This window comes from Robertmurraya sp. GLU-23 (genome assembly GCF_052983275.1).
This window is the reverse complement of record NZ_JBRKCV010000008.1, coordinates 1-55631: the sequence shown is the minus strand read 5'-3', so window position 1 is coordinate 55631 and position 55631 is coordinate 1. Positions and strand designations below refer to the sequence as shown.

Below are 55631 nucleotides of genomic sequence, written 5' to 3'. Positions count from 1 at the left end.
TAGTGCGAAGGGACAGCTAGTTTCCCCTAAAGGTATCAGAGTTATTGAGAGAAATGTGACACCTTATGAATTAGCATAATAATAGAGAGAGTCGGTTGAAATTTGACCGACTCTCTTTTTAGGAACGGAAGAAAGTATAAATTATTGACTTTGAACAATGTCTAGCTCCAGCGCCCAGCGACTAGTGTACTTCGCTCTCTTCCCTACGATAAGTCAACATCGGATCGCTAGCGCTCTCCGTGTTTCCTTTATCTCAGTCAGAGCGCTCCAGTCCATACGTCGCTAGACGGGCACTTCCGCATTTCTTATTACATAACAATTTTACACCAAAGGACTTTGTCTTTAATCCTAACACCAGCTAGTTTTCCGAACGGTATGTCTCGAACGACTTCAATGTCATTAAAATTAATAGTGAGTTTGTTATCTTCGTACGTGACTCCATCCGCATCTTTTAAGAGTTTCTTTTTCATGGATTCCTTTAGACTGGGCTTTAAGTCGACTACTTCAAACTGTATCCGTCTGCCTTTTGCCATAATAGGTTTCAGTTCGAGTCGGAAGGGAACAGGTACGAGCATCACCTTTGTATTTCCTGTTAAGACGAGATGCTCCCCTTCGAACGAACATTGTAAATTGGAGGTTCCTTCTAATGGCTGAAGATGTAGCAGGCGGTTGACAAGCTCTTCTGACATACGAATAGGTGTGCCAGTTGCAATTTTATCGAGCAGGCTTTCCACCGTCCATGATTGATCTTTTAATTCCCCAAGCTTTCGCTGCATTGTTTCGAGAAACTCATTCATGCGGTCTCCTCCAAGCTGTCATATTTCTAGTTCGAATACATTCATTACATTATATGGACGGTAAAAAAAAAAATGAATAAAGTTGCAAATTGTTACGTTGTTCAATATATTCTTGATTTTTCCATTTTTATCATATATAGTACATTACATCAGTAATGCACTAGCATACCATATGAATATAGGAGGTGAGGAACGTGATCTTAAACTCAAATAGTATGAAGCCAATCTATGTACAAATTGCTGAGTATCTTGAAGGGGAGATATTAAGTGATTCCATTCGACCTGACGAAAAAATTTACTCTCAATATCAGCTGGCGGAAATGTTCAACATTAATCCTGCTACAGCGGCAAAAGGGTTGAATTTGTTAGCGGATGAAGCCATTTTGTACAAAAGGAGAGGGCTTGGAATGTTTGTGGCTACAGAGGCAAAGAAGATCATCCTCACAAAACGAATCAACACCAAACTGAAGGAGCTCATTGAAGAAACCGTTAGAGAAGCGCGTCAATTAGGAGTAAGTAAGGAAGAACTAATGGAGATGATTCAAAAGGAGGGGGAGGAGTAATGAATATCGTTGAATGCAAGAACCTGACCAAAACATATGGAAGGAATCAAGCTTTAAGAAATATCTCTTTTTCTCTAGAGGGTGAAAAAATCATAGGGTTGATTGGTCGTAACGGAGCTGGTAAATCCACTCTATTAAAACTAATGGCAGGCTTTCTTGAAAAAACATCTGGGGAGATCAATGTTTTGTCAGAAGAGCCATTTAATAGCTTAAAAGTGTCTGCTAACACCATTTTTATGAGTGATGAAGTTACCTTTAATCCTGCGCTCACTTTAGAAGAAATTCTAAAGGCTGCCGAAAGCTTCTATCCAAATTGGAATCGTGATTTAGCTCATCGGCTATTAGATTATTTTTCTATATCGCAACAGTCCTACCACGCTAGTCTCTCGAAAGGGATGCGAAGCACGTTCAACACGATAATGGGACTGTCAACTAGGGCGCCACTAACCTTATTTGATGAACCAACCACAGGAATGGATGCGGCCGTTCGAAAGGATTTTTACCGAGCTATTCTAAAAGATTATTTAGCCTTTCCACGAATGATCATCATATCCAGTCACCTGTTAAATGAGATGGAGGAACTCTTTGAGGAGATTTTGTTGGTAAAAGAAGGGGCCGTTCATCTTCATGAAAGCATGGGGAATTTGAAAGAATATGCGGTTGGTTTTACCGGAAGAACTTCCCTTGTGGAAGTGTTATTAAAAAATGATGAGGTAATTTTTCAGCAAGCCGTTGGGATTGATCAGACCTATGCGGTCGTGAAACGCGGGGGAGAATTAGAGCAGCAAGCAAGGTTGCTAGGGCTTGAGCTGTCACCTGTTTCCGTTAGTGATTTATGTATGTATATAACTAGCAAGTCAAAGGGAGGGATCGATCATGTATTTGACAGAGAGTAATGTTCAAGACGTGATTTTCAAACAATATCGCTATAAACTGCAGGCTTATTTAGGGGTTTTTACCTCTCTTATGTTTATCCAAGTGCTTGGGGTATTGTTTTCGATTAGCGGAACGGGCTCTATGGGAGGTAGTGCCGGTACCTTTAGTTACGATGTAAGAACCTATAGTGGTAGTTTGGTAGCTATTTTTACTTTGATTTGGGCTTTCTCAAACGGGATCTCTCTGTCCACAAAACAGCATAGATACGATGACTTCAATTTTGTAACGACACGACAGGTAAGCCATTATGCGAATGCATTGTTTCTCATGACAGCAAGTGCGATTGCTGCCATAACAGGGCTATTAACAACTTATGTTTTAAGATTACTGGTTACACAGGTATTGAAAACACCTTCGGTTGCGGTCGATCAGCTATCGGCGTTAGATGTATGTAAGGGATTAGTAGGATTTTTTCTATATATTCTTCTGTTTGCTAGCGTTGGTTATTTTATTGGAATGCTTGCACAAATGAATAAGATCGTTGCATTTTTACTTCCGGTGCTTCTTATTGTTGTTATTACTATCCAAGCGTACTTAGTGGGAGAAGGGGCATTATTAGTCGATATAGGGAGATTTTATGTAATGGAGGCTTCGTTTCTTCTATTTACGGTTAAGAGTGTCATCACTTCCGTACTATTTTTTCTAGGAGCTTGTATGTTAGGAAATCGTTTGGAGGTGGGGATGTGATGTGGGCCATTATTCTATTAATCTTGGTGATCGCTGCAGTTGTTTCGCAACTGTCCAAATCGAAGAAAAAGGCATGGATTGGAATGAAAACCACAAGATTGCTACTTCTTGGTTATGTAGGTGTGCTGATTCTGCTAGCTGGTGCTTCGTTGATTCTGCCTATGAATAGTGCTTCCATCAACATGCTGTCTGAAGTGGAAGTGGAAAAGAGTATGAAGCTTCAGGATCAAGTGATGAATGAGGCGTTCCGAGGATCCTTTGAAGAGGAGAATGGATTAGATGTGGTAGAGAAGTGGACATTTCCACTTGTGAGTGACGAGCTTGGAATTACACCCGTTAATGATTATTACGTTCAAGTGTTTATAGAGAAAAGCCCGGATATTGGGGAAGAAATTCAGATTACTCATTATGCCGGAAAAACTATTGTGAACGGAATGGATCTTACGGAAAAACGAGGCGAGGTTCAATTAGAGATGCAAGGGAATGAACTTGAAATCAAGAATCCCTCTCATGTATCGGTCACATTAGCGGAGATATCAAGTGGTTTCCCGTTCCAACAATTCTCCGCAGAAAAGGTTGATTTGTTTCAAAATAGCTCGTACGGCAACATTGGAATGGATGTGTTGTATATAAAAGCTCCTGAAGGGTTGAAAATAGAAGGCGAAGCACTATACGTCAACTAAACTGTCCACCCCAGGCGAACAAAAGGGACCAAAGTGTCCACGAACGGTGACAGACACCCTTCGTGGACAAAAAGGGGCATTTTGTCCACGGGCGGTGTCTGTCACCCTAATCTGTTGACAGGGGGAGCTTTTTTGTGATATTTAATTAGTGATTAGCACTCTGAGTGGTAGAGTGCTAAAGGGATTACATATATTGATTGATGAGAGGGGATTTTTGAATGGAAAAGAAGCAGTTCCAGGCAGAGTCAAAGAGATTGTTAGACATGATGATTCACTCCATTTACACACACAGAGAAATTTTTCTACGTGAGTTATTATCAAACGCAAGTGATGCGATTGATAAAATTTATTATCGTGCCTTAACAGACGATAACATCACTTTTGACAAAGACAACTATTTTATAAAGATTGCAGCTGATAAAGAGAGCAGAAAACTAACGATTACCGACACAGGTATTGGTATGACCAAGGAAGAGCTTGAAAACAATCTTGGGGTCATCGCTAAAAGTGGCTCACTGGCCTTTAAATCCGAAAACGAGCTGAAGGATGGTCACGACATTATTGGGCAATTTGGTGTTGGGTTTTATTCTGCCTTCATGGTGGCAGACGTGGTTACGGTGATCACCAAATCACTAGGAAGCGACACGGCTTATAAGTGGGAGTCGCAAGGTGCGGATGGGTATACCATTGAGCCGTATGAAAAAAGTGAAGTGGGCACGGAAATCATCCTGACCATTAAGCCAAATACAGAAGACGATAACTATGATGAGTTCTTAGAAGAATATCGTCTCAAATCCATTGTTAAAAAATACTCAGACTTCATTCGTTACCCCATTAAAATGGATACTACGAGCAGTCGTTTAAAAGATGGCAGTGAGTCGGAATACGAAGAGGTTACAGAAGAGCAAACCATTAATAGCATGGTGCCGATCTGGAGAAAGAATAAAAACGAATTAACAACAGAGGATTACGAAAACTTTTACGCGGAAAAACATTACGGCTTTGATAAACCATTAAAGCATATTCATATCAGCGTAGATGGTGCGGTCCGCTACAATGCAGTGTTATATATACCTGAAAAAATTCCATTTGATTACTACACGCAGGAGTATGAAAAAGGCTTAGAGCTTTATTCAAACGGTGTTCTCATCATGAATAAATGTGCCGATCTATTACCGGACTATTTCAGCTTTGTGAAAGGGATGGTTGATTCAGAAGATTTATCTCTTAATATCTCAAGAGAAATGTTACAGCATGATCGCCAATTAAAACTCATTGCGAAAAATATCAAAAACAAAATTAAAGGTCAGCTACAAAGCTTGTTAAAGGATGACCGTGAAAAGTTTGAAGCCTTTTTCCAATCCTTTGGCCGCCAATTAAAGTTTGGTGTTTATAGCGATTTTGGTAGCAATAAAGAGACGCTTCAGGATCTCCTCATGTTCTATTCATCAAAGGAAAAGAAGCTTGTTACATTAGATGAGTATGTGTCGAGAATGCCAGAGGATCAAAAGTATATTTACTATGCATCAGGTGAGTCAGTGGAGCGCATTGAAAAGCTTCCTCAGACCGAACTTGTGGCGGATAAAGGCTATGAAATCCTTTATTTCACAGACGACATTGATGAGTTTGCGATTCGTATGCTGATGAATTATAAGGAAAAAGAATTCAAATCCGTCTCTAGTGGTGATTTAGGGATTGAAGAGCAAGTAGATGAAAAAGAGGCAGCAGAACAAACGGAGAACGCAGAACTGTTTGAATACATGAAATCGTCCCTTGGAGAAAAGGTAAAAGCCGTACGTGTATCCAAGCGTCTAAAATCTCATCCTGTTTGCTTAACAACAGAAGGTGACGTGTCCATTGAGATGGAGAAAGTGCTCCAAGCGATGCCAAATAGCCAAAATGTTAAAGCAGACAAAGTGTTAGAGATCAACGTGAACCACGAAGTATTTGCTTCCTTAAAGGATGCGTTTGCTAATGATAAGGACAAGCTCGCCTTGTTTACAGGGCTTCTTTACAATCAGGCATTGCTCATTGAGGGGTTACCAATCGAAGATCCAGTTGAATTTACAAACGATATTTGCAAAATTATGGTGTAAAGTAGGTAAGGGCACTCAATATTTGAGTGCTCTTTTTTTTATTACCCTCAAAAAATCACCTCCAATCACTAAATATATAGAAAAAGGTGGTGATAATGGATGATTTTTCAATTGCCTATTCACTCTTCTGAAAAAGTGACAGATGTATATATGAACAAATTGGATTCAAATGGATTTATTGTGGCCATACCTGAAATACACTGGTCGATCTTTTTACCGGCAGAGGGGTCAAAGGATAGTCACTTCCAACATATTTTGCAATCATTAATGTTTCAATTATTTGAAGGAAATGCAGAAAGTTTAGCGAGAGACATTGTAAAATTATTAGAAAGGCAGTTCTTTAGAAGATAAAAAATGCCTTTCTAAGATATCTCCCCACTTATTCCCTCAATTTTGCACCCAATCCTTGTTATTGTAACGAATGTTGTACTACTATGAAGGTATAAACTATCTTCACCTGGAGGTGACAGGTTCTGCTTCACCTAACAAAGCATCATAGTCCAGAACAAAATTCTGAATTGATTCGGTGTTGGTCAAGATACTCAACCCCTTTAGATCAACTGATCCGAGAGACTGACACCCTATTTCAAAAAATCACCAGTCATAGTCCTTCAATTACTAACCTGAGTACCCTCGTAAATGAAAAGGGGGAGGCGATCCCCTCATGGCTTCCAGATCTAGACGTTGAATTACACAAGCTTCAACGTGAAATTAAGTACGAAAGAAATGTGGTCGACTTTGGGGCAGTTGGTGATGGAGTTTCCGACAATACAAATGCTTTTCGAAAAGCAATCGGACGAGGCAACTGTAAGATCATCATTCCTGAAGGGGTATTTGTTACAAAAGGAATCAAACTTCCCTCCAACACGATCCTTGTTGGGGCAGGAAAGGGAAAAACAACCATTAAACTCCATCATGATGCCCTAAAATCCGCTATTCTTATCACCAATAAACACCACATAAGTGGGAATCACCATATTTATGTGGAAGGGATGACCCTAGATTGGAATGTCAAACGACTACCAAGCGATGAAAAAACAGCGAGCGGAAACAATCGATCGAGTTGCTTCACCTTTGCTCATGTGAAATATGGGTGGGTGAGAAAGGTGGAAGCCATTGATGCAGGGTTACATGCTTTTGACATTTCTTCTACTCTTTACTATTACATAAAAGACGGATTCATTGGTCCAGGGAGAAGTCAGTATATCTGGCTTGATGAATGCAATGGATATGGATTTGGAGATGACGGAATGACCACTCATCACAGTGATTATATTTTTATATCGAACTCGCATATATGTGATCCGAGTGGAAGAGCGCATGAACCTGGATTTTCGAATTCAAACGGCATTGAAATAGATGATGGCTCCAGGTATGTGTGGCTTGCAAACAATACCACAACTAGATGCTTTGGAGGAGTAGAAATCAAGGCTCATCACAATGCTTCAGCGGCTTCCGATGTCACCATCCTTGGACATCTGTCGGTTCATGATAATCGTGCCTTCAATTTTCGGCATATCGGCCATCATAAAGGAAATGACCCAGAGTCGAAAACGGCTTTTAACATAAAAGCCATGAATTTGGTTGCCATAGCTCCTATCTTTACTTCCTTGTATGAAGCGTCTACTCCAAGAGCGATGGTGATATCGGCATATCGTAATGTGGTAGTGAATCAGTTTACTGTGCTAGGTGACCCCAGCTATGATTTTGGGGGACATCCTGTTATAGCCATCCAATATCGGGCACAACAGGTTCTCCTTAATAAAATCTTTATAGACGGTTTTTATCATGCAAGTGGGATTAAAGGGAAATTTTACGTACCAGAGGAGCTAACATGAGAGAACAGGATATTGATAAGAGCTTACATATCGTCACAACAGGTGAACAACTCCAATTTTACAAGTCCTTGCAATTTCACCGGTATGAAGCCACCCCCTATTTGCATTTGCAACAACTCATTCGTGAGTACGAATTCAAAGCATCTGACCGTATCGTGGACTTTGGTTGTGGAAAAGGAAGGCTGAATTTCTTTCTTTATCACTATACAGGAGCATCGGTAACTGGTGTGGAAATGAATGAGGAGTATTATCGGCTTGCCTTGGAAAATAGAGAAAATTATCGGAAAAAATATGGATCAGATGATTCTATTCACTTTTTTTTCGGTTTTGCAGAGGAATACCCGATTCACAAGCAGGATCATATTTTTTACTTTTTTAACCCGTTCTCTATTCATATTTTTCGGAATATAATTCATCGTATCCTTCAATCGGTGGAGGAGAATGATCGAGATATCAAGCTGATTTTGTACTATGCAAGTGAAGAGTATATCGACTTTTTAGAAAACATGGGCATGTTTCAGCTGAGATCTGAGGTGATTTGTTCACAAGCAAATCCGTTTGAGAGATTTTCTATTTATGGTTTAGCTTTTTAAGGGGGAATGTATGTGGAGAAATTGCTTGAACAAGAAATCATTACATATGTGAAAAATTTGCCTGGCTGGAAATGGGACGAGGGTAAATGGATGAGCAAGAAATATCGTTTTCAAAACTATTTAACGGGTGTGTCCTTTGTGAATGAACTAGCAAATTATTCGGAACAGCGTAATCACCACCCGTTCATCTCGATTGATTATAAAGTAGTAACGATTAAACTAAGCTCTTGGAATGCAGGAGGTCTTACTTCGCTGGATATAGAAATGGCCAGGATCTTTGATGAAATTTACGATCAATTTGTGGAATAAGAATAGGCGGGAGTGCTTAATGCGCTCTCGCCTTTTGTCTTCCAAATACAGTGTAGTAAAGAAGGATTGCAATAAGGACAGAAATGGCTGATGCGATGTAGATGCTATGGTAGTCTAAATAGAAAGCAATTTGTCCGAACACGATTGAGCCAATTCCCACGCCTAAATCGAAGAAGGAGAAAAAGGTAGCATTAGCCATTCCGCGCCTACTAATAGGAGAATTTTGAACACTCCAAGCTTGAAGAGCTGGTTGAACGGTCCCAAAGCCTAACCCATAAATAATGGCCGCTAAATAGAGGATCGTGCTATTCGGAACCCAGGCAAGCAGGATCATGGCAGCCATAATCATGATCGAACCAGCCGGGAATACCAAGCGATGTCCTTTTTGATCATAGAGCTTTCCAGCAAAGGTTCTTGAGATGAGAAGAGCAATGGCATAAAGAAGAAAGTACCATTCAATTCCTTCAATTCCCTTTTTCACTGTATATAAAGGAAGGAAGGAAGCGGTTCCACCAAACGTCACAGTGATAAAAAGAAGCAATATCGAAGGAGGCAAGGCGGTTTTTTCGTAAAGGTCGAGCTTTTTATGATTGGTTGTAGTTACTGGTTCTACGGGTTTAAATCGTATACGAGAAGATAAGGCGACCGCAACTGCACCTAGTACTCCGCAAATTAAGAAGAGTTCAGTAAAGCTAAGATAACCTACAAGCGCTAGTCCGAGTGTTGGCCCCATGGCAAGGGCTAAGTTACCAGAAAGGCCGTAATATCCCATTCCTTCCCCGCGACGTGTGGGTGGGATCAGATCGGTCGCGATTGTACCTGAAGCAGTCGTGGAAAGTCCCCACCCTACTCCTTGAATAATTCTTAAAATAAATAAGAGAACAAGACCTCCAGCAATCCCGAATGCTCCAGTGGATAAGACAAAAATTCCTAATCCAACAAGATAAATAAATCGGCGCCCCTTACTTTCTAGTGCATGCCCAGCGTAAGGTCGAATTAGAAGGGCCGAGAAAGTAAAGATTCCCACAACCACTCCAATCAGCTGGTCATTTCCACCTAGGTTTTCCACAAATAATGGAATGGTGGGTAATGTCATTTGAAAGCCAAGGAAAACAAAAAAGTTAGATAAGCAAATCAGAATAAAGTCTCGAGTCCATATTTTCTCTTTCCCTTTTTCAGAAGGTGGAGCTTGTTCCGCAAGAGGTGTGCTCATAACCATCCACTCCCATTCAGGAATATCCCGTTTCTATAATTCATTCGTTAACCTAAATATATGTACATTTTTACATAAAAATGGTGATAAATCTATTATAGACAATGACTTTTCGATTTACTATCCTTTTGAGTTACACAGGATTTGAGCTGATAAAGAACGTTTAGTAATATTAATGTTATTACAATAGGAAATAGGTGTTCATGATGGGAAGAATGATTGTATTAGGATCAGGAATATTAGGTGCTTCGGCAGCTTTTCATTTAGCATCAAAAGGAGTAAAAGTGATCCTTGTTGACCGTGGTGAGGTGGGACAAGCAACGAATGCGGCCGCGGGAATTATATGCCCATGGATTTCGCAAAGGCGAAATAAGGCATGGTATGAGTTAGTGAAGCACGGGGCGCGTTATTACCCTGAGTTAGTTGGAAAATTATCCTCTTACGGAGTAGGGAATACAGGATATCGAAAAGTTGGAGCCTTAAGCCTTCATACAAATGAGGAAAAACTGAAACAAATGGCAGATAGGGCCATCAAACGGAGAGAGGATGCACCGGAGATCGGTGAGGTGAACATCCTAACTTATGAAGAAACAAAGAAGTTGTTTCCTCCCGTTGCAGAAGGATATGGAGCGGTCTATGTTTCCGGCGGAGCTAGGGTAGACGGAAGACTCATAAGGGATGCATTAGTAAAGGCTGCGGTTCAGCTGGGGACGGAATACGTTCGTGGGAATGCTACACTCCTATGTGAGGATAATGGTGTGAGCGGCGTGGTCGTTAATGGAGAGCGGTTAGAGGCTGATGGAGTGCTTGTCACCACAGGAGCTTGGGCACGAGAGGTGTTGGAGCCTGTTGGAGTGAATTTTCAAGTTTCGGGCCAAAAAGCACAGATTGTTCATTTAGAGTTACCGGGTGTGGACACATCCGATTGGCCGGTTGTTATGCCTCCGAATAATCAGTACTTACTAACGTTTGAAGAAGGTCGCGTCGTTGTCGGGTCTACACATGAAGACAATAAAGAATTTGATACGAGAGTCACAGCTGGTGGCTTAAATGAAATGATCGGAAAAGCATTGGAGTTGTTTCCGGACTTAGAGGAAGCAACGGTTGTTGAAACGAGAGTGGGCTTTCGTCCATTTACCCCCGACTTTCTACCAGTGATTGGGCCGGTTCCTGGACTGAAAGGTGTTTTCGTCGCAAATGGACTGGGAGCTTCTGGCCTGACGAGCGGCCCGTTCTTGGGTAGCGAGCTCGCAAAACTCGTTCTTGGAGAGGAAACCGTTCTTGATGTGAGTCGCTATTCGGTGGAGGGGGCGATTGGGGATTAGAAGTTTGGGGGGCGGAAATAAGTTCTGGGAAAAAGTTGCCTGGCGCGCAAATAAGTTCCCAGGATCGCAAATAAAATGCCTGGCGCGCAAATAAGTTCCTAGGATCGCAAATAAAATGCCTGGCGCGCAAATAAGTTCCCAGGATCTAGGATCGCAAATAAAATTTCAGAATCGCAAATAAATCCTGAGAATCGCAAATAAATTCTCAGGATCGCAAAAATCCTTACTTTTTCTCAGGGAAGAACTTCATTTTTTTCGGAAAATGATACTTTTTTCCTTTGAGGGTTCCACTTTCAGATAAATGTAGTGATTTTAAGAGGCGACTTGCGACAAAAGGAGAGTCAATTTGAAGGAAATCACGACATTTTGCATTTGTTATCGTAGGGGAGATTAGTAACCAATAATCATGCAACGCCTCAAGATGTGCTAGGCGATCTGAATGGCCACAGTTCATGCATGTCCAGCGACCTTTTTTACGCTGCATCCTAAATAATTGACAGCTAGGACATTGAACTCCTTTTACAAGTTCATCTGCTTGAATTTGGAATTTCTTTAACACATCGTATTCCGCTTCTTTATGGTCCTTTAATAATTTTCTACTTAATTTCTTAAGTTGTGAGGTTTCCATCATCTCCGTTTTATATTTGGACTGTAGCTCCGTTAATCGTAGAGGGAGCTTATTTGCGTGAATGACTTGCTTAAAAAGATAAGCTTTTCCGGGATCTGTACTAATAATAGTAGATGAATTACTAACTACAATTAGGTATTCCACCGGCATGCTATAACCTAGTTGTTGAAAGAGCCAATCTCCCATTAGAGATTGGTGCCTACGTGCTTGGGCTATTGGGTCTGGGAAAGCTTCCTTTTTGTCATTCCATGTGCGAATAAGTTGACCGAATTGAGAGTCAAAATGAATTTCTCCGATAATGTTCTTGGTTTCAATGATTAATGCAAAGGTAGGAAAAAGGATGAGAACATCCATCTCAAATATAGATTCATGTTGTTCGAGGCGAAGGTTATGAAAGAGATAGGAGGTTGGGGGAAGTTGGTGAAAATAATAACAGAGAGATCGTTCACCATAATAGCCGGCTTTTCGTTTGGCTAAGTCAGCTAGTATCTGTGGATACTGATGATGAGTAGACAATATTCTTTTTTCTAAACACTGTACCGCTTGAAGCTTTAATGGAACCGTTAATTCTTTTACAATCAATTGGCATCTTCCTTTCTATTAGCATCATCTATGCATTCGACAAAATCCCCCTTTTTTCCTCTACCGTTTTCTCAAAAAGATTGATTCAAATCACATCAAAATATTACGTAACAAGATATGATTGATTCATATAGAAGGAAAGGAACTGATCATGATGCAAAAACAAAGCTTATCTACTTTTATCACATATAATGAAGAAAAATTTACGAAACGAATTATTTTTAAAGAAGGGGAGAGTACGGTATTCGTCTTAAACTTTTCGGGAAATCAAGCACTGCCTGCCCATAAACACCCTGGAACAAATGTGTTCATTCAGGTGGTAGAGGGAGAAGGAACCTTCCGTGTGGATGGAGAAAGTTTGGCTGTATCCAAACATGATGTGATTCATTTTACGGGGGAAGAGGAAATGTCTTTCGTGAATGGTGGGGGAAATACAAGCTTGTATGTGATGCTAAACAAGATTCCAGATGAAAGATATGTAAAAGAAATCTAAAAAAAATGCTCACCTAACCAGGTGAGCATTTTACTTTATTTATTTCTCGTCAGCTGTAGGGTGCTTTCCGCTTAAGTGCAGGCTAGCTTTTCCTTCTTCGAGAAGATGTTGAATGTCTTTGAATTTTACAAAGCGCTTATTTTCATCATCAAATAATTTGAAGTGAATGGACTCAAGACTTGTACCTAGAGTAACGGTTGTTGCTTTTTGTAATGGTGGCGTTGATTCATGTGCTTTTTCTAGATTGTAGTTCGGAACCTTAGGTGCTAGATGATGCACATGGTGAAAGCCGATGTTTCCAGTTACCCATTGCAAGATCTTTGGAAGCTTGTAATAAGAGCTTCCTTCAACAGCCGCCTTCACATAGTTCCACTCTTCTTCGTGTTCAAAATAGCTGTCTTCATATTGATGTTGTACGTAAAATAACCAAATTCCTAATGCACCAGCAACAAACAAAATAGGAGCGTGGACAAGAAGGAAAGCTTTCCAGCCAACTAACCAAATCATAAACGCATACAACACAACGATCGCAATATTATTGAAATAAGTGTTGAGACGCTCTTTACGTTTTGCATCTTTTACATTAATACGGTTGGTAACAAGGAACAAGAATATCGGTCCTAGAACGAACATAACAAACGGATTACGGTACATTCTGTATTGAAGACGTTGAGTTGGTGTAGCAGCTAAATACTCTTCAACTGTCATGACCCAAATGTCACCAATGCCACGCTTATCTAAATTTCCACTTGTTGCGTGGTGGATATTGTGGCTTCTCTTCCACTGTTCATAAGGAAACATCGTTATAATCCCACTGATGTTTCCGATTAGGGCGTTTGCTTTACGATTTTTAAAGAACGATTGGTGACAGCAATCATGGAAAATGATAAAGATTCGAATCACAAATCCAGCCGCAACAATAGCGAGTGGCAACGTTAGCCAATAAGAAATTGAAAGACTTGCGTACGCTAAGTACCATAAACCAAAGAAAGGAATAAATGTGTTTATCATTTGTTTTATACTTTTACTTATATCTGACTTTTCAAAAGGGACAACGCTTTTTCTTAATTCAGCCGTTTTTTGCTTGCTCATAAAAGCCTCCTACAAGGTTTTGAATTTATCTACTGTTATTGTAGTGTTTATGAGCTGGTCATGAAAAGGCATAAATGTATAGAGTAGGACATGACAAATGTCATGTTTCAAGAAAAATTTCAAAAGAAATGACTGGAAAACCCTATAACAATTCGAAAAATGTAGACATCTTCGTTTCATGAGCATAATTTTACATACGTTCCCTAATTCAAGATATACTAGTCTGTATGTATACATTTAAATAGGAGGACATAAAATGTGGCAGGATTTTAAGAAGTTTGCTTTAAAAGGAAATGTGATTGACCTGGCTGTCGGGGTAGTTATCGGTGGGGCCTTTAGTAAAATTGTTAGCTCGCTTGTAGACAATATCCTTATGCCGATTGTAGGGCTTTTATTAGGGGGCTTTGACTTTACAAAGCTCGAATATACATATGATGATGCAACCATTAAATATGGTCAGTTCATACAAAATGTCGTTGATTTCTTTATTATTGCTTTTTCCATTTTCCTCTTTATAAGATTATTACAGAAGTTTAGAAAGAAGCAAGAAGTAAAATCGGAAGTAAAGGCACCAACAACGGAGGAAAAATTGCTTTCGGAAATTCGTGATATTTTAAAGGAACAACAGCAACAAAAGGGTGTGTAAAAAAGAAGCGCTATGTCGTATTAGCATCATTATTGGTATATAAAAATAGGAAAACTCGCCAAATTGGCGAGTTTCTTTATTAACATAAAAGTTGCTGACTCCTGCATCTAGGTTCAAGTGGGGGCCTCACTTATCGGTTGGGGGAGCAGGTTAAGCACCGGAGCGGATAAATAGACGGAACATTTCCGTTTAAACTAGTAACTATTACTAAAGAAGGCTTCAATAGACGGAGAGATTCCGCCTATTGACTTTAAAACTTCGAAAATGGGGGATTTTGCTTTGCATAATCGGAAAACCTCCTCTTATTTACTACGAAACCTACGCCATTTTGCATTTAACCGGAAAACCTCCGCTTATTTTACAGAAAAGATTTAGGCCAATTATCATTTTTTCCTTCTATTAGTGTCATCCTAATTTGTATACAAATGCCTGGATATTCGGTAAAATAAATTACCAACTAATCCTATAATAAAGGTGTGATATAGATGTCAGCTAACGTCGTTCGTACGATTCCCAAGCCACTTGTGCAAATCAACCAGTCGATCATAGTCCTCTCCGTTATCCTTACATGGGTGACAAATATGGAATGGATTTTATTGATTCCTCTACTTTCAGGTGTATGTGGAGTTATTTTTCGTATCAATCCAATCATGGAGGTAGCGAAGCGGTTTTTAAAAAGGGAACCATCAACGTACCTGCAAGAAGATTGGGAGCAGCAGCAGTTTAATCAAAAAATCGCCATTCTATGTTTAGGGGCAGGTTTTATGGGGTTTGCCTTTAATCTGCCAGTGGTAGGATATATATTTACAATATTAGTCGCGATTGCTGCGACCGTTGCCCTTTTAGGTTTTTGTATTGGTTGCTTTATTCATTATCAATGGAAAATGTATCAATACAGAAAATTGAAGAGTCAGCAATAAGGATAGATGAGAAGTCAGCACTAGTGCTGACTTTTTTATTTGGCATTTCCTAGATATTTTTGGTGAATCTTGTCTAACGATTTATGGGCTGAGAGTGAGCTTTGGTAACCGTGGGTAATAAGTGATTATGATAAAATGTAAACAAGTTTATTACATAAAAAGGGAGCAGAATAGGATGGGAGAAACTAAGAAGAGGCAAGAAATAATTAGCTGGGGTAAATCGGTGTTTATTGCTTTCGCTATCGTAGTCGTCGTTCGTACATTTGTCTTTGCTCCTTATATTGTGGATGGTGCCTCTATGGAACCAACTCTTCACGATCAAGAGAAAATATTTGTTAACAAAGTCAATACCGACAAAATTGAACGTGAGGACATTGTGATTATTAAAGGAGAAGGCGAAAATTACGTCAAAAGAATTATTGGCTTGCCTGGTGATATGATCGAAATCAGGGATGATCAGTTACTAATCAATGGCGCTGTTCACAGCGAAGAGTATTTAGAGAGTAATCGGGAGCAGGCGCATGAACAAGGTAGTGTGTTAACGGGAGATTATGGGCCTACTATGGTTCCGGAAGGTCATTATTTTGTATTGGGTGACAATCGACTTCGCAGTATGGACTCAAGGAATGGTCTTGGTTTTATTAAGAAGGAAAAGATTGTCGGAGTTAGTGAGTTTGTGTTTTATCCGTTTAGTGATGTTCGAACGGTACAATAGCAATTAATCCCATTGACATAAAAACGCTCATGAATTATTCTAGTAAAGCATTTTAAATTAAATATGATCCTCATCAGCTCAAGATGAGGTAGAGGTTGCGAAAAATATTAGTAGGTTGGATGAGAGCCAGAGGAGCTCCATGATTTCAGTTGAAAGGAATTTTCGCCGAAGCACTATAATTCTCTGACTATAGTAGCTGGGACTACATCGAATAGGTGTAGGACTGTCATAGCTCGAAAAGCTATGTTGAACTATCCATTTGCCTGATGCGTTTATTGTAAAGCACACTGTACTCACGTTTTGGTGTGTTTTTTTATGTTTATTAGGGCCTCTATACTTGAGAGATGGGGAAGTATAATAGAAAGGAATATTATCATGGGAAAACAAACGAAGTTAGGTTTATGGATATTAACGGCATTAGTCGTTGGAAATATGGTAGGTTCGGGTATCTTTATGCTGCCACGTTCACTATCAGAAGCGGCAAGTCCGGCGGGGGTTATTCTCGCTTGGTTATTTACAGGAGCGGGAGTGTTAGTAACTGCGCTGGTGTTTGGGAATTTAGGAATGAGAAAGCCAAATTTAAATGGTGGACCACAAATTTATGCGAAAGAGCTTTTTAAACCAAATTCTAGAGGGTCTGTTCTTTCTGGGTTCATGGCGACTTGGGGTTATTGGATTGGTAACTTAGCGGGGAATATTGCGATCATTACAACATTCGCTAGTTATTTATCAACGTTCTTTCCAATTTTAACGAGTCAGGCTGAGTTATTTACCGTTGGTTCGTTTATTTTAAAGGTTGGTAATGCCTTAACTTTTGTGGTTTGTTCGATTTTATTATGGGGAACTCACTTCATTATTTTACGAGGGTTAGAAAATGCAGGGAAGTTAAACTTCATGGCAACAGCTTCTAAAGTGGCAGGTTTCTTCATCTTCATTATTGTTGCGTTGTTTGCATTTGAGGCTTCGCATATGCTTCCTATGGTTGAGCCACGTTTCGATGAGAGTGGGGCAACGGTCGGACTGATGGGTCAGATTAGCAATGCAGCGGTTGCTACCCTTTGGGCGTTTATCGGTGTGGAATCGGCGGTTGTTTTTGCGGGACGTGCCAAGAAGCAAATTGACGTCAAGCGTGCAACGATTCTAGGGTTGTTCATCGCGTTAGCCATCTATATTGGAGTAAGTACATTAGTGATGGGCTTACTAAGCCAAGAGGCGTTAATTGCGTCGGACAAGCCATTAATTGATGCGATTGTCTCCGTGCTTGGACCTGTTTCTGGAAAAGTGTTAGCAGGTATTGGATTAATCAGCTTATTTGGTTCTACCATTGGTTGGGTGATGTTAAGTGCAGAAGTTCCGTACCAAGCAGCGAAGCAAGGTCTGTTTTTACCTTCTTTCTTAAAGGAAAATGAGAAGAATATTCCGGTGTTATCAATGATTATCACAAACTCATTGGGACAGTTATTTATTTTCTCAACGATTTCAAATTCCATCTCTGCGGCGTTTGACTTTGTTATTTATATTGCAACCTTATCTTACCTGGTTCCGTACTTCATTGCAGCTGTATTTCAGTTAAAGCTAGTGATCACAGGTGAAACGTATGAAGGCCAAGCAAGATCAAAAGTGGTGGACGGTGTCATTGCTTTACTAGCGACCTTATATTCAGTATGGGTGATCTACGCGGGTACAGCAGACATCAAAACCTTCATGTTCGGAGTGGCTCTCCTTGCAAGTGGAATCTTCTTCTACGGCCCAGTAGCAAGAGCACACAAACAAAAACCAAAAACCAAAAAAGCAGCCTAACGGCGGTGACAACGGCGGTGACAGACACCACCAAAAGACAAATGAGGCCAAAGTGTCCACGGAGGGTGTCTGTCACCGCTCGTGGACAAAAAGGGGTAGAGTGTCCTTCTGGGAAGGACACTTTACCCCTTTTCTTGTTCAACGTGCGACTTTATTAAGAAACTGCTGCGTTCTTGGGTTGGTGGAGAGGGTGAAGATTTCTTCTGGTGTTCCTTTTTCTGCAATTAGTCCTTGATCCATGAAAATGACTTGGTCTGCTACGTCTCTAGCGAACTCCATTTCATGGGTAACAACGACCATCGTCATTCCTTCTTCAGCAAGATCCTTCATGACTTTTAACACGTCACCAACAAGCTCCGGATCTAGCGCCGAGGTGGGTTCGTCAAATAATAAGACTTTCGGATCCATCGCCATTGCTCTGGCAATCCCCACACGTTGCTGCTGGCCACCTGATAATTGATGAGGGTACATTTCCGCTCGGTCGCTCAGTCCAACCTTGGCGAGTAAATCGAGAGAACGCTTTTTGGCCTCCGATTTTGAGCGTTTTAACACCACGACCTGTCCCTCCATTACGTTCTCAACAACCGTTAAGTGTGGAAACAGGTTGTACGATTGAAACACCATGCCCGTTTGTTGACGAAAGAGGGTCATTTGAGTCGGTTTTAGCTTCGTTCCTGATTGAAACTGAAGCTCTTTCTCCCCAATCGTAATCGACCCTTGGTTTGGAATCTCCAATAAATTCAGACAGCGTAAAAGGGTGGTTTTCCCTGAACCAGAAGGGCCAATAATTACAGCGGTTTTCCCCTTTTCCACCTCTAAGTCAATTCCTTTTAAAACATCAATCTCTCCAAAGCTTTTATATAAATTTTCTAGTTTAATCATCGCCAATACTCTCCCTTCCTACTTGGCTACGCTACGGTCAAAGCGACGTTCGAGCATGGATTGAGCATAGGACAGTACCGTACTGAACATTAAATAAATAAAAGCTACCTCAATATAAAGCCAAAGAGGTTCATACGTAGCTGCAGCCACCTGTTGTCCTTTTTGAAACATCTCTGTAACCGTGATCGTTGCAGCAAGGGAAGTGTCTTTTACCAGGCTGATAAAAGAGTTTCCAAGTGGTGGAACCGATACTCTAATGGCTTGTGGGAGGATGATTCGTCTCATGGCTTGTGCCCGAGTCATACCAATCGAAAAGGCTGCTTCCCACTGTCCCTTAGGAGTAGACAGGATCGCGGCACGAATAATTTCCGAGCTATACGCTCCTTTATTTAAGGTAAAACCAAGTACGGCAGCTGGGAATGGATCAAGCGTAATTCCCACACTTGGAAGACCGTAAAATAGGATAAATAATTGAACAAGTAACGGTGTACCCCGAAAGATCCACACATAAAATTTTGCAATCGCAACGAGAGGTTTAATCCCTGATATGCGAGCTATTGCTGTGAAAAACGCTAATATAAGACCAAGTGTAAATGTGATTAGTGTTAATGGAACCGTAAAATATAAACCAGCTTTTAAAATAGGAAAAAAGGAATCGCTAAGGATTCCTATAATTCGTTCCGCTCTTTCATCTAAGACCATTTCAATTCAGTCCTTTACTTCAATACGTCTTCGCCAAACCATTTAGTTGAGATTTCAAGGTATGTTCCGTCTTCGATCATGTCAGCTAATGCGCCGTTCACCGCATCAACTAGCTCTTTGTTATCTTTACGGAATAAGAAGGCATTGCTTGTTACATCTGCTTCTTCATCCACCTTTTTAATCGCAAGGTCAGGACGTTGCTTTTTTAAATCTAGGTAAGAAAGATTATCGTTGATTGTTGCATCAATACGACCTGAAGTGATTAAATCAATGGCTTGGTTAAATCCATCTACCACTGTGTTTGTTGCGCCATTTGCTTCTGCAATTTTTCGATAGTTACTGTCTAGAGATTGTCCTACTTTTTTTCCATTCAGATCTTCAAACGTTTTAATGTCTTCGTTTGCTTCACCAACAATAAGTACCGCTTTTGACGAAATATAAGGTTCAGACATATCGTATTTCTCGAGGCGATCTTCACGAATCGCTACTTGGTTCGCAACCATGTCATAACGCTTGGCATCAAGTCCAGCAATCATTCCGTCCCATTTGGTTTCTACGAAAACGGGCTTAATATCAAGGCGCTTGAATACTTCTTCAGCGATCTCAATGTCAAACCCTGTTAGATCCCCAGATTCATCATGGAAAGTAAAAGGTGCATAAGTACCTTCCGTACCGATGGTAATCTCACCTTTTTCTTTAATTTCTTCGTATAAGTTTGCTGCTGTTTTTTCTTCTTCTTCCTTTGCTCCACAAGCAGTTAAAGCTAGAGAAAGAAGGAGTGTGAACAGCACGAATAATAATTTTTTCATGTTTAAACCCCCACTAAGTTTATCGGATTAATTATTTTAAAAAACTATATTAGGTTAATGTTTTCTTTCATATATGTCAAACATTTATTCTTATCTTTCACAGAAATGTAACTAATATGTAGGAAAAACAAAAAGAACAGACTCGTAGTCTGTTCGATTAAATCATATCCATGTGAGTGATTTTCCAGTGTTCATTTCTAATCAGTTGCTCAAGGTTGTCCTTATCTTTGTTCTTAAAAAGTTTAACTATTTTTGCATGTTGCTCGTTCATTTGTGTGAGTACAGAAAATAGCTTATCTTCGTCCTTACTTAAGTAAATCTGTCTAACAAAACTATTTTGTAATGATTGCAGCAGTTCGATTAATGTTTCATTATCGCATTTCTCAATATAAACCTGATGAAATTCGAATTGATATTTTTGATAATCAGCATAATCTCGCTGAGAAATTGCTTGGTCAATTTTTTTCACTAGCTCTTCCATCTTATGTAGGTCTTCATCTGTAAGAAGCTGTAAGGATAAAGAAGCTGCTAATGCGTCAAGGACAGCAACTACTTGGAACACATCAAGCTTGGTTTTTATCGTAAGTTCTTTTACGATAAATCCTTTTCGAGGGAAAAATTCAAGCAAGTTTTCGGATGCAAGCTGTATTAAAGCTTCTCTTACAGGAGTACGGCTCACTTCCAATTTCTCAGCTAGAGCCACTTCATTTATTTTCTGATTAGGAAGTAAGTTTCCGTTCTGTATTTCTGTAGCAATATAATCATACACATGATCTTTTAACGAGCGATATCTTTTATGAATCATCGGTTCCTCCTTACTGAAGGCTAATATATCTGTACTTTATTATACCTTAAGTATAAAAAGGTAGAATCTATAACGATTGAACAATTTATTTTTCTTTATTATTTGTTATAATATTCTGTATATTATACAATATACAATATACAATAGACAAAATAAAATGAGGTGATTCAATGGATAAAAAAAGCTTTTTACATATACAGGACGGAACAAAAGCGGTATGGGCAGGAGAAGAGGCATCTCTTGCTTTTCGTGCCACCCAAGTGCCTGTCGTCTTAAGTGTTGCCTATAATTATGATGATATAGATGAATGGCAGGATGTAGCACTGGGGTTAAAACCTGGACATATATACAATCGGATGACAAATCCAACCGTGGAAGCTTTCGAGGAAAAAGTACGAATTCTGGAAGGTGCAGAAGCAGCAGTCGGCTTTTCATCGGGGATGGCCGCCATTAGCAGTACGCTATACACGTTTTTACGGCCAGGCGATCGAGTCGTGTCTGTTAAGGACACATATGGAGGAACCAACAAAATCTTCACCGAGTTTCTACCCAATATAGATGTAAATGTGACGTTATGTAATACGGGAAACCACGAAGAAATGGAGGCGGAAGTGGCGAAGGGGTGCAAAGTATTATATCTAGAATCACCAACAAATCCTACACTAAAGATTACAGATATAAAAAGAATGGTGAAGGCAGGAAAAGCAGCAGGAGCCTTGGTGATTATTGATAATACATTCGCCACTCCAATAAATCAAAACCCTCTATCACTGGGAGTAGACATCGTTATTCATAGTGCCACTAAGTTTTTAAGTGGTCACGCAGATGCGATGGGTGGAGTGGTATGCGGTCCAAAGAAACTGATGGAAAAAGTGTATCATTACCGAGAGATTAATGGCGCCACGATGGATCCCTGGTCCGCCTATCTTATTTTAAGAGGAATGAAAACATTAAAACTTCGCGTAAGACAGCAAGAAAAGAGTGCGATCGAAATTGCACAGTATTTGAAAAATCAGAAGCATGTAGAGGAAGTGTTTTATCCGGGATTAGAAACACATCGTCATCATGAAATTGCGAAAAAACAAATGAAGGGATATGGGGGAATCGTTAGTTTTGTTTTAAAAGAGGAGATGGAAGCTATCAAAATTTTATTGCCAAAGTTACAGTACGCAAATCGAGCCGGTAATCTGGGGGCTGTAGAGACGATTTATGGACCAGCAAGAACCACGAGTCATGTGGAGTGTACCCTCGAAGAACGAAAGGAGTTAGGAATACCTGAAGGGCTCGTTCGTATATCGGTCGGAATCGAGGATACCGAAGATTTGATCGCTGATCTTGAGCAAGCTTTTGCTCATCTAGAATCCCAATTATCTTTAGAGTGATAGGTTAAAAAGGAGTAATTAGGTATAATAGCTTCATATAGATAGTAGGAGTGACGTATGAATGTACTTAACAGTGAAAGAAACGGCAGAGTATTTATCGGTTTCCGTTCAGTATGTAGAAAATTTAATTTTACAGGGAAAAATTCGGGTATTGCATGATGGTGAAGGTGTGCCCATGATTTACAAAGATCAGTTCAAAACCCATTTTGAACAGCTTGAAAAATATAAAAACCTCGTCAAAGAGTTAGAAAACGAGCCCATTCCAGAAGACAGAGACATCAAGGATGAGGATTAAATCTAATATGGGAGAATGAAAAGATATTCTCCCTTCCTTTGTATGTTTTTTGTGACTTTTATGCAGTTGTCAATGAATATGTAAGATTGATTGACAGTAAAAATGATAGTGAAAATGTTAATTAAAGATATTTTTAAATACTTAAAAGGGTAGGAATACCAGTACTTGCCCATTAATTCAGTAGAGTGATAATAAATTATCCTAACAAAGTTTTTATTGTTGCATAAAAAAACGATAAAAGTTATAATAGTTTCATGTCAAAATATACTGAAAATTTAGAGTTGTAAGGTATTTGCTAGAGAAAGATTCAATAAAAAATAAAACCATTTTCAAGGGGGCAATGTAGTGAAAAAACTATCTTTATTATCATTTTTGTTAGTGTTTAGTATGCTGTTGGCGGCTTGTGGAACAAGCGATCAGAACAATGGTTCTGATGAGGGAACTAGTGAAGAGAAGAAAACATTAAGAGTCGTAACGGATGCAGCATACGCACCATTTGAATACATGGATGGCGATAAAATTGTTGGATTTGATGTAGACTTCGTGAATGCAGTTGCGAAAGAAGCTGGCTATGAGGTTGATATCGTTCATGTAGGTTGGGATCCTGTTTTTGTAGAATTAGAGGATAGAATTGCTGACTTTGCTGTATCTGCCATTACCATTAATGATGAGCGTAAAGAATCCTATGATTTCTCACACGCATACTTCCTATCAACAAATAAAATTCTCGTTCCAGAAGGCAGTGATATTAAATCAGCTGCAGACTTAAAGGACAAGAAAGTTGCTGTTCAAAACGGAACAACAGGTCAAGAAGCAATTGAGAGTGTACTAGGAGAAAACAATCCTAATATCAAAAAATTTGAAAATACCGTTCTAGCAATTATGGAGCTTAAAGGTGGCGGAGCAGACGCGGTTGTTGCCGATAACACTGTGGTTGAAGAGTACGCGAAAAATAACCCGAATGATAAGTTTGTTGTCGTTGAAGATCCGGACGCATTCGCAGCTGAGTATTATGGATTAATGTTCCCGAAAGATAGTGAGTTAAGAGCAGAAATAAATGAAGCCATTAACACGATCTATGAAAACGGAACATATGCAGAAATTTATAAAGAATGGTTTGGGACTGAGCCGGACCTTGAAGATTTAAAAGCACAACAATAATTGGTTACTGAATTATTTAGGGCGTAACTCTTTTGCATAGTGTTACGCCATTTTTTTTCATCCTAGTAAAGGAGGAGTATGATGGACTTTCGTTTTGATCTCATCATGGACTATGCGCCATTGTTTTTAAAGGGAACCTTGCTTACCCTTGGTTTATCACTCGCAGGAATTGTCATTGGAACCGCACTTGGTTTGGCTATTGGGTTAGGGAAAATGGTGAAAAACAAGTGGTTATCACTGCCTTTTGACTTATACATTACATTTTTCAGAGGAACTCCTTTATTTGTTCAGATTTTGCTCATTCACTTTGGTCTCGTTCCATTGTTTACAGGGAAGACGGAGCCAGTGACAGCGGCTATTCTTGCATTATCACTGAATGCAGCAGCATACATTGCAGAAATCTTCCGAGCGGGAATTCAATCGATTGACAAAGGGCAAATGGAAGCAGCTAGAACACTTGGCATGACTCATGTACAAGCTATGAGACACGTCATTCTTCCACAAGCGTTTAAGAGAATGATTCCTCCATTAGGAAATGAATTTATCGTGCTTATAAAAGAATCCTCTTTAGCAGCAGTCATTGCGGCTCCTGAGATTATGTACTGGGGACGAGCTATGCAAGGACAATACTATCGTGTGTGGGAACCGTATATAACTGTAGCTATTATTTACCTAGTTATCACATTAACCTTGAGCTTCTTGTTAAATCGTCTTGAGAGGAGGTTATCGACAGAATGATTAAAGTAAGTAATCTAAAAAAGTCATTTGGCAACAACGAAGTACTAAAAAACATTAATGCTGAAATACAACCGCAAGAAGTGGTCGTGGTGATCGGTCCTTCTGGTTCAGGAAAGTCGACGTTTCTTCGCTGTTTGAACTTGTTGGAATCCGTAACAGGCGGTCATGTATATATTGAAGGTGTGGATCTTACTGATAAAAGTGTGAACATCAATCAAGTAAGACAGAATGTAGGAATGGTTTTTCAACAATTCAACCTATTTCCACATAAAACCGTGATTGAAAATATTGTGTTGGCCCCTTTGAAGGTGAAGAAGATCGACGGAGAAGTGGCTCGTCAAAAGGGATTAGACCTTTTACGAAAAGTGGGTCTAGAGGACAAGGCTGATGCCTATCCTGATTCATTATCAGGTGGGCAAAAACAGCGTGTGGCGATTGCTCGAGCACTTGCAATGGAACCAAAAATCATGCTCTTTGATGAACCGACCTCCGCACTAGACCCAGAGATGGTCGGTGAGGTGCTAGAGGTTATGAAACAGCTAGCAAAAGAAGGCATGACCATGGTAGTGGTGACACATGAAATGGGGTTTGCTAGAGAAGTGGGCGATCGGGTCATCTTTATGGATGGCGGTTATATTGTGGAAGAAAATGTACCTGAAGAGCTGTTTACCAATCCGCAGCAGGAACGAACCAAATCATTTTTAAGTAAGGTACTGTAAAAGGATGTCACAGTGTGACATCCTTTTTTGCATAATATGCTTGTATTTGAGACACAATAATAATGACTCGTAGCTCAAAGAACAGAGCAACCTCTCGTATCCTTGATACGGGTAGCGTCGTTTGTGGGTTAAAGTCCCATCGAGTCGGAAACACAGGTTCTAAGGGGCCTGTGTTTTTAATATCCCTTCACAAAATCAACCACATTAATTGATGGTTTCTCACCCTTTATATACTGTCGCAAGTTTGGCAAAAAGATATCTTCTACTACTCGACGGTCATAGTATTCAGTTGACCCCGAAGTATGAGGAGTGACAATCACATTTTCCATTTCCCATAAAGGACTGTTCTCAGGGAGAGGTTCGACCTCAAATACATCTAATCCGGCCCCTGCAATTTCCCCGGTTTGAAGTGCCTGAATAAGATCTTCCTCCACCACAATTTCGCCACGACCAATATTAATGAAAAAGGAATCGGGCTTCATGAGCTGAAATTGTTTCATAGAGAATAATCCTTTTGTGTCCTTCGTTAAAGGAAGGGTAGAAACGACATAATCACATTGTGGAAGGACTGTATCCAGTTCCGTTGTTATGTACATTTCATCCACATTTTCCACAGACAAACGGGAGTTCCTGACCCCGAGTACTTTCATTCCAAACGCTTTTGCAATCTTTGCTGTTTCTTTTCCAATCGCTCCAACACCGATAATTCCAATCGTTTTTCCGTGAATCTCAAGCTTTAAGCCAGCATGATGCCAGTGTTTAGAGGACTGATTTCGGACATAGGTATGAATATTTCGAGTAAGTGCAAGCATCAATCCGAAGATGGTTTCCGATATAGGAAAGGCATGGACACCATTCGCACTTGTAACCGTTACTCCACGCTCATGAAGAATGGGGAGAGGTAAATTATTCACACCGGCACTCCAAGTTTGCACCCATTTCAGAGTCGAGGAGTTTCCTAAAAGGTCTTTTATATCCTTTTTCCATCCTAAAATAATTTCTGCATTATGAATATGTTCTTTATAGATTTCTTTTCCCACTACAATTTCCCAGTCTGGTAAAACAGCTTGCATTTCGTTAACATATACTTGTTCTAGATTATGAGTAACGACAAGTTTTCTCAAAGAGTAGCACCTACTTTTTTGAAAATTTCGATATTCTAAATATAACATAAAAAAGTGTTGACCCACTAATCTGAAAAATATGATAAAGTAGTCTTTACATTCAAAAAGTCAGCAGTAAGGTGATAAAAGTGGAGAAAAAGCAAGTCGTGTACGACATTATGGAAGTATGTTTATTAGCGGGGAAAATCATGCTCCAAAGCGGGGCTGAAACATACCGAGTGGAAGACACAATGGAGAGAATCGCTCGAGCCTTTGGAGTTAGAGAGGCCCATTGTTTTGTCACACCAACAGGTATTATTTTTTCAATTGAAAGCACAGAGCCTACCAAAACAAAGCTTGTGCGAATTACAGAAAGAACAACGGATCTTCATAAAGTGGCTTTGGTAAACGGGGTATCTCGTCGGATAACGAGTGGAGAACTGGATATAGAAATGGCCTTTCGTGCGTTAACAGAGGTAGAGGAATCTCAATTAACGTACTCAACTACTATTCAAATTCTAGCAGCAGCAATGGCGAGTGGCTGTTTTTTAATTATGTTTAATGGTAGTTGGAACGATTTTTTACCAGCCTGTCTAACGGGTGGAATTGGATTTACGAGTGTGATGTATTTTCACAGAGTCGTTCCGATCAAGTTTTTTTCTGAGTTTATTGGTTCAATTATTATCGGAATTCTATCCTTTTTATTTGTCCGTATGGGTATGGGTGTGGAATTAGATAAAATTATTATCGGATCAGTTATGCCACTTGTTCCGGGTTTGCTTTTAACCAATGCGGTTAGAGATTTAATGGCGGGACACTTGGTTTCGGGCATCTCTAAAGGAGCAGAAGCACTACTAACTGCTTTTGCGATTGGGTCAGGAATTGCTGTTGTATTATCATTTCTTTAAAAGGAGGCGATACGCCAATGTACATTTTTCAACATCTGCTCTTTAGTTTTTTGGCTGCCGCCGCTTTTGGTATTATATTTAACGCTCCTAAATCTTCCCTAATACAATCAGGTTTTGTTGGCATGCTTGGTTGGATTATTTATATTCTTTTTACGATGAATGGTGCGGATGCAGTAAATGCGACGTTAATAGCATCCTTTGTTATTGCTGTGGCTAGTCAGGTATTTGCTAAGCTGTATCGAACGCCGATTATCATATTTATCGTTGCAGGAATCATTCCACTTGTTCCGGGTGGAATGGCATATGACGCCATGCGAAACTTTGTTGAAAATGACTACAATATTGCGTTAGCACTTGCGGCAAAAGCCTTCTTGATTTCAGGAGCCATTGCTATGGGAATCGTTTTTTCCGAAGTGGTAAATCAGCTTATTAGAAAGACAGCCATCATAAAAAAGAAGGAATCATGATTCAAGGATTTGCCAAGTTGGAATCCGAATGTCTCTCGCTCTTTTTGCTTACCCTATCCGTAGGGGAGGTGTTAGACGATGGCACAGGACGTTTTATGTGAGGTAAGTAATTGTGTGTACAACGAAGAAGGAATGAAATGTGGTGCTGACCAAATCTTCGTTGTAAGCCACCGCGGCAAGGAAGCGGATACGAGCCGAGAAACAGATTGCAAAACATTCGAACCTGAAGGACTATAAGAACGAACGAAACAGCGCGAGCGAGCGCTGTTTTTTTATATGTGAAAAAATAGAGTTTTCGGGGATTTCTTTCCAAGGGAGCATAATTCCCCCACTAGTAACAAATGATATACAAAAGTGGAATGGGAGTTAGTTTTTATAGGATAAGGATGAGTGCTGTTGGTTACCTTTTTGTTTGCTTTCATATTGCTAGGGTCTATCGGAGTGATTACCATGTTTGATCTATACTTATATGATCATTCGCTTATGTCGATTTTAGATGCAAATATTTTCTTTGAAAAAGGGACAAGTCAATGGATGTTGTATTTGAATATACTTGTCGGATTGATCTACGGTATGGTGGTAGATTACCGGTTTAGGAAAAGTAAAAAATCAAGTAAATCGTCATGAAAAATATACTTGTTGAGAAGTTGTCCCTTTGGCAATTATTTATATTGATTTTTATTTTTGAAATTGGAAGTGCGGCCGTAGTAAGTACCGGTAATGATGCAAATCAGGATGCTTGGATTGCAATTGGATTAGCGATGTTCTTTGGGATGGGGCTAGCCTTGATGTATTATTTTATGCTCTCAAGGTTACCGGGAAAAAATCTCTTTGAAATTATCCAATTTTGCTTTGGAAAGTGGTTAGGCAATTTATTCGTTTTACTGTATATTTTGTACTTTCTGTATATTGCTTCCCGTGTTCTTCGGGATTTTTGTGAACTTATTGTTTCGTTTATTTTTGACGAGACTCCGATTGAGTTTATCGCGATAACCATGTTAGTCGTGATAATGTATATGTTGTATTTAGGGCTTGAAGTGATGGGAAGAACAAGTGAGGTGTTCATGCCCTATTTCTTCTCTTTTATCATTATTATAGGTCTAGCTGTTTTTATTTCGGGTGAAATGGAATTTGAAAATTTGTTTCCGATTCTTGGTGATGGATTTAAACCGGTGATGAAGGCTGTTTTTCCACAGCTATTAACTTTTCCTTTTGGAGAATTAATTGCTTTTACCATGATTATCCCGTACACATCGAAATTTAAAAAAGCAAAAAAAACAACCCTGCTTGCTGTTATGGCAAGCGGAGTCATGCTCATTTACAATGCGATCTTACAAATTACCACTCTTGGTGTAGAGGCGAGAGCAAGATCGAATTTCCCTCTGTTATCGTCGGCTCGGGAAATATCCTTATTAGAGTTTATCGAACGGGTTGATCTCATCGTTGTTTTCATCGTCATGTTTGGAATTATTGTTAAAGTAAGTGTATTTTTCTATGGAGCATTAAAAGGATTAGAGCTTATAAGCAATCGACCTTACCGGATGTTCGTGGTACCGATTGGAACGATTCTTGCCTTTATCTCAGTGAAAATTAGTGATAATTTTGCTGAACATATTGAAGAAGGTCTCATCGTCGTTCCATTGTTTATGCATGTACCGTTTCAATTATTTTTTCCGCTGATGGTCCTACCAGTTCTCCTTTGGAAGACGAGAAAGAGCAAGGAGGAAAGAAAATGAGTTTGTTCAGTTCAATGTTTTCAAGAAAAAAGAATAAGAACAACGGAAAACCAACAGAGGAAGAGTTTTTTGAAAAGCATGATGTTCCAAAGCAATATTATAGCCAAGTGGAAAAAAATAAGACGCTTCTAGAAGACTTATTCAAGGGAACCTTTGATTATAAATGTGAACCCATTAAAATTGGTGGTCATAAAGCTTATTTAACGTATTTAAGCACCATGACAGATAAAAATGAACTATCTAATCGAGTGATTCAGGCTGCAACCAATCGTCCAACGAATCAACCATTCAGTAATATGACTGAAATGAGAGAGCTCTATTTTCCTTCGATTGATTTTAAAGTGGCGGAAAACTTTCATCGAGTGGTATGGGGGATCTTAAACGGGGAAGCAATCATTATGGTGGACGGATACTCTGAGGCGCTTTCATTAGGGATTGGAATGCCAGAGCAACGCGCCATTTCAGAACCTAGCACACAGACGATTATTCGTGGACCGAAAGACGGTTTCGTAGAAGGTCTTCAGGTAAATCTTTTATTAGTAAGAAAGCGTCTGAAAAATCCTCGCCTTAAGTTTGAAATCTTTCAAATAGGTAGGGATTCAAAAACAAATGTGGCACTGGGGTATCTTAATGACATTGCAAATGAAGATTTACTAAAAGAAGTAAGAGAACGATTGAATAAGATAGATGTAGGTGCCTTGCTTGATTCAGGAAATGTGGAAGAATTCATTGTCGATAAAACGCTCACTCCCTTTCCACTCGTATATAATACCGAACGACCTGATAGTATTTGTGGGCACTTATTAGAGGGGAAAATGGCTATATTTGTCGATGGTAGCCCCTTTGTTTTAACGGTACCCACTCTATTTGTTGATTTTTTTCAAGCTTCAGAGGATTATTATCAGCCCTTTATTATGTCAAGTTTTGTTAGACTTGTTCGATATTCGTCTTTCATGATTGCTCTTTTATTTCCATCCTTATATGTCGCTATATCAACTTACCATCATGAGCTTATGCCCACACAGCTATTGATCAGTGTACAAGCACAACGGGAGGGAGTACCTTTCCCGGCTGTAATTGAAATTATGATTATGGAGCTTTCCTTTGAAGTGTTGAGAGAAGCAGGCGTACGGATGCCAAGGGTGGTTGGACAAACCGTCTCGATTGTTGGTGCCCTCGTTATCGGGCAAGCGGCTGTTGAAGCGGGTCTCGTATCTAATGTTCTTGTTATTGTTGTCGCTTTTACCGCCATTGCGAGCTTTGTATCCCCTATCTATAGTTTCTCCATTGCCACGCGCTTGCTCCGTTTTGTTGTTATTTTTAGCGCGGCCTTTATGGGATTATATGGTGTACTTCTATTTTTAATTGTTATGGTTATTCATTTAGTTAGTCTTAGGTCCTTCGGTATCCCCTACTTGGCACCGGTCGCACCGTTTCAACCAAGAAATCAGGATGATGTATTTGTTCGTGTGCCGATATGGTTAAATAAGAATCGACCTTCGTATTTGTATCCAAAATCTCCAGTCAGAAGTGAAGAAAATAATCAGCCAAGTCCTCCAGAACAGCCATTAGGAGGACAAAAATGAAAATTCAACATGCATTATCCATCTTGGGCTGTGTTGTTATGTTAGCTGGCTGTTGGGATCGAATCGAATTGAATGATGTTTCAATTGTCACAGGGCTTGCGGTTGATGAGGGAGAGAACAGTAAATACCGATTAACCATCGAGGTAGTGAATGCAGCTCAATTCTCAAAAAATCAAATGGGTGGGCAGGCGACTCCGGCCTTAACTTACTCACTTGAAGGAAATTCCATATCAGAGCTTCTCCACAAAATGAATATTGGGATGACGAGACGATTAATTTTTTCACACACGAGGGTGTTATATATCAGTGAAAAAATTGCAAAGAAAGGGATATTAGAATTTATTGATTACCTTGATCGAAGCGGTCAGTTTCGTAATGACTTTAACATCATGGTAACAAAGGGTGAAAAAGCAGAAGCTTTTGCAAAGGTGACGTATCCCACCCAAAAGGTTCCATCTTTAAAAATACACAGACAAACTCAATCTTTTAATGAAGAGTGGGGAGGAGACCCGGGAGTAAGACTGACAGATTTTATTTCCGCCATGACATCTAAGGGAAGGGATCCTGTATCAGCTACATTAGTGCTTACAGGGGACCCAAAAAAGGGTGAAAGCTCTGAAAATAATATGAAGACAAGTATGGATGCGCTTGTAGAAATGGACGGAATGGCTGTTTTTGATAATGACAAATTATTAGGTTATTTAAGTGTGGAAGAAACAAGAAATTACTACTGGACGCAAAAGCTAAAGACAACAAGTATGAGTATTCCTTGTTCAAACGAGGAAAAAAAACCAGAGGATGAAAGATATATCGCTGTTACCGTGTCAGAAACTCATACAAAATTAAAAGTCGATAACTCGAATGGAAAGCCTGTATTAAAGGTGAAGATCAATGGTGAAACAAGAATTGAAGCCACTCAATGTATGAATGATTTAACGAAAATTGATACCTATGATCACTTTGAAGAGAAAATCAATCGGTACGTGGCCAATAATATTCAGGAAACCATCAAGAAGGTTCAAACAGAGTTTGGTGTAGATATTTTTGGTTTTGGAGAGGCGTTTAATCGACAACATCATAAAGAGTACAAAAAAGTAGAAGATCACTGGGCTGAAGTATTTGCACAAGCTGACGTGGAGGTTGATATTAACCTGCATTTGAGAAGATCTGGAATTAAAGGAAAAACCTTTATTACAGAAATGCCAAGAGAATAGACATTGCGAGGTCTTTCAGCTAGTATTTAAATAGGTTTATTAGAGATGAGCTGATTATAATCAGCTTTGAGTTAAAGGAGAAGCATATGAGTACGACAATTGTAAACGAGCTACAACCATTTATACAGGATGTATGGACAAAAGAAGGATTTAAAGAGTTAACGAGTGTTCAGACGAAGGCAGTCCCATTTATCGCAGAAGGCAAAGATGTGATCGCGGAGTCGCCAACAGGAACGGGAAAAACACTTGCGTATCTTTTACCAGTATTAAATAAAGTGGATCCCGAGAAACGAACGATTCAAGCAGTTATCCTTGCTTCTTCGCAGGAGTTAGTCATGCAAATCCTTTCAGAGATTCAAAAATGGAGTGAAGGAAGCGGAATTCGTTCTGCCTCTTTTATCGGAGGAGCTAACGTGAAGCGTCAGCTTGAAAAGCTAAAGAAGCAGCCTCATATTATTGCCGGAACTCCGGGACGAATGATGGAACTGATCGCACAAAAGAAAATCAAAATGCATGAGGTAAAAACGATTGTACTTGATGAAGGGGATCAGCTTTTAACAAAAGAGCATTTACAGACAGTGAAGAATATAGTGAAGTCCTCACAGGCGGATCGCCAAGTGGTCTTATTTTCAGCGACTCTACCAGAGCATTCCGTGACGTTAGCAAAGGAATTAACGAAGGATGCTGAGGTTATTAAAGTGACGAAAGATGAAACGATTGAGTCTGGTAAGGTTGACCATGTGTATTTTGCTGCGGAACAACGAGATAAAATCAAGCTGCTTGAAAAAATCTCACGCTTGGAGGAAGCAAGTGTCCTAGTATTCATTAAAGATATCGGAAACCTAAATGTCGTGTCAGAAAAGCTTGCCTTTCAACATGTAAAAGCATCTGTTTTACATAGTGATTTAAACAAGGACAAACGTAAAAATGCGTTGAAGGATTTTCGAACAGGCAAGGTGAATATGCTGCTTGCTACGGATGTTGCAGCAAGAGGGTTAGACATAAAGGGGATCACACATGTGGTTCATTATGATTTCCCTAGAGATATCGAGCAATATGTCCATCGATCAGGACGTACAGGAAGATTTGGGGCAGAAGGTACAGTTATTTCTTTAGTAAATGAACGTGAAGAAAGAGACTTAAAGAAATTTTCTCGGGATTTAAAAAAGGATGTTGAGAAAAAGGTGTTCTTTAAAGGCCAAATGGTGGATGCGAATTCAAGAAAGTAAGTTCCAAGGAGTGGGAGAGATTCCCACTCCTTGTTGTATAATAAAGGTATATTTTAAAAAAGGGGTTGGAGGAATGGAGAGTCCACGTTTACATAAAGCTTATGAAGAGTGGCTTGAAGAAGCGACGGTCGATTTGATTCAGGAAAAGATGACTTCTGGGGAGATTACCTCAAAAGAGCTTGTCACCTTGTATTTGCATCGCATTCGTACGGTAGATCCAAAAATCAACTCTGTTCTTGAAGTGAATCCTCACGCGATTCAGATTGCTGCCAGTCTTGATGCAGAACGAAAATTGACGGGACCACGTGGCCCGCTCCACGGAATTCCTGTACTAATTAAGGATAATATCGATACGGGTGACCATATGCATACGAGTGCAGGTTCCTTAGCACTGGCTCATTCCTATGCAAAAGAAGACTCAAAAGTAGCGGCTCTTTTAAGAGAAGCTGGTGCAGTCATATTAGGAAAAACGAATATGACGGAATGGGCTAACTTTATGGCTGAAGGAATGAAAAGTGGCTATAGTTCACGAGGAGGACAGGTGTTAAACCCTTACGGACCCGCTCAGTTCGATGTGGGAGGTTCCAGCTCGGGATCAGGTGCTTCCATTGCAGCGAACCTAGCTGTTGTAGCTGTAGGGACCGAAACCTCTGGCTCGATCTTAAGTCCAGCTAGCCAAAATTCTTTGGTAGGCATAAAACCGACGGTAGGATTAGTGAGTCGAAAAGGGATTATTCCCATTGCCCATAGCCAGGATACTGCCGGTCCAATGGCGAGGACCGTTACGGATGCTGTCTACTTATTAAGCGCTTTATCTGCTCATGATGAAAAGGATCCAGTGACGTTAACGAACACCGAATGGGCTGAAGTTGACTTCACTTCATTTTTGGATGATCAAGGGTTAAAAGGAGCTCGAATCGGGATTGCCCGCGATGTGTACTTTGGGTATTTAAATGAAGGTCAGCTTCAGGTGATGAATACAGCTGTTGAAAAGCTGGTCGAGCTTGGTGCCGAGGTTATAGAAGATGTGATAATTCCGTCAACCGGACGAAAATGGAGCTACGATGTGCTCACATATGAGTTTAAATCGGATGTGAATGCGTACTTAAAAACGGTGGATCCAGCAGTAAAAGTAAGGTCCCTTTCAGATGTGATTCAGTTTAATAAAGATAACGAAGAAACATGCTTAAAGTATGGTCAAGTGGTTCTTGAGGAAGCGGAGGCTACTTCTGGCACACTAACCGAGGAAGCATACTTAAAAGCGCTTGAAGAGGATTTATACTATTCAACCGAACAAGGAATCGATTATGTGATAAAAGAGCACCAACTAGATGCCATCGTGTTCCCCAATAATTTTGGAGCAGGCATTCCAGCGAAAGCGGGATATCCGTCGATAACGGTTCCCGCTGGTTATACGAGTGAAGGAGAACCGGTTGGAATCACGTTCACCGGGACGGCCTACAGTGAACCCACTCTGATTAAACTAGGTTTTGCGTTTGAACAAGCAACCAAGCATCGAAAACCTCCATTATTCGAATAAGGTGAGGCATTGATTCTCATACTACCTATGTAAGTATCCTCTTTTTAAAGGAGATGGTTTACATGGGAAGAACTAAGCTTGGAAATGCCAATGCACAGCGTAATAACAACCGAAAGCAACCACAAACGAGCTCAGAGCTAGTTGAGTTTACAACCACAGAAAAAAAGGACATTCATCGTAATCGTCCGACGAATCAATAACAAAAGAACTGGCCGAAAATTGCTTCGGCCAGTTTTTCTTAATCCAATTCCACTTTTTTAAGCGGTTTATTCGCAGGTCCTTCTACTACTTCTCCGTCATAAGAAAAGCGTGACCCGTGGCAAGGGCAGTCCCATGTGCGATCTCCGTGATTCCATTCCACCTCACAGCCGAGATGAGTACAGGTTGTGTCTACAAGATGCAGGCAGCCCTCGTGATCGCGATAAGCACCAGCGCGCTCACCTTTCACCATTACCACTGCTCCTTCATCAACCTCCACCTCAGCTGGCTCTTTTCCCACATACTCAAGCTTTCCTTTTACCAAATGCTTCGCAACGTCCGCATTAATTTGAATGAATTTTTTAATATCCGGATTGGAATCAAATCGTTGAGGAGCATAAAAATCTTGGTATACATTCTCTTTTCCAAGAATCGTATCTGCGAGGACGAGTGCCGCCTGCGTCCCGTGTGTCATGCCCCATTTACGATAACCCGTAGCAATATGAATATTGGAATTTTTCTCCGTAACTGGTCCAATATAAGGAATTTTATCTAATGTAATCATATCCTGAGCAGACCAGCGGTACTTGTATTCTTTAATGCCGAATACATCATGAGCGAACTCCTCTAGCGCCAGGTAATGCTTCATGGTGTCTACCCCTTGTCCGGTTTTATGACCGTCCCCACTAACAAGAATAAGTTGTTCTCCGTTTTCTAGAGGGGTAGACCTTAACGAGCGAGTAGGTGAGTCGGCACCATAAAACATACCACCAGGAAACTCTTTTTGTGTGGTGACTGCAACGATATAGGAACGCTGGATTTCAAGGCGAGTAAAATAAAAACCATTTTTATCAACAAACGGGAAATGAGACGCAGCAATCACATGATCGCAGGATACTTTTTTCCCATTTCTTAAAACCACCTTAGGCTGAGAGCCTTCCTCTACATCTGTTGCCGTTACATTTTCGTAAACGACCCCACCAGCTTCAATAAATTTTCGTAAAAGTACATTCAAATACTTGAGTGGATGAAACTGGGCTTGGTCAGGCATGACAAGGGTAGACATGGATTTCATGTTAAAGGGAAGGGGTTTTTCTGATAGCTCCCCGCGGATGCCAAGCTTTCGGTAGGCATCTGCCTCCTCTTCCACTTGATACGCATATTGCTCAGAAACCGCATAAAGTATGGCCTCTTGGGTTGAAAAATCGCACTCCATGCTATGTTCTTTTACCATTTGATTGATAAACTCAAGAGCATCAGTAGAGCCCTGATAATACATCTTCGCTCGTTCTTCGCCAAAGTTTTGGAGCAATTCATTATATATTAATCCATGCTGAGCTGTTATTTTTGCCGTCGTATGACCGGTCGTTCCATTTAGAACCCTCCCAGCTTCAAGAATGGCAACTTTTAAGCCTTTATTAGCTAATAGATATCCCGCTGTGATACCGGTGATTCCAGCTCCAACAATAGCCACATCCACATGGATATCCTCGATTAAAGAATTATAAATCGGTAAATCCATGTCTCTCCAGTATGGCTCTGGAAAGCGGGGTATTTCATAGTCCTTCATAGACATAGCCGTTCCTCCTCAAATCTTCTAGATGAACATAATTTTTCCAAGTGAGAGAGAAATATGTATCGACGAAAGGACAATTTTCCAAGAGATACATTGGGTTTTGCGCATACTAAAAGAAATCGAACGAAGGAGGTCAACCATGCCTGAATTACCAGAAATGGAGACGTATCGGAAGTTGTTAAGTGAGCGATTATCAGGGAAAGAAATTTCTATGGTGACCATCAATCGTGAAAAGTCACTCAATATGAAGAGTGAAACGTTTATATCGAAAGTACAAGGAGCTAGGATACAGGCCATTCATAGAAGAGCCAAGCACTTGATTTTTAAATTAAGTACGGGAGACAGCTTGCTTTTGCACTTAATGCTTGGTGGATGGATGTATGTGGGAAGTGAAAATGACCAGCCGAAAAGAACCAAACAGGTGATTCTTTCTTTTGGGGAGATGGAGTTGTATTTTATTGGGTTAAGGCTGGGGTATCTGCATCTTTTAACAGAAGGGGAGCTAGAAAAGGAGCTGGCTGATTTAGGTCCTGAACCGTTGAATGGGCATTTAACCTATAAAGCTTGGCTTGATTTAATAGGGGAAAAGAGAGGACGGCTAAAAACCACTCTTCTTGATCAGCAATTTATCGCAGGAATAGGGAATTGTTACTCGGATGAAATATGTTATGGAGCCAGGCTGATGCCTACCAAGCAAGCGGATACAATGGATGAGGGAATGCAAAAAGATCTTTATGATGCGATTCAGTCCGTCCTGCAGCGAGCCCTTGGGTTTGGAGGCTATATGGACCAGCCTTTATATAAAGGCGATACCTTTACGGGGGGATATAATAATCATTGCTTTGTATACGATCGTGAAGGGGAATCGTGTGGGAGATGTGGAGAAACGATTTGCTTTGAAGAGGTATCCTCAAGAAAATGTTTTTATTGTCCAGGTTGCCAAAGGGAATAAAAAAGTGGCCCGGGAGAGAGAGCCGAGCCAGTGATTTCTATTCTTCCTTTGGAGCGGAATCAATTCGATGTGCATCCTCTGAATCAAGTGCTGTTCTTAGATAATAAATAAACACACCACCAACAATTCCTAAGCAAATAGCGAATCCAACGGTTGTTACCCACATCAAACCCATAGAAATCCCTCCTTTACACACTATATGAAGGGGAAGAAGAATCTTTTCCGATTTGGAAACATTCTCCTTGATTTTTTTAGGGGAGGAAGATGAATTCTATTATTGTTAGGAGGTGGTAAATATGCTTAAAAAGCTATTTTTAGGAATTGCTCTATTATTGTCATTGGTTGTTATCCCAACAAGCTCGTTCGCACAACAAGTGTATACGGTTCAGCCGGGAGATAGCTTATGGAAAATTGCTGTACGCTATCAAGTGGGATTGTCTGAGATCATCCAAGCGAATCCTCAGTTTAAAAATCCGGCCCTAATCTATCCAGGACAAAAGGTAAACATCCCAGATTTTGATGCGACAAAGTCCATCGAAAACCAGGTCGTGCAATTGACGAATCAAGAACGTGCAAAGTATGGGTTAAAGCCTCTTGTAGCGGACTGGCAACTAGCACGAGTGGCGCGTTACAAATCAGCTGACATGAGAGATCGAAACTATTTTTCTCACACCAGCCCTACATACGGATCGCCATTTGATATGATGAAGAACTTCGGAATTTCGTACCGTAGTGCAGGAGAAAACATTGCAGCCGGTCAACGCACAGCGCAAGAGGTAGTGACAGCATGGATGAACAGTGAAGGTCACCGTAAAAACATCCTGAGCTCTGGCTATACGCATATCGGAGTGGGATATGCCCAAGGCGGATCCAAGCAGCATTACTGGACACAAATGTTTATTTCGAAGTAAGAAAAGTCGGGGGAAACTCCGGCTTTTTTAATTGGGGGAGTACAGGGGGAATCGAATCGCAAGTAAAACGGCGGAATCGCAAATAAAATCAGTGGATCGCAAATATAATCTGAGAATCGCAAGTAAAGTCAGTGGATCGCAAATAAAATCTGAGAATCGCAAATAAAAATTTGAAATCGCAAATAAAATTCCAGAATCGCAAATAAAATTCCAGAATCGCAAATAAGTTCAAAAAATCGCAAATAAAGAAGACTCAGCTTATAGCAAGACCCCTTTTTTAAAAAAGAAAAGATCTAAATTAACGAGAACTCCCCCTAAAACCTCATCACCCACAACAAAATGACGGGGTAACCCCCTCAAACCCGCGATTTACCACCAGTCCTACCACCCACTAAGCCTCAAGTCGTATATGAAAATCAAGCTTAAGCTCGTTATGAGAAGTTTGAAATCTAGGTAAGATGATATCAAGAAGGGAGGCAACAACAAATGAAAAAATTCGGGTTGCTTTTAATCGGAGGCATTGCAGCGTTAGTTTTATTAGCAAATCTTGGTCCATTGGTAGGGTTAGTAGTCAGCATGGCGATTCTGTACTTTGTGTTTAAGCAGTTTTTAAAGACAGATTCGACGGGGATGAAAATCGGGTTAGGAATCTTAGGATTCATTCTCCTGATGGCATCCATCTCTAACGCACCAGCGATCGTTGGAATTGTCGCTGCATATATTCTCTATGTTGTTTATAAAAAATTTAACGAAACAAAAGTAAAAGAAACCGTTTCAAACGACCCTTTTCAAAATTTTGAAAAGCAATGGTCTGAACTAAATAAAAACTAATTTTAAAAAGAGGAGAGATATTTATGTCAAACTTATTTACTCGATTAAAAAACACGATTGTAGCCGATTTAAATGAAGCAATAGAAAAAAAGGAAAACAAAAATCCGATTGCGATGCTGAATCAGTATTTACGTGAATGTGAATTGGAAACAGAAAAAGTAAGAAAGCTGGTTGAAAGACAATATACGTTGCGTGACGGGTTTACTCGCGAGTTGAAGCAAGCGCAGGAACTGGCTGAAAAGAGAAAATACCAAGCGGAAGTAGCACAAAATGCAGGTGAAACAGAGCTTTACACATTCGCTAGTGCGGAGCAACTTCAATACGAAGAGAGAGCCACTCGATTAAGTGAATCCCTTCGTTATACGGAAAACCAATTGCAAGAGTTAGAGCAAAAATACGAGGAAATGAAACACAAGCTAAAAGATATGCATATTCGTCGTATGGAGCTAATGGGGAGAGAAAATTTGTCCCGTGCCCACTACCAAATGAATAAAGTGCTAGACAATGACAATTACTCTAACCCATCCGTTGCGCGATTTCAAGAAATTGAGTCGTACCTTGACCGTATCGAGGAAAAAGTAAACACTTCATACTACAGAAATACCATCGATGCCCGCATTGCTAAACTAGAAAAAGAAATGAAAGAAACTACTACTTTATAAAAAAAACTGGTATTGTAAAAGGTGGAGATTAGAAGGCGTAGCACTACGCCTTCTATAGGTATATATGACAGGAGAGGAGGAATCAACATGGTAGGAAAAAAGAAGAGTGATCTTCTCAGCTGGGCAGTGATGTTTGGAATTGTATTGTTATTACTTGAAGTCACTTTCTTTAATCGTGGACTGATCTTCTCCCTCCTTGTTGCATCAGGAATGATCTATATCGGGAGGAAGCGCCAGCCCAAAACATCAGGAAAATTCTTATTTTGGGCAGGAACAATCTTCTTTATTTTAAGTGTATTTAATATGATGACTATTAAAGTCTTTTTGTTTGGGATATTGGGCTATTTAATTTTTCAATTTGCCAAGTCCAAGCGTTCCCCAGAAAAAATACAGCCTGAGGTAGTCGAAGCACAATCGAGTCCTCCACAAACAGAAACGATCGTAAAGAAAACGCCCTTATTTGATAATACTTTTTTCGGTGAACAAAGAACGAAAGACCATGTATATGAGTGGAATGATATAAATATCCAAACGGGAATCGGTGACACGATCATCGACCTAAGCTATACCGTTTTACCAAAAGGTGAGACGATTATATTTGTACGAGGATTAGTCGGGAATATCCAGATTCAAGTTCCTTACGATGTTGAGGTTTGTGTGAATCACAGTGTTCTTGCTGGCTCTAGTAATATATTGAATGTAACAGGAGATAAGCTGTTTAATCAGCGACTACATGTTCAAACGAGCGAGTATGAGAAAGCGGATCAGAAGGTGAAGGTATTCACTTCGATGCTGGTGGGTGACCTCGAGGTGAAGCGAGTATGAGTATCGTACAACGCCAAATTGTGTGGGGGATAAGTCTATCTCTATTCGTTTTCATCTTTTTATCTGTCTCGTTTTTTATGGCTTTTCCAGTCTACAATTGGTCAGAGCTATGGGAACGTGATTTAATGGATATCCCATTTATCTTCTTTCTTCCAAGCGTAAGTATTGCGATTGGAATTTTGTTTGGTTTGGGATCGGGATTTTATTGGCGGAAACAGATGCAAACGATTGACGATCTTCTTCACGAAGTAGAGGAAGGACGCGAAAGTCAGATGGAGAATGGGATTTCGTATGAACCGATTGTTCAAAGAGTTCGTAAAATCCAAAAGCAAATTTCTGACCAGGCAAAAGCCTCTCAGAAGCTTGCGAATGAAAAGGCAGAGGATCAAGAAAATCGTATTCAAGAAATTATTTCTCAAGAACGCAATCGATTAGCTAGAGAGCTTCATGATTCAGTGAGCCAACAGCTCTTTGCGGCTTCGATGATGATGTCGGCTATCAATGAAACCAAGCAGGTGGAAAGTGAAGATCGAGAAGCAAAGCAAATGAAGATGGTCGAAGAAATGATTCATCAGTCTCAATTGGAAATGAGAGCGCTTCTTCTCCATTTACGTCCAGTGCCGTTAAAAGGAAAAACACTTCAAGAAGGAATCGAAGAGCTATTAATCGAACTATCACAAAAAGTAACAATGGAAATAGGATGGAAGGTAGAGGAGTTTCCTCTGGATAAAGGAGTGGAGGATCACCTCTTTCGAATCCTTCAGGAATCTGTTTCGAACATTCTTCGTCATTCAAAGGCGAAGGAGCTGGAGGTTTTACTCATCCAACGAGACAATTTTATCATTATGAGGGTAGTGGATGATGGAGTTGGCTTTGATGTGGAAGAATCAAAAGCTGGTTCGTATGGACTTCAAAATATGCATGAACGTGCCGTTGAGATTGGTGGAACGTGCAAAATTATTAGTGTGAAAAATAAAGGTACCCGTCTAGAAGTGAAGGTCCCGTTGATGAGGAAGGGTGAGAGCAGTGATTAGAGTCGTGTTTGTTGATGACCATGAGATGGTGAGAATTGGAGTTTCTTCGTATTTATCTGCACAGCCAGATATTGAGGTTGTAGGTGAAGCGGATAATGGAAAAGCAGCGATTCCAATGGTCCTAGAGTTAAGGCCAGATATTGTTTTAATGGATTTAGTTATGAAGGAAATGGATGGCATTGAAGCAACACGTCAAATCATTGCAGAATGGCCCGAGGCAAAAATCATCATTGTGACGAGCTTTTTAGACGATGAAAAAGTATACCCAGCACTTGAAGCGGGGGCAACAAGCTATATGTTAAAAACCTCAAAGGCAAGTGAAATAGCTAATGCTGTACGTGCCACCTATCATGGACAGTCTGTTCTTGAACCTGAGGTAACAGGCAAAATGATGATGAAAATGCGTCAAAAAAATGATGTAGCACCACATGAGGAGCTTACCTCAAGAGAAATGGAAATCCTTCTGTTGATGGCTGAGGGAAAAAGCAATCAAGAAATTGCGGATGATTTGTTTATTGCTCTAAAGACGGTAAAAACGCATGTGAGTAATGTGTTAAGCAAGCTTCAAGTACAAGATCGAACACAAGCCGTTATTTACGCATTCAAACATGAGCTAGTAAAGTAAAAATTTACATAAATTTCTTGCTATTCAGCTCCGGAATGAATATGATAAAAGTAACTAACTGAAACGGAGGTGGAAAGAGATGAAAAATGCTGTTTTGATGCGCGGATTCTGGATGGACTATACGTATATCGTCCGTGCAATTTTTGCTGGTTTTGCGAACAACGGGAGAAGTCTGCCCTTTTTAAGCAATTCCATAGCAAACTAAACAGTGAAACATCTCTTATCCACAAATAATGAATGGATGAAAGAGGGCTTTCCGCTCTCTTTTTTTCGTACACATTTTTCGTGCCATGGGATTTTTCCCATGGTTTTTTTGTATATAAAAAACTCCGGAGGTTCGTTAAATAATGATAACTTTAAGCGTAAATTCCATAAGCAAAATGTTTGGTGGGAACACCATTTTTGAAAACTTATCACTAGAAATTCATGAAGGAGATCGTGTTGGACTCGTTGGTCGAAACGGGAGTGGGAAAACGACTCTTTTTAAGCTATTAGCTGGGGAAGACATACCAGATAGTGGTCAAATTCATTGGAGAAAAGGGACGACAATTGGCTATTTGGAGCAAATTCCTGTTTTCCAAAGCGAGATAACGGCTTTAGATGTATTGAAAACCGCATTTGTCTCATTGGTAGAGATGGAGACGAAAATGAAAGAGCTTGAGGTGATGATGGCGAGTCCAAATCTTTCGGCAGTGGAGCTTGAAAGATGCATAGAAAAATACGGACAGTTACAGGATCAATACACACTGCTAGGCGGATACGAAATGGATGCCAATATTGATCGTATCTCGAATGGCCTTTCTATTCGACCACTCTTAGATCAATCGTTTCAGTCTCTAAGTGGAGGGGAGAAAACGAAGATAGGCTTAGCACAACTTCTGTTAAAGCAACCGGATCTATTATTACTCGATGAACCAACGAATCATTTAGATTTGATGTCAGTCGAGTGGCTTGGACAGTTTTTAAAAGAGTATAAAGGTACGGTGGTTATGGTGTCACATGACCGGTATTTTCTCGATGATGTGGTGACCAAAATGCTTGATTTAGAGGATGGGGAGATTACTTCATATATAGGGAATTACTCTGTCTTTGTAAAGGAAAAGGAGGAGCGTTTCTTAAAGGAATTTCAGGCATACGAAGAACAGCAAAAAAAGATTAAAAAAATGAAAGAAGCCATTAAAAGACTACGTGAGTGGGCCAATCGTGCCAATCCGCCGAATGAAGGGCTTCATAAGCGTGCCCGTAATATGGAAAGAGCGCTTGAGAGAATGGAAAAGCTGGATCGACCGATACTGAATCGTAAAAAGATGAATTTGGAGATGGAGGTAGCTGACCGAAGTGGCAAGGATGTGGTGGTCATGAAGGCGGTAAATAAATCCTTTGGAGAGCAGGTGCTATTTCAGGATGTTAATCTCCACATTCAGTTTCGCGAAAGGGTAGCCATGGTTGGTGAAAATGGGACGGGAAAATCCACGCTTATTAAAATGCTCCTCGGCCAAGAACAGGTTGATAGTGGAGAATTAAAGCTTGGAAGTAATGTGAAGGTCGGGGATCTTTCACAGCATATTTTTCCTGATAAAAAAGACGAAACGGTGATTGAGTTATTCCGAGATGAAATAAAGGTCACAGAAGGAGAAGCCAGACATATTTTAGCACGCTTCCTGTTCTATGGACACAGCGTGTTTCGTAAGGTATCTCAGCTAAGTGGTGGGGAAAAAATGCGACTTCGTCTGGCACAGATGATGTATCAGGATTTGAATTTTCTTATTCTTGATGAGCCTACCAATCACTTAGATATTGAATCCCGTGAAGTTCTGGAGGAAGCGCTAGAAGAATTTAATGGAACGATCCTGGCTGTATCGCATGATCGCTACTTTTTAGATAAGCTTTTTGATCGCATTTATTGGATTAAAGACAAAAGACTGCATCAGTTCGCAGGTGGGTACCAATGGGCGAGAGGGAAACTGTTAGAAATGCAGCCTCCAAAATTGGAAACACCACCCGTCTCCGAAAAAAAGTCGAGGGTGACTGACACCGTTAAAAAGGCCAGTACGGTAACGATTGAAGAAATTGAGAGCAGGATAGAAAAAATCGAAGCCCATTTAAAAGAATTAAACGAAAAGCTTGAGTTGGAAGAGGAGCTCTCTACAATTCAAGAGCTTTACGGTGAAAAGGAAACTCTTGAGAGCCATGTGGAAGAACTTTATTCGCAGCTTGAGGAGTTAGCATAGGAAGGCATTGCGAATTCGAGTGAATAAGTATAAATTGACATATAAAATAGCGTGAGTATTCACGCTATTTTTCTTTTAAACAAAGGATACGCAGCATTCGGACACCCAAGTGAAAATACCACCAAGCCTAGTCCGAATCAAGCCAGCATTCGGACTCCCAAGCGCCAATATCACCAAGTCTGGTCCGAATCACGCCAGCATTCGGACACCCAAATCCAAACTCAATGCCTGCTTTTTTTCGACCCAAAATCCCGACCGCCAAAGTAATTAATGAAAATATTCTTAGAACTTGTCTCATATAGTGTATGGTGAACGCTATTAAATGTAAGGAGAGACAGCATGAGTGCATTTATGAAAGGAACATTATTGTTGGTTGTCGCCACCTTTATGGGTGAGTGTGTAGAGTTTATTGCGAATATGGTACTAGCTAAGGAGTTAGGGGAGCATGGGCTTGGTTTATATATGCAAATTTTGCCAACCATTTTCCTGATTATTATGCTAGCAAGCTTTGAGATGCCCGTCTCGATTTCTAAGTTTATTGCGGAAAAAGATGCCCGCTATCACCAAAGCATGCTTCAGCATGTGATTAAGCTAACAATTATTTTTACTTCCATCCTACTTGCTGCTGTCACGATCATTCTCCCGTATATCTCGACCTTTGACACGTATCATCCGCTCTTACGTTGGCTTGTCATCTTACTAATCCCGATGATTTCATTCTCTTCCATCGCTCGTGGGTATTTTATGGGGAAACAGCAAATGAGCAAGATTGCATCTACACAACTGGTACGAAAGCTTGTGCAGCTTGGTTTGCTCGTCTTTCTCTTTCAATTGTTCGAATTCGAGACGGATACGGCCATTCTTATTGCCTTTTGTACGTTTGTAGGGAGCGAGTTTGTTATCGTCCTCTATTTAATCCATACGTTTTTTATTCAGTATCATGAGCTAAAAAGAAGGCCAAGAGAGGCCCTTCCTAATCAAGAAGTAAGAAAGAGCTTGATGGCCGTATCTATTCCAACAACGGGACTTCGGATTTTCCATTCGCTCACTCATGCGGTTCAACCTTTTATTATAAAAATTGCTCTTGTACACGCAGGGGTGAGCGAGCAGGCGGCAACGGAACAATTTGGAATGCTCACCGGGGTAGCGATGACGATTGGATTTTTCCCAGCTTTTATTGGCCATTCTTTATTGATCATGCTGATTCCAACGGTTTCAAAGGCGTATGCAAGCGGAGACTTTAACCGGCTTCAACGTTTGTTGCAACAGGTACTAAAAGGGACAGCGTTATACGGAATACCAGCAATGCTCGTCTGTTACTTTTTCGCTGAACCACTTACCAGTATGTTTTTTGAATCGTCGGTCGCTTCTGGATATTTGCAGATTCTTTGGCCGTATTTTTTGCTTCATTTCTTTGTCATACCGATGCAGGCTTACTTGATTGGGCTCGGTCTGATGAAGGATGCGTTTTACCATACCGTATGGTCATCAATTATCCAGTTTACCATTATGTACGTGCTTGGCTCACTCCGCGAATTTCAAATGGAGGGAGTTCTGATTGGTCTAAACGCAGGAGCCTTGTTACTCACACTTATGCACTACCTAACCATTTGTAAAAAAATCGGTATCTCTCATTTCTCCCTTAAAAAGCTGGCGGAAGAAAACCGTTAAAGGATTTTGCTTTTCTTGCTAGAATATTTGAGTGAGAGGAGGAAGGAAAAATGGAAGACGAAAAGGTGTTAAGAGGGCATCATCTCCTCTGTGTTCATGGTTTCAGAGGAATGGGATATAGCCCAGCCTTTGTTGAAAAGATGACAGAAATTGTAGCAAAAGTTAGAAATGATCATGATGACTTTATGATAAAAACGGTAGCTGCCTTTGATGACGCATGTATGGCCTGCCCTCATCGTGGAAACACAAAATGTGAGGCTAGCGCGGGATCAAATGAACATGTTTTGTCTATGGATGAAAAAGTACTCTCTCATTTAGGACTAGAAAAAGAGAAGTCTTACCTAAAGTCGCATTTAGTCGCCTTAACAGCTTCCAAAGTCAATCCCGACGATTTGGATCATCTATGTAGGGGATGCTCTTGGCTACCATACGGAGTTTGCAAAGAAGGGATAGAAGAGCTCCGAAAAAAATTTCATCATCTCTATTAAAGTTATAGTAGAAAAAAGTAGAGCTTTGCTTCAATTTGTTTAATCCTGTCAAAAGGACTCGAAAAATAAACGTTGAATGCGTTTGCTAAAACTAGTTATTGATGGTAAGATGTAAGAGAATTATTTTTGTTCGGTATGTAAGAAATCACTTCTTTATATCAATGAGAGCAAGGATAGTATTATAGGTGTCAAGGCACTAGGAGGTAACTCACAATGGAAAAAGGTAAAGTAAAATGGTTTAACGCAGAAAAAGGTTTTGGATTCATCGAGCGCGAAGGTGGAGACGATGTATTCGTTCACTTCTCAGCTATCCAAGGCGAAGGCTTCAAGACTTTAGAAGAAGGTCAAGAAGTTACTTTTGACGTAGAACAAGGACAACGTGGAGCACAAGCTGCTAACGTAAACAAAGCTTAATTTAAGCTTGAAAAAAAGACTCTTTACGAGTCTTTTTTTGTTTCTATTTTTTGGCTAACTCTTTTAAGTTTTCAACAATGCCAACTTGATAGGGTGTTTTTGGAAGTGGGCCAATGAGTGTTTCATACTTGGTGGAGTCAAGGATGACGGGTGTTTCATTTAAATACATCATCTCTGTCACTTCTCTCATAGAAGGATTTAATAGACCGAGAGCCGCAATCATCCGTCGGCCAATCATTTTTACCTTCAGAGGTTTATCAAGATAATGAGAGGCAATCTTTGCAATTTCTTCTCCAGATATCGTGCCCGCACCAGAAATATTCCAATCTTGATTGTAACAGTCCTCTCTCAAGGCAAGTTCGACAAGTGCTTTTGCACCGTCCTTCGTATAAATAAATTCACGTTGAAGAGTCGTGTCTCCAACAAAACCAGCCGAGTGTTTTTTAAGCATTTGCTTAAAGGTGTATTGAAGGATCGTACTCTCTGCTTTAGGTCCATAGAAATCTGGGAAGTAGGCAATCATGTAGGGAACTTTTGATGTTTGAATTAGATTTTGCAGCTGTAAGCGAATGTTTCCTTTTTTCGTATGTGGATGTCTAGAGGTATGTTCAGAAACCGGTGATGATTGTCTGCCGTAAGAATAAATATTATCAACGTAAATAAGTGGTTTCTTGTGTTTGGCACATTGAGTAAGAACAGCTTCAAGAATCTGAAATAAGCCAGGATTCCATTTTTCATAAGGAATATTGATAGTGTGAAAAACGAGATCGACTTCTTTAACTGCCTCTCCTAAGTGTTGCTCATTCAACACGTCGCCAACCATGGTCTTTGCAAGCGGACCCCAATCCTGTTTGTAAAGAGCTAGTTTTTCAGAAGAACGTGATAAGGCAATCGTTTCGATCCCCCTATTAACAAGTTCTTCTACTAAAGCAAATCCCATGCCACCAGTTGCACCTAATACCAATGCTTTTTTCATAGGAAACTCTCCTTTTATTCATTATTGACCACTGTTCAATAAACTGTAAAAATAAAAGGCTTGTGCCGCCCTTCATTTTATTTCAAAGCTTTCAATAGAAACTCCACATGCGATTGAGCTAGTAGTTTCACGTCCTCAAAGGTGGTTTCGGTTCGGCAATAATGGGTGACAAACCCATGAATCCCAATAAACAAGGACCATATCTCCTTTGGTGAAAGTGGCTTGGATGCTAGGCTAGCAACCGCATTGGCAAAATGTAAATAGCTGTTATTCGGAGCCTCGAGTAAATATCCTTTAATCTCTTCATCCTTGATCAGAAACATGACTTCATATTGAGGCTGGTGGGTTAGGCCGAAACGAATATACTCGTAAAGAATCAAGTACAGTTTCTCTTCACTCGAGTTGGTTGGAGTGGAAAGCACCTTTTCAAGTACTTGATCCAGAGTAAGGAAATCTTGAGTGACAATTCCATAAAAAAGCTCGGCTTTATTTTTAAAATGGTAGTAAATCGCCCCATGGCTACACCCAAGCTCTTTTGCCAGCTTCCTCATGGAAAAAGAAGAATAGCCACTAGTTACAAATAATTCACGAGCAACATGGATAATAGCTTCTTTGGTTAGTTCGTCTTGTGCAGATTTTCTAGGAGACAAAGATTTCACCTCATTAATTGAACACTGGTCAATTAAATAATACCTTTATTTCCTAATGTTGGCAAGAGGATTTTGATGAAGGTTGAAAAAATCGTAAGAAGGGAAGATAATGGTAGCATACTAACGGCAAAGGAGAAACATAATGATACGCTTTGGTGTAATAGGAACCAACTGGATTACAGAATCATTTTTACAGGCGGCAAATGAACTGCCAAACTTTCAATTAACGTCCGTCTATTCTCGGTCAGAAGAGAAGGCGAAGGAATTTGGGGAGAAATACCAGGCTACGCATTTATTTACAAGTCTAGAGGAAATGGCAAAAAGTGAACATCTGGATGCGGTGTATATTGCAAGCCCGAACTCTTTTCACGCAGAACAAGCGATTTTATTATTAAAGCATGGAAAGCATGTTCTTTGTGAAAAAGCGATTGCCTCGAATAAAGCTGAATTAGAGAAAATGATCCAAACAGCGAAGGAAAACAATGTTCTTTTAATGGAAGCATTAAAATCCACCTTTGTTCCAAACTTTGCTGTGATTCAGGAGAATCTGGAGAAAGTCGGTCAGGTACGACGCGTATTTGCTAGCTATTGCCAGTATTCTTCTCGCTATGATGCGTATCGAAGTGGAACGATTTTGAATGCATTTGACCCTACTTTTTCCAATGGGGCATTGATGGATATTGGTGTGTATTGTATTTATCCAGTCGTGGCGCTATTCGGGAAGCCTTTATCCGTTAAAGCGTCTGGTGTCTTGCTGGAATCTGGTGTGGATGGAGAAGGAAGTATTCTTTTAACTTATAAAAATATGGATGCCGTGTTGATGTACTCAAAAATTACGAACTCTAGCATTCCTTCTGAAATTCAAGGGGAAGACGGTAATCTAGTAATCGATAAAGTGAACACGCCAGAAAAGGTCGTACTTGAATACCGAAATGGAGAAAAAGTGGACCTTTCCGTTCCGCAAAAAGTAAATTCTATGTATTATGAAGCAAAGGAATTCATTGAACTGATTGAAAAAGGCGAGACGGAGTCAAACATTAATACATATGAAAACTCCTTGGTAACGATGGAAATTATGGATGAAGTCCGCAAGCAAATTGGTGTAAAATTCCCAGCGGATAATAAAGGGTTATAATTCAATAACCAAAAAAAACGGGCCACTTCATATTCATGAGCTGGTCCGTTTTCCGTTGTTACTCTTCACTTTTGTGGTGGTCATGTGGTCCGCGATTGGTCCCATCGTGTGGCCCTTTAAAAATAAAGCCATTCTCTTCAAGCATTTTGTAATGCTCTTCGAAACGCTGAATCATTTTGTCGGCTTTTTCCTTCGGGATCACGCCAAATTCTACGTATTTTTGAATCAGTTGTTTTTTCTGCTCCAAAATACCTTTATGTAGTTTAGCGAGTTCTGCCTTTTGAGCGTCGGTTAACTTCACCTCTTGGGTGTTATTAGCATCTTCCGGTTTTTCCACTTCTGCAAAAGAAGACGTGGCACCAAAGATGGACATCGAAAGCAAGCATGCAGCCATGATTCCAACAAATTTCTTCATTCATTTCCCTCCTTATCTTTACTCGAAGGTTAATTTTTCCTAATCTTGCATGAAATATGCACCAATCGCTAAAAACAAGTGGAATAAAAAACCGTTGACACTTTTACAGAAATTCACTATAGTAACGATGACATATTCATATTCCCGTGTGTCGGGAGAGGTTCATAGCGAACACAACCCTCTATAAAAAACTATGGCTTTGATGATTACTATCAACCATATCCAATGAGGATATGGTTTTATTTTTTCAGTCAAGGTTATGTTTTCTATGCCTCTTTACGTTTTGAACACGGTTCATATTAAAAGGAGGTTCTTTTCATGAGTGGAAGAAAAGATGAAGAATTAGAAGGTGTAACTTTATTAGGAAATCAAGGGACGAAGTACTTGTTTGAGTATTCACCTAGCATTCTAGAGGCGTTTGATAATAAGCACCCGAATCGCGATTATTTTGTAAAATTTAACTGTCCGGAGTTCACTAGCCTTTGTCCAAAAACAGGTCAGCCAGACTTCGCAACGATTTATATTAGCTATATTCCTGATCAGAAAATGGTAGAAAGTAAGTCATTAAAGCTATACTTGTTTAGCTTTAGAAACCACGGTGACTTCCATGAAGATTGCATGAACATTATCATGAACGATTTAATTGAATTAATGGATCCACGCTATATTGAAGTATGGGGGAAATTTACTCCAAGAGGCGGAATCTCGATTGATCCGTACACAAACTATGGCAAGCCTGGTACGAAATACGAAGAAATGGCCCATTATCGCTTAATGAACCATGACTTGAATCCAGAGACGATTGATAATCGCTAAACCATGAAAGCAGAGATTGAATTCTCTGCTTTTTACTTTTTTTCTAAAAATTCGACAAAATCCTTCAAATTTCATCAATTGTGACGATATTAAGAAAAAACATTGTTGGGGTGAGGATATGTTCAAGAAAATACAAACCAAGATTATGCTAACAGTCAGTATCCTTATAGCTGTTACGTTACTAGTTGTTTCAACTGTGACGTTTTTTAAAACAAAGGATGAAATCTTGACTAGCGTGAGTTCGAGTTCGAGTGCTCAAGTAGATAGTTTAAAGAGCAATATTGACTTATACTTACATTTTTATGGAAGTTCGGTGGACCGCTATAGTAAAGATAGCCGTATTATCGATTACTTAAAGCAAGTGAAAGCGAACGAGCAGAATGGCTTAAGCACGTATTGGCCTATCGTTGACAAAGACTTTCAAGAGTTTATGAATCTTAATAAAAATGCTGCAACCATTTATGTTGGAGCAGAAACGAAGCAGTTTACGACTACCCCTGTGATCGAGCTGCCACCAGATTATGATCCAACAGGAAGACCTTGGTACACAGCAGCCGTGCAATCATCAGGCGAAACGATCTGGACAGATCCATATGAAGATGCGAGCTCAGGAGAATATGTTGTAACCGTAGCAAAGGCGGTTATTGACCCAGAAACGAAGGACACTCTTGGGGTTATTGGGATGGACATTAGCCTTGCAGGGCTTTCTGGAATCATCAAAGAAACAAAAGTCGGTTATAGTGGGTATTCTTTATTATTAGATAAAAATGGAATGGCTTTAGTTCATCCTAAGGAACAAGGAAAAGATGTTAGTAAAAAAGCCTATTTTTCAACTGTGAATAGTGGAGAAAAAGGGGCAACTTCGTATACAGAAGGTGGAACGGATTTCGAACTCTACTTCCAAACACTCGATCAAACCGGTTGGAAGGTCGGAATGGTATATGAGACGAAAAACGTACTAGAAAGTGCCAAAAGCCTTCAAGATACGATCCTCATCATTGCAGCGATCGCTATTATGATTGGTCTTGTGATTACCTATTTCCTGTCAAAAAGTATCGCAAAACCAATCACTCTATTAAATCAGCAAGTTCAAGAGGTAGCAGCAGGTGATTTGACGATTCATGTGGAGAGCAAATCAAAGGATGAAACCGGTCAACTCACCGATCATTTTAACATCATGGTTGAAAACATGCGTGAGCTTATAGCCTCTGTTGAAAAATCGGTAGAAAGTGTAAATGACTCAGCTTCTAACTTAACAGCCGTATCAGAGGAAACCATTGCGGCAAGTGAAGAGGTGGCTAGAGCAACAGGAGAGATTGCCACAGGTGCGTATCAGCAAGCACAGGATGCGGAGGGAGCAAACCAAAAGGCAGTCGGATTATCGACACAAATCGAAAAAGTAAAAGATAATGTGGATGAAATGACTGGTTTGTCCAAGCAAGCCGAAGTGACGAATGTAAAAGGCTTGGAGCAAATGAACTTTTTAAGACAACGAGCCGTAGAAAGCGATGAGGTCATTAAGAGTGTTGGAACAGTTATTCATAACCTAGACTCAAAGGTGAAGGAAATAGAAAAAGTCATTCATTCGATTACAGAGATTTCCGATCAAACGAATCTTCTAGCCTTGAATGCGAGTATAGAAGCAGCTCGAGCAGGTGAAAGTGGAAAAGGGTTTGCTGTTGTTGCTGATGAGGTAAGAAAGCTGGCTGAACAATCAGCGAAAGCAGCACACCAAGTCAAACAAACGATCTCAAGTATCGAAAAAGAAACACAGCATGTTGTGAAGGAAATGGAGCAAACAGTAGCCATTTCAGAACTACAAAGCAAGGCTGTTGGTCAAACCGAGGTAGCGTTTAATGATATTTCACAAACGATTCATGCGATTGTCTCTTCCATTGGATCGATCAGAAATGATATCGACCATATCAATGATTTAAAGGATGATGTAGTCGCTTCGATTCAAAGCATCGCTTCCGTTGCTGAGCACTCAGCAGTAGCTTCAGACAAGGTAAGTGAATCGACAGAGGAGCAGGTTCGTGCGCTCGATTCGGTCACACAATCAGCTATTGAATTAAATGAAGCAAGTTCACAGCTTGCCGAAATGATTAAGAAATTTAAAATATAGCAATAGACCGGTGGGGTGAGTCCTGCCGGTTTTTTTCGATGTAGTGGATAGTATTGGTTCTCCGTTATCTGCCCATTATGATAAAAGAAAAGAGGGATTTCATGAAGGAACATATAATAGAGGTTCTTCAGCAAATTGAGCGAGAATATGATGTTAAAGTATTGTACGCATGCGAGTCGGGAAGTCGGGCTTGGGGATTTCCTTCCATGGATAGTGATTATGATGTGAGATTTTTGTATGTACATACAAAGGAATGGTATTTGTCCATTGACCAGGGAAGAGACGTAATTGAAGTGCCATCAAAAGACTCTCTTTCCAACCCGGTTCATCCACTTTTAGACATGAGTGGGTGGGAGTTGACGAAAGCATTAAGATTGTACCGAAAGTCTAACCCGCCATTTTTCGAGTGGCTTCATTCTGACATTGTTTATTATGAACAATATTCAACTCTAGAAAAATTGTTAGCTATCGAACAGAAGGTGCTTTCGCCTGTAACCTGTCTCTACCATTATGTTCGTATGGCGAAAAGAAACTTCCGCTCGTACCTTTTAGAAGAAGAAGTACATTATAAAAAGTACTTTACGGTTTTGCGTCCTCTTTTGGCAGGAAAGTGGATTATTTTGAATCATACCTTTCCACCGATTAAGTTTGAAAACCTTGTACAGGAACTGGTTCCGATGGGTCAGGTAAGGCAATCCATTGAAGAACTCGTCGCCCATAAAAAAGAGAGAAAAGAGCACTTATTCCAGTTAGAACCTCCAATTAAAGTTCTTAATGACTACCTACAACAAGAGATTGAGTACATGGAACGTATGACGAAAAACATGAAGGCAAGTGAAAAAGACACATCCACACCTTTACTCAATGAGATTTTTAGAGAGTTATTAGAGCAAGCTTGGAAGTAATTTAGTCCACTCTAAATTGGAAATCTCAGCATATCATCCTCCAATAAGTTAAAACTAGTTTATAATATAAGATAGAATAGCAATGGAGTGATCAGAATTGGCGAGAGTAAAAGCAAAGAGCAAGAGTGGAGTAGGCAAAGGTACAGGAAAAAAAGGCTGGACGCGTTGGCAGGCTGGAGCAAAAAAAGCGAAGAATGCAAAGCCATATAAAAGTAAAGGTGTGAAGCATGGTTCAGGTATGGAGAAAGGAACTTCGGACCAAGCAGATCAATAAATAGGTGATGGGGAGAGGTTGTAGATGGATGAGAGATACCCGATTGGGACGTTTCAGGTTGAGGGAGAGATCAATAGAACGTTAACTCACCACTGGATAGAGGAAATCGCAAGCTTGCCTAAAAAGCTAAGAGGAGCTGTTTCAGGCTTAAGCGAAGAACAACTTGATACACCTTACCGTGACGGTGGTTGGATGATTCGGCAGGTGGTGCACCATATTGCCGATAGCCATATGAACGCTTATATTCGTTTTAAGCTGGCCTTAACTGAAGACAGTCCGGTTATTAAGCCATACGAGGAAGCGAGATGGGCGGAGTTAGAAGACTCGAAGCTACCGGTAGAGGTGTCTTTAACACTTATTGAGTCTGTTCACACAAGATTAGTAGCACTTCTAAAAAGCGTGAGTGAAGAAGAAATGAAACGAACCTTCGTACACCCAGATTCAGGGATCGTGACAGTAGAGAAAAATATTGGATTGTACGCCTGGCATGGAAATCATCATCTAGCCCATATTACCAATGCAAAGCTGTAACCCTTTAGGGTAAAGGGTTCAGTTTCGGGTACTTTCTTGTTAAAATACACAAGAATTGACGTATGAATTTGAAGTGCCCCCCGTCAAGTAGACAGCGGAAATAAAAAAACGACACTAAGCGGCTTTAGCCCTGTATTCTAAGGGACTAAGGCCGTTTAGTCTTTTTTGTAATCTTTCATAATTATAAAATTTTA

The 55631-nt window shown here is 40.1% G+C and carries 64 protein-coding genes and 1 riboswitch (1 of these 65 running past the window's edge); of the genes, 49 read left to right on the top strand and 15 right to left on the bottom strand.

The annotated features are described in order from the left end of the window. A protein-coding gene (locus ACVBAX_RS14175) for a DUF2922 domain-containing protein (protein WP_430776163.1) crosses the window boundary here: on the top strand, positions 1–79 show its final stretch. 140 nt of this gene lie to the left of the window's left edge; the window shows 79 of its 219 coding nt (coding positions 141–219); the start codon falls outside the window, past its left edge; the stop codon is at positions 77–79. A gap of 229 nt (positions 80–308) precedes the next feature. On the opposite strand, the gene ACVBAX_RS14170 is transcribed toward ACVBAX_RS14175, so the two are convergent. Further along, positions 309–797: a hypothetical protein gene (locus tag ACVBAX_RS14170; RefSeq protein WP_119706639.1), complete on the bottom strand. Its 489-nt coding sequence runs from the start codon at positions 795–797 to the stop codon at positions 309–311. A 194-nt stretch (positions 798–991) separates the two neighbouring features. On the opposite strand from ACVBAX_RS14170, the gene ACVBAX_RS14165 reads away from it, so the two are divergent. From ACVBAX_RS14165 to ACVBAX_RS14125, 9 genes are all read left to right on the top strand, one after another. Next, positions 992–1360 (top strand): GntR family transcriptional regulator, encoded by a 369-nt coding sequence (locus ACVBAX_RS14165; protein WP_447117566.1) that lies wholly within the window; start codon positions 992–994, stop codon positions 1358–1360. Next, positions 1360–2256, top strand: a complete 897-nt coding sequence (locus tag ACVBAX_RS14160) for an ATP-binding cassette domain-containing protein (protein ID WP_447117565.1) — start codon at positions 1360–1362, stop codon at positions 2254–2256. Before ACVBAX_RS14165 ends, ACVBAX_RS14160 begins: the two co-directional genes overlap by 1 nt. Beyond that, the gene (locus tag ACVBAX_RS14155; protein ID WP_447117564.1) at positions 2237–2983 is read left to right on the top strand and encodes a hypothetical protein; all 747 of its coding nucleotides are present in this window, start codon (positions 2237–2239) and stop codon (positions 2981–2983) included. The genes ACVBAX_RS14160 and ACVBAX_RS14155 overlap by 20 nt, the downstream gene beginning before the upstream one ends. After that, a complete protein-coding gene (locus ACVBAX_RS14150) occupies positions 2980–3666 on the top strand; it encodes a hypothetical protein (RefSeq protein ID WP_447117563.1) in 687 nt (228 codons plus the stop codon). The genes ACVBAX_RS14155 and ACVBAX_RS14150 overlap by 4 nt, the downstream gene beginning before the upstream one ends. 218 nt (positions 3667–3884) lie before the next feature. Then, positions 3885–5762 carry a molecular chaperone HtpG gene (gene htpG, locus ACVBAX_RS14145; protein WP_447117562.1) on the top strand — a complete coding sequence of 626 codons (1878 nt, stop codon included), beginning with the start codon at positions 3885–3887 and terminating at the stop codon, positions 5760–5762. A 99-nt stretch (positions 5763–5861) separates the two neighbouring features. After that, the gene (locus ACVBAX_RS14140; RefSeq protein ID WP_447117561.1) at positions 5862–6113 is read left to right on the top strand and encodes a YueH family protein; all 252 of its coding nucleotides are present in this window, start codon (positions 5862–5864) and stop codon (positions 6111–6113) included. Positions 6114–6280: 167 nt separating this feature from the next. Further along, positions 6281–7600, top strand: a complete 1320-nt coding sequence (locus ACVBAX_RS14135) for a glycosyl hydrolase family 28-related protein (protein WP_447117560.1) — start codon at positions 6281–6283, stop codon at positions 7598–7600. Next, positions 7597–8193, top strand: a complete 597-nt coding sequence (locus tag ACVBAX_RS14130; RefSeq protein ID WP_447117559.1) for a methyltransferase — start codon at positions 7597–7599, stop codon at positions 8191–8193. The genes ACVBAX_RS14135 and ACVBAX_RS14130 overlap by 4 nt, the downstream gene beginning before the upstream one ends. Positions 8194–8205: 12 nt before the next feature. Continuing rightward, positions 8206–8502 carry a 4a-hydroxytetrahydrobiopterin dehydratase gene (locus ACVBAX_RS14125; RefSeq protein ID WP_447117558.1) on the top strand — a complete coding sequence of 99 codons (297 nt, stop codon included), beginning with the start codon at positions 8206–8208 and terminating at the stop codon, positions 8500–8502. Between the two features lie 16 nt (positions 8503–8518). On the opposite strand, the gene ACVBAX_RS14120 is transcribed toward ACVBAX_RS14125, so the two are convergent. Beyond that, positions 8519–9715 carry an MFS transporter gene (locus ACVBAX_RS14120; protein WP_447117557.1) on the bottom strand — a complete coding sequence of 399 codons (1197 nt, stop codon included), beginning with the start codon at positions 9713–9715 and terminating at the stop codon, positions 8519–8521. A gap of 206 nt (positions 9716–9921) precedes the next feature. Between ACVBAX_RS14120 and ACVBAX_RS14115 the strand changes: the two genes are divergently transcribed. Next, positions 9922–11040 carry an NAD(P)/FAD-dependent oxidoreductase gene (locus tag ACVBAX_RS14115; protein ID WP_447117692.1) on the top strand — a complete coding sequence of 373 codons (1119 nt, stop codon included), beginning with the start codon at positions 9922–9924 and terminating at the stop codon, positions 11038–11040. 223 nt (positions 11041–11263) lie between these two features. Here ACVBAX_RS14115 and ACVBAX_RS14110 read toward each other — a convergent pair whose 3' ends face one another. Continuing rightward, positions 11264–12250, bottom strand: coding sequence for a nuclease-related domain-containing protein (locus tag ACVBAX_RS14110; protein ID WP_447117556.1), 987 nt, complete (start codon positions 12248–12250; stop codon positions 11264–11266). 151 nt (positions 12251–12401) lie between these two features. On the opposite strand from ACVBAX_RS14110, the gene ACVBAX_RS14105 reads away from it, so the two are divergent. Then, positions 12402–12743, top strand: a complete 342-nt coding sequence (locus ACVBAX_RS14105; protein ID WP_447117555.1) for a cupin domain-containing protein — start codon at positions 12402–12404, stop codon at positions 12741–12743. A gap of 39 nt (positions 12744–12782) precedes the next feature. Here ACVBAX_RS14105 and ACVBAX_RS14100 read toward each other — a convergent pair whose 3' ends face one another. Next, on the bottom strand, positions 12783–13835 hold the full coding sequence (locus tag ACVBAX_RS14100; protein ID WP_447117554.1) for a fatty acid desaturase: 1053 nt from the start codon (positions 13833–13835) through the stop codon (positions 12783–12785). A gap of 256 nt (positions 13836–14091) precedes the next feature. Between ACVBAX_RS14100 and mscL the strand changes: the two genes are divergently transcribed. The 4 genes from mscL (at position 14092) to ACVBAX_RS14080 (ending at position 17916) form a co-directional block, all read left to right on the top strand. Further along, entirely contained in the window at positions 14092–14481 is a 390-nt protein-coding gene (mscL, locus tag ACVBAX_RS14095; protein ID WP_119706654.1) for a large conductance mechanosensitive channel protein MscL, read from the top strand. A 485-nt stretch (positions 14482–14966) separates the two neighbouring features. Continuing rightward, positions 14967–15401: a DUF4395 domain-containing protein gene (locus ACVBAX_RS14090; RefSeq protein WP_447117553.1), complete on the top strand. Its 435-nt coding sequence runs from the start codon at positions 14967–14969 to the stop codon at positions 15399–15401. A gap of 175 nt (positions 15402–15576) precedes the next feature. Next, positions 15577–16116 carry a signal peptidase I gene (gene lepB / locus ACVBAX_RS14085; protein ID WP_430776147.1) on the top strand — a complete coding sequence of 180 codons (540 nt, stop codon included), beginning with the start codon at positions 15577–15579 and terminating at the stop codon, positions 16114–16116. 81 nt (positions 16117–16197) lie between these two features. Further along, positions 16198–16378: riboswitch (Lysine riboswitch) on the top strand. A 113-nt stretch (positions 16379–16491) separates the two neighbouring features. Further along, positions 16492–17916 carry an amino acid permease gene (locus tag ACVBAX_RS14080; protein WP_447117552.1) on the top strand — a complete coding sequence of 475 codons (1425 nt, stop codon included), beginning with the start codon at positions 16492–16494 and terminating at the stop codon, positions 17914–17916. Between the two features lie 138 nt (positions 17917–18054). On the opposite strand, the gene ACVBAX_RS14075 is transcribed toward ACVBAX_RS14080, so the two are convergent. From ACVBAX_RS14075 to ACVBAX_RS14060, 4 genes are all read right to left on the bottom strand, one after another. Next, a complete protein-coding gene (locus tag ACVBAX_RS14075; protein WP_447117551.1) occupies positions 18055–18798 on the bottom strand; it encodes an amino acid ABC transporter ATP-binding protein in 744 nt (247 codons plus the stop codon). Positions 18799–18816: 18 nt separating this feature from the next. Further along, positions 18817–19500: an amino acid ABC transporter permease gene (locus tag ACVBAX_RS14070; RefSeq protein ID WP_430776144.1), complete on the bottom strand. Its 684-nt coding sequence runs from the start codon at positions 19498–19500 to the stop codon at positions 18817–18819. 14 nt (positions 19501–19514) lie between these two features. Next, on the bottom strand, positions 19515–20309 hold the full coding sequence (locus ACVBAX_RS14065; RefSeq protein ID WP_447117550.1) for an amino acid ABC transporter substrate-binding protein: 795 nt from the start codon (positions 20307–20309) through the stop codon (positions 19515–19517). A gap of 157 nt (positions 20310–20466) precedes the next feature. Then, positions 20467–21114, bottom strand: coding sequence for a GntR family transcriptional regulator (locus ACVBAX_RS14060; RefSeq protein WP_447117549.1), 648 nt, complete (start codon positions 21112–21114; stop codon positions 20467–20469). A 170-nt stretch (positions 21115–21284) separates the two neighbouring features. On the opposite strand from ACVBAX_RS14060, the gene ACVBAX_RS14055 reads away from it, so the two are divergent. The 5 genes from ACVBAX_RS14055 (at position 21285) to ACVBAX_RS14035 (ending at position 25409) form a co-directional block, all read left to right on the top strand. Continuing rightward, complete coding sequence (locus ACVBAX_RS14055) at positions 21285–22496, top strand: cystathionine gamma-synthase family protein (RefSeq protein ID WP_447117547.1); 1212 nt, start codon at positions 21285–21287, stop codon at positions 22494–22496. Between the two features lie 61 nt (positions 22497–22557). Further along, positions 22558–22791 (top strand): excisionase family DNA-binding protein, encoded by a 234-nt coding sequence (locus ACVBAX_RS14050; protein WP_430776140.1) that lies wholly within the window; start codon positions 22558–22560, stop codon positions 22789–22791. A gap of 345 nt (positions 22792–23136) precedes the next feature. Then, positions 23137–23952: a basic amino acid ABC transporter substrate-binding protein gene (locus tag ACVBAX_RS14045; protein WP_430776139.1), complete on the top strand. Its 816-nt coding sequence runs from the start codon at positions 23137–23139 to the stop codon at positions 23950–23952. A gap of 81 nt (positions 23953–24033) precedes the next feature. Continuing rightward, positions 24034–24690 carry an amino acid ABC transporter permease gene (locus ACVBAX_RS14040; RefSeq protein WP_430776138.1) on the top strand — a complete coding sequence of 219 codons (657 nt, stop codon included), beginning with the start codon at positions 24034–24036 and terminating at the stop codon, positions 24688–24690. Next, on the top strand, positions 24687–25409 hold the full coding sequence (locus ACVBAX_RS14035; RefSeq protein WP_430776137.1) for an amino acid ABC transporter ATP-binding protein: 723 nt from the start codon (positions 24687–24689) through the stop codon (positions 25407–25409). Before ACVBAX_RS14040 ends, ACVBAX_RS14035 begins: the two co-directional genes overlap by 4 nt. Positions 25410–25585: 176 nt before the next feature. On the opposite strand, the gene ACVBAX_RS14030 is transcribed toward ACVBAX_RS14035, so the two are convergent. After that, positions 25586–26581 (bottom strand): D-2-hydroxyacid dehydrogenase, encoded by a 996-nt coding sequence (locus ACVBAX_RS14030; protein WP_447117546.1) that lies wholly within the window; start codon positions 26579–26581, stop codon positions 25586–25588. A 110-nt stretch (positions 26582–26691) separates the two neighbouring features. On the opposite strand from ACVBAX_RS14030, the gene ACVBAX_RS14025 reads away from it, so the two are divergent. The 10 genes from ACVBAX_RS14025 to ACVBAX_RS13980 all read left to right on the top strand — a co-directional run bounded on the left by ACVBAX_RS14025 (position 26692) and on the right by ACVBAX_RS13980 (position 35392). Beyond that, entirely contained in the window at positions 26692–27420 is a 729-nt protein-coding gene (locus ACVBAX_RS14025; protein WP_430776245.1) for a threonine/serine exporter family protein, read from the top strand. A 17-nt stretch (positions 27421–27437) separates the two neighbouring features. Further along, on the top strand, positions 27438–27887 hold the full coding sequence (locus tag ACVBAX_RS14020) for a threonine/serine exporter family protein (RefSeq protein WP_447117545.1): 450 nt from the start codon (positions 27438–27440) through the stop codon (positions 27885–27887). Positions 27888–27965: 78 nt separating this feature from the next. After that, positions 27966–28124, top strand: a complete 159-nt coding sequence (locus ACVBAX_RS14015; RefSeq protein WP_430776134.1) for a DUF1540 domain-containing protein — start codon at positions 27966–27968, stop codon at positions 28122–28124. Positions 28125–28337: 213 nt separating this feature from the next. After that, entirely contained in the window at positions 28338–28514 is a 177-nt protein-coding gene (locus ACVBAX_RS14010; RefSeq protein WP_447117544.1) for a hypothetical protein, read from the top strand. Beyond that, a complete protein-coding gene (locus ACVBAX_RS14005) occupies positions 28511–29623 on the top strand; it encodes a GerAB/ArcD/ProY family transporter (RefSeq protein ID WP_447117543.1) in 1113 nt (370 codons plus the stop codon). The genes ACVBAX_RS14010 and ACVBAX_RS14005 overlap by 4 nt, the downstream gene beginning before the upstream one ends. Beyond that, positions 29620–31209, top strand: a complete 1590-nt coding sequence (locus ACVBAX_RS14000) for a spore germination protein (RefSeq protein ID WP_447117542.1) — start codon at positions 29620–29622, stop codon at positions 31207–31209. Before ACVBAX_RS14005 ends, ACVBAX_RS14000 begins: the two co-directional genes overlap by 4 nt. Beyond that, positions 31206–32423, top strand: coding sequence for a Ger(x)C family spore germination protein (locus ACVBAX_RS13995; protein ID WP_447117541.1), 1218 nt, complete (start codon positions 31206–31208; stop codon positions 32421–32423). The genes ACVBAX_RS14000 and ACVBAX_RS13995 overlap by 4 nt, the downstream gene beginning before the upstream one ends. Positions 32424–32509: 86 nt before the next feature. Beyond that, entirely contained in the window at positions 32510–33652 is a 1143-nt protein-coding gene (locus ACVBAX_RS13990; RefSeq protein ID WP_447117540.1) for a DEAD/DEAH box helicase, read from the top strand. Positions 33653–33725: 73 nt separating this feature from the next. Continuing rightward, positions 33726–35192: an amidase family protein gene (locus ACVBAX_RS13985; protein ID WP_447117539.1), complete on the top strand. Its 1467-nt coding sequence runs from the start codon at positions 33726–33728 to the stop codon at positions 35190–35192. Positions 35193–35254: 62 nt separating this feature from the next. Further along, on the top strand, positions 35255–35392 hold the full coding sequence (locus tag ACVBAX_RS13980) for a hypothetical protein (RefSeq protein WP_251522638.1): 138 nt from the start codon (positions 35255–35257) through the stop codon (positions 35390–35392). Between the two features lie 38 nt (positions 35393–35430). Here ACVBAX_RS13980 and ACVBAX_RS13975 read toward each other — a convergent pair whose 3' ends face one another. Continuing rightward, positions 35431–36966 carry an FAD-dependent oxidoreductase gene (locus ACVBAX_RS13975; protein WP_447117538.1) on the bottom strand — a complete coding sequence of 512 codons (1536 nt, stop codon included), beginning with the start codon at positions 36964–36966 and terminating at the stop codon, positions 35431–35433. A gap of 139 nt (positions 36967–37105) precedes the next feature. Here ACVBAX_RS13975 and ACVBAX_RS13970 point away from each other — a divergent pair, with 139 nt between their 5' ends. After that, positions 37106–37918 (top strand): Fpg/Nei family DNA glycosylase, encoded by an 813-nt coding sequence (locus ACVBAX_RS13970; protein WP_447117537.1) that lies wholly within the window; start codon positions 37106–37108, stop codon positions 37916–37918. 37 nt (positions 37919–37955) lie between these two features. On the opposite strand, the gene ACVBAX_RS13965 is transcribed toward ACVBAX_RS13970, so the two are convergent. Further along, on the bottom strand, positions 37956–38093 hold the full coding sequence (locus ACVBAX_RS13965) for a hypothetical protein (RefSeq protein WP_447117536.1): 138 nt from the start codon (positions 38091–38093) through the stop codon (positions 37956–37958). 121 nt (positions 38094–38214) lie between these two features. On the opposite strand from ACVBAX_RS13965, the gene safA reads away from it, so the two are divergent. The 11 genes from safA (at position 38215) to ACVBAX_RS13910 (ending at position 47610) form a co-directional block, all read left to right on the top strand. After that, complete coding sequence (safA, locus tag ACVBAX_RS13960; protein WP_447117535.1) at positions 38215–38829, top strand: SafA/ExsA family spore coat assembly protein; 615 nt, start codon at positions 38215–38217, stop codon at positions 38827–38829. Between the two features lie 486 nt (positions 38830–39315). Beyond that, the gene (locus ACVBAX_RS13955; protein WP_119706681.1) at positions 39316–39660 is read left to right on the top strand and encodes a lmo0954 family membrane protein; all 345 of its coding nucleotides are present in this window, start codon (positions 39316–39318) and stop codon (positions 39658–39660) included. A 23-nt stretch (positions 39661–39683) separates the two neighbouring features. Then, positions 39684–40322, top strand: a complete 639-nt coding sequence (locus ACVBAX_RS13950) for a PspA/IM30 family protein (RefSeq protein WP_447117534.1) — start codon at positions 39684–39686, stop codon at positions 40320–40322. A gap of 87 nt (positions 40323–40409) precedes the next feature. Beyond that, positions 40410–41147 (top strand): cell wall-active antibiotics response protein LiaF, encoded by a 738-nt coding sequence (liaF, locus tag ACVBAX_RS13945; protein ID WP_447117533.1) that lies wholly within the window; start codon positions 40410–40412, stop codon positions 41145–41147. Beyond that, positions 41144–42181, top strand: coding sequence for a sensor histidine kinase (locus ACVBAX_RS13940; RefSeq protein WP_447117532.1), 1038 nt, complete (start codon positions 41144–41146; stop codon positions 42179–42181). The genes liaF and ACVBAX_RS13940 overlap by 4 nt, the downstream gene beginning before the upstream one ends. Next, positions 42174–42806, top strand: a complete 633-nt coding sequence (locus ACVBAX_RS13935; protein WP_160547236.1) for a response regulator transcription factor — start codon at positions 42174–42176, stop codon at positions 42804–42806. The genes ACVBAX_RS13940 and ACVBAX_RS13935 overlap by 8 nt, the downstream gene beginning before the upstream one ends. Positions 42807–42885: 79 nt before the next feature. Beyond that, entirely contained in the window at positions 42886–43011 is a 126-nt protein-coding gene (locus ACVBAX_RS13930; RefSeq protein WP_391560665.1) for an RAxF-45 family protein, read from the top strand. Between the two features lie 142 nt (positions 43012–43153). Then, complete coding sequence (abc-f, locus tag ACVBAX_RS13925; protein ID WP_447117531.1) at positions 43154–45037, top strand: ribosomal protection-like ABC-F family protein; 1884 nt, start codon at positions 43154–43156, stop codon at positions 45035–45037. A 339-nt stretch (positions 45038–45376) separates the two neighbouring features. Then, the gene (locus tag ACVBAX_RS13920; protein WP_447117530.1) at positions 45377–46708 is read left to right on the top strand and encodes a polysaccharide biosynthesis protein; all 1332 of its coding nucleotides are present in this window, start codon (positions 45377–45379) and stop codon (positions 46706–46708) included. Between the two features lie 50 nt (positions 46709–46758). Further along, complete coding sequence (locus tag ACVBAX_RS13915) at positions 46759–47196, top strand: DUF1284 domain-containing protein (protein ID WP_447117529.1); 438 nt, start codon at positions 46759–46761, stop codon at positions 47194–47196. A 213-nt stretch (positions 47197–47409) separates the two neighbouring features. After that, entirely contained in the window at positions 47410–47610 is a 201-nt protein-coding gene (locus ACVBAX_RS13910; RefSeq protein WP_066052591.1) for a cold-shock protein, read from the top strand. Between the two features lie 43 nt (positions 47611–47653). On the opposite strand, the gene ACVBAX_RS13905 is transcribed toward ACVBAX_RS13910, so the two are convergent. Both ACVBAX_RS13905 and ACVBAX_RS13900 read right to left on the bottom strand, forming a co-directional pair. Continuing rightward, a complete protein-coding gene (locus tag ACVBAX_RS13905; RefSeq protein WP_447117528.1) occupies positions 47654–48586 on the bottom strand; it encodes an SDR family NAD(P)-dependent oxidoreductase in 933 nt (310 codons plus the stop codon). Between the two features lie 77 nt (positions 48587–48663). Then, complete coding sequence (locus ACVBAX_RS13900; RefSeq protein ID WP_447117527.1) at positions 48664–49236, bottom strand: TetR/AcrR family transcriptional regulator; 573 nt, start codon at positions 49234–49236, stop codon at positions 48664–48666. Positions 49237–49378: 142 nt separating this feature from the next. On the opposite strand from ACVBAX_RS13900, the gene ACVBAX_RS13895 reads away from it, so the two are divergent. Then, positions 49379–50371, top strand: a complete 993-nt coding sequence (locus ACVBAX_RS13895; RefSeq protein WP_447117526.1) for a Gfo/Idh/MocA family protein — start codon at positions 49379–49381, stop codon at positions 50369–50371. Positions 50372–50429: 58 nt separating this feature from the next. Here ACVBAX_RS13895 and ACVBAX_RS13890 read toward each other — a convergent pair whose 3' ends face one another. After that, positions 50430–50786 (bottom strand): YckD family protein, encoded by a 357-nt coding sequence (locus tag ACVBAX_RS13890; RefSeq protein WP_447117525.1) that lies wholly within the window; start codon positions 50784–50786, stop codon positions 50430–50432. A 318-nt stretch (positions 50787–51104) separates the two neighbouring features. On the opposite strand from ACVBAX_RS13890, the gene queF reads away from it, so the two are divergent. The 5 genes from queF (at position 51105) to ACVBAX_RS13865 (ending at position 55437) form a co-directional block, all read left to right on the top strand. Beyond that, positions 51105–51602: a preQ(1) synthase gene (queF, locus tag ACVBAX_RS13885; protein WP_119706693.1), complete on the top strand. Its 498-nt coding sequence runs from the start codon at positions 51105–51107 to the stop codon at positions 51600–51602. Between the two features lie 118 nt (positions 51603–51720). After that, positions 51721–53727, top strand: coding sequence for a methyl-accepting chemotaxis protein (locus ACVBAX_RS13880; RefSeq protein WP_447117524.1), 2007 nt, complete (start codon positions 51721–51723; stop codon positions 53725–53727). Positions 53728–53828: 101 nt separating this feature from the next. Beyond that, positions 53829–54632 (top strand): nucleotidyltransferase domain-containing protein, encoded by an 804-nt coding sequence (locus ACVBAX_RS13875; RefSeq protein WP_447117523.1) that lies wholly within the window; start codon positions 53829–53831, stop codon positions 54630–54632. A 97-nt stretch (positions 54633–54729) separates the two neighbouring features. After that, positions 54730–54906: a DUF3934 family protein gene (locus tag ACVBAX_RS13870; RefSeq protein WP_430776853.1), complete on the top strand. Its 177-nt coding sequence runs from the start codon at positions 54730–54732 to the stop codon at positions 54904–54906. Between the two features lie 24 nt (positions 54907–54930). Then, complete coding sequence (locus ACVBAX_RS13865) at positions 54931–55437, top strand: YfiT family bacillithiol transferase (RefSeq protein WP_447117522.1); 507 nt, start codon at positions 54931–54933, stop codon at positions 55435–55437. 114 nt (positions 55438–55551) lie between these two features. On the opposite strand, the gene ACVBAX_RS13860 is transcribed toward ACVBAX_RS13865, so the two are convergent. After that, positions 55552–55631: IS3 family transposase (locus tag ACVBAX_RS13860; protein WP_447117691.1), on the bottom strand; the 80-nt coding region annotated here is incomplete at its 5' end.

Excerpts from the sequence above, each read along its gene's own strand:
- ACVBAX_RS14035 (WP_430776137.1), top strand. The coding sequence starts at position 24,687 with ATGATTAAAGTAAGTAATCTAAAAAAGTCATTTGGCAACAACGAAGTA.
- ACVBAX_RS13955 (WP_119706681.1), top strand. The coding sequence starts at position 39,316 with ATGAAAAAATTCGGGTTGCTTTTAATCGGAGGCATTGCAGCGTTAGTT.
- mscL (WP_119706654.1), top strand. The coding sequence starts at position 14,092 with ATGTGGCAGGATTTTAAGAAGTTTGCTTTAAAAGGAAATGTGATTGAC.
- ACVBAX_RS14120 (WP_447117557.1), bottom strand. The coding sequence starts at position 9,715 with ATGAGCACACCTCTTGCGGAACAAGCTCCACCTTCTGAAAAAGGGAAA.
- ACVBAX_RS13995 (WP_447117541.1), top strand. The coding sequence starts at position 31,206 with ATGAAAATTCAACATGCATTATCCATCTTGGGCTGTGTTGTTATGTTA.
- ACVBAX_RS14100 (WP_447117554.1), bottom strand. The coding sequence starts at position 13,835 with ATGAGCAAGCAAAAAACGGCTGAATTAAGAAAAAGCGTTGTCCCTTTT.
- ACVBAX_RS14090 (WP_447117553.1), top strand. The coding sequence starts at position 14,967 with ATGTCAGCTAACGTCGTTCGTACGATTCCCAAGCCACTTGTGCAAATC.
- ACVBAX_RS14065 (WP_447117550.1), bottom strand. The coding sequence starts at position 20,309 with ATGAAAAAATTATTATTCGTGCTGTTCACACTCCTTCTTTCTCTAGCT.
- ACVBAX_RS14060 (WP_447117549.1), bottom strand. The coding sequence starts at position 21,114 with ATGATTCATAAAAGATATCGCTCGTTAAAAGATCATGTGTATGATTAT.
- ACVBAX_RS14080 (WP_447117552.1), top strand. The coding sequence starts at position 16,492 with ATGGGAAAACAAACGAAGTTAGGTTTATGGATATTAACGGCATTAGTC.
- ACVBAX_RS14000 (WP_447117542.1), top strand. The coding sequence starts at position 29,620 with ATGAGTTTGTTCAGTTCAATGTTTTCAAGAAAAAAGAATAAGAACAAC.
- ACVBAX_RS13880 (WP_447117524.1), top strand. The coding sequence starts at position 51,721 with ATGTTCAAGAAAATACAAACCAAGATTATGCTAACAGTCAGTATCCTT.
- ACVBAX_RS13980 (WP_251522638.1), top strand. The coding sequence starts at position 35,255 with ATGGGAAGAACTAAGCTTGGAAATGCCAATGCACAGCGTAATAACAAC.
- ACVBAX_RS13940 (WP_447117532.1), top strand. The coding sequence starts at position 41,144 with ATGAGTATCGTACAACGCCAAATTGTGTGGGGGATAAGTCTATCTCTA.
- ACVBAX_RS14075 (WP_447117551.1), bottom strand. The coding sequence starts at position 18,798 with ATGATTAAACTAGAAAATTTATATAAAAGCTTTGGAGAGATTGATGTT.
- ACVBAX_RS14040 (WP_430776138.1), top strand. The coding sequence starts at position 24,034 with ATGGACTTTCGTTTTGATCTCATCATGGACTATGCGCCATTGTTTTTA.
- safA (WP_447117535.1), top strand. The coding sequence starts at position 38,215 with ATGCTTAAAAAGCTATTTTTAGGAATTGCTCTATTATTGTCATTGGTT.
- lepB (WP_430776147.1), top strand. The coding sequence starts at position 15,577 with ATGGGAGAAACTAAGAAGAGGCAAGAAATAATTAGCTGGGGTAAATCG.
- ACVBAX_RS14050 (WP_430776140.1), top strand. The coding sequence starts at position 22,558 with ATGTACTTAACAGTGAAAGAAACGGCAGAGTATTTATCGGTTTCCGTT.
- ACVBAX_RS13895 (WP_447117526.1), top strand. The coding sequence starts at position 49,379 with ATGATACGCTTTGGTGTAATAGGAACCAACTGGATTACAGAATCATTT.
- ACVBAX_RS13915 (WP_447117529.1), top strand. The coding sequence starts at position 46,759 with ATGGAAGACGAAAAGGTGTTAAGAGGGCATCATCTCCTCTGTGTTCAT.
- ACVBAX_RS14170 (WP_119706639.1), bottom strand. The coding sequence starts at position 797 with ATGAATGAGTTTCTCGAAACAATGCAGCGAAAGCTTGGGGAATTAAAA.
- ACVBAX_RS14010 (WP_447117544.1), top strand. The coding sequence starts at position 28,338 with ATGTTTGATCTATACTTATATGATCATTCGCTTATGTCGATTTTAGAT.
- ACVBAX_RS13865 (WP_447117522.1), top strand. The coding sequence starts at position 54,931 with ATGGATGAGAGATACCCGATTGGGACGTTTCAGGTTGAGGGAGAGATC.
- ACVBAX_RS14030 (WP_447117546.1), bottom strand. The coding sequence starts at position 26,581 with ATGTTATATTTAGAATATCGAAATTTTCAAAAAAGTAGGTGCTACTCT.
- ACVBAX_RS14020 (WP_447117545.1), top strand. The coding sequence starts at position 27,438 with ATGTACATTTTTCAACATCTGCTCTTTAGTTTTTTGGCTGCCGCCGCT.
- ACVBAX_RS13965 (WP_447117536.1), bottom strand. The coding sequence starts at position 38,093 with ATGGGTTTGATGTGGGTAACAACCGTTGGATTCGCTATTTGCTTAGGA.
- abc-f (WP_447117531.1), top strand. The coding sequence starts at position 43,154 with ATGATAACTTTAAGCGTAAATTCCATAAGCAAAATGTTTGGTGGGAAC.
- ACVBAX_RS13975 (WP_447117538.1), bottom strand. The coding sequence starts at position 36,966 with ATGTCTATGAAGGACTATGAAATACCCCGCTTTCCAGAGCCATACTGG.
- ACVBAX_RS13920 (WP_447117530.1), top strand. The coding sequence starts at position 45,377 with ATGAGTGCATTTATGAAAGGAACATTATTGTTGGTTGTCGCCACCTTT.
- ACVBAX_RS14115 (WP_447117692.1), top strand. The coding sequence starts at position 9,922 with ATGGGAAGAATGATTGTATTAGGATCAGGAATATTAGGTGCTTCGGCA.
- ACVBAX_RS13950 (WP_447117534.1), top strand. The coding sequence starts at position 39,684 with ATGTCAAACTTATTTACTCGATTAAAAAACACGATTGTAGCCGATTTA.
- ACVBAX_RS13970 (WP_447117537.1), top strand. The coding sequence starts at position 37,106 with ATGCCTGAATTACCAGAAATGGAGACGTATCGGAAGTTGTTAAGTGAG.
- liaF (WP_447117533.1), top strand. The coding sequence starts at position 40,410 with ATGGTAGGAAAAAAGAAGAGTGATCTTCTCAGCTGGGCAGTGATGTTT.
- ACVBAX_RS14015 (WP_430776134.1), top strand. The coding sequence starts at position 27,966 with ATGGCACAGGACGTTTTATGTGAGGTAAGTAATTGTGTGTACAACGAA.
- ACVBAX_RS14140 (WP_447117561.1), top strand. The coding sequence starts at position 5,862 with ATGATTTTTCAATTGCCTATTCACTCTTCTGAAAAAGTGACAGATGTA.
- ACVBAX_RS14055 (WP_447117547.1), top strand. The coding sequence starts at position 21,285 with ATGGATAAAAAAAGCTTTTTACATATACAGGACGGAACAAAAGCGGTA.
- ACVBAX_RS13985 (WP_447117539.1), top strand. The coding sequence starts at position 33,726 with ATGGAGAGTCCACGTTTACATAAAGCTTATGAAGAGTGGCTTGAAGAA.
- ACVBAX_RS14005 (WP_447117543.1), top strand. The coding sequence starts at position 28,511 with ATGAAAAATATACTTGTTGAGAAGTTGTCCCTTTGGCAATTATTTATA.
- ACVBAX_RS14155 (WP_447117564.1), top strand. The coding sequence starts at position 2,237 with ATGTATTTGACAGAGAGTAATGTTCAAGACGTGATTTTCAAACAATAT.
- ACVBAX_RS14070 (WP_430776144.1), bottom strand. The coding sequence starts at position 19,500 with ATGGTCTTAGATGAAAGAGCGGAACGAATTATAGGAATCCTTAGCGAT.
- ACVBAX_RS13930 (WP_391560665.1), top strand. The coding sequence starts at position 42,886 with ATGAAAAATGCTGTTTTGATGCGCGGATTCTGGATGGACTATACGTAT.
- htpG (WP_447117562.1), top strand. The coding sequence starts at position 3,885 with ATGGAAAAGAAGCAGTTCCAGGCAGAGTCAAAGAGATTGTTAGACATG.
- ACVBAX_RS14160 (WP_447117565.1), top strand. The coding sequence starts at position 1,360 with ATGAATATCGTTGAATGCAAGAACCTGACCAAAACATATGGAAGGAAT.
- ACVBAX_RS13990 (WP_447117540.1), top strand. The coding sequence starts at position 32,510 with ATGAGTACGACAATTGTAAACGAGCTACAACCATTTATACAGGATGTA.
- ACVBAX_RS13890 (WP_447117525.1), bottom strand. The coding sequence starts at position 50,786 with ATGAAGAAATTTGTTGGAATCATGGCTGCATGCTTGCTTTCGATGTCC.
- ACVBAX_RS14025 (WP_430776245.1), top strand. The coding sequence starts at position 26,692 with ATGGAAGTATGTTTATTAGCGGGGAAAATCATGCTCCAAAGCGGGGCT.
- ACVBAX_RS14130 (WP_447117559.1), top strand. The coding sequence starts at position 7,597 with ATGAGAGAACAGGATATTGATAAGAGCTTACATATCGTCACAACAGGT.
- queF (WP_119706693.1), top strand. The coding sequence starts at position 51,105 with ATGAGTGGAAGAAAAGATGAAGAATTAGAAGGTGTAACTTTATTAGGA.
- ACVBAX_RS13875 (WP_447117523.1), top strand. The coding sequence starts at position 53,829 with ATGAAGGAACATATAATAGAGGTTCTTCAGCAAATTGAGCGAGAATAT.
- ACVBAX_RS13905 (WP_447117528.1), bottom strand. The coding sequence starts at position 48,586 with ATGAAAAAAGCATTGGTATTAGGTGCAACTGGTGGCATGGGATTTGCT.
- ACVBAX_RS14105 (WP_447117555.1), top strand. The coding sequence starts at position 12,402 with ATGATGCAAAAACAAAGCTTATCTACTTTTATCACATATAATGAAGAA.
- ACVBAX_RS13910 (WP_066052591.1), top strand. The coding sequence starts at position 47,410 with ATGGAAAAAGGTAAAGTAAAATGGTTTAACGCAGAAAAAGGTTTTGGA.